At 65.9% G+C, this 44083-nt stretch carries 38 protein-coding genes and 1 pseudogene; 19 read left to right on the top strand and 20 right to left on the bottom strand.

The window, feature by feature from the left end; all coding sequences use genetic code 11:
- Positions 1–281: hypothetical protein (locus AC6LJW_RS23310; RefSeq protein WP_498088371.1), on the top strand; the 281-nt coding region annotated here is incomplete at its 5' end.
- Here the strand turns inward: AC6LJW_RS23310 and rdgC are convergent.
- The 3 genes and pseudogenes from rdgC to AC6LJW_RS23295 form a co-directional block, all read right to left on the bottom strand.
- A pseudogene (gene rdgC, locus AC6LJW_RS23305) lies at positions 278–466 on the bottom strand (recombination-associated protein RdgC); the annotation flags it as partial. The gene AC6LJW_RS23310 and the pseudogene rdgC overlap by 4 nt on opposite strands.
- Positions 451–798: a hypothetical protein gene (locus AC6LJW_RS23300; protein ID WP_498088373.1), complete on the bottom strand. Its 348-nt coding sequence runs from the start codon at positions 796–798 to the stop codon at positions 451–453. The pseudogene rdgC and the gene AC6LJW_RS23300, both read right to left, overlap by 16 nt.
- A 189-nt stretch (positions 799–987) precedes the next feature.
- Entirely contained in the window at positions 988–2061 is a 1074-nt protein-coding gene (locus AC6LJW_RS23295) for a heme-binding protein (RefSeq protein ID WP_498088370.1), read from the bottom strand.
- 226 nt (positions 2062–2287) lie between these two features.
- Between AC6LJW_RS23295 and AC6LJW_RS23290 the strand changes: the two genes are divergently transcribed.
- Positions 2288–3124 carry a site-specific integrase gene (locus AC6LJW_RS23290; protein ID WP_498088369.1) on the top strand — a complete coding sequence of 279 codons (837 nt, stop codon included), beginning with the start codon at positions 2288–2290 and terminating at the stop codon, positions 3122–3124.
- 266 nt (positions 3125–3390) lie between these two features.
- On the opposite strand, the gene AC6LJW_RS23285 is transcribed toward AC6LJW_RS23290, so the two are convergent.
- Both AC6LJW_RS23285 and AC6LJW_RS23280 read right to left on the bottom strand, forming a co-directional pair.
- A complete protein-coding gene (locus tag AC6LJW_RS23285) occupies positions 3391–3990 on the bottom strand; it encodes a hypothetical protein (protein ID WP_498088368.1) in 600 nt (199 codons plus the stop codon).
- 97 nt (positions 3991–4087) lie between these two features.
- Positions 4088–4942 (bottom strand): IclR family transcriptional regulator, encoded by an 855-nt coding sequence (locus AC6LJW_RS23280; RefSeq protein ID WP_498088367.1) that lies wholly within the window; start codon positions 4940–4942, stop codon positions 4088–4090.
- A gap of 135 nt (positions 4943–5077) precedes the next feature.
- On the opposite strand from AC6LJW_RS23280, the gene AC6LJW_RS23275 reads away from it, so the two are divergent.
- Together AC6LJW_RS23275 and AC6LJW_RS23270 are read left to right on the top strand one after the other, a co-directional pair.
- Positions 5078–6739: a GMC family oxidoreductase gene (locus AC6LJW_RS23275; RefSeq protein WP_498088365.1), complete on the top strand. Its 1662-nt coding sequence runs from the start codon at positions 5078–5080 to the stop codon at positions 6737–6739.
- A gap of 73 nt (positions 6740–6812) precedes the next feature.
- Complete coding sequence (locus AC6LJW_RS23270; protein ID WP_056560549.1) at positions 6813–8153, top strand: MFS transporter; 1341 nt, start codon at positions 6813–6815, stop codon at positions 8151–8153.
- 58 nt (positions 8154–8211) lie between these two features.
- Here the strand turns inward: AC6LJW_RS23270 and AC6LJW_RS23265 are convergent, their stop codons facing one another.
- The 3 genes from AC6LJW_RS23265 to AC6LJW_RS23255 are packed head-to-tail and all read right to left on the bottom strand — an operon-like array spanning position 8212 to position 14031.
- Positions 8212–9648 carry an efflux transporter outer membrane subunit gene (locus tag AC6LJW_RS23265; protein ID WP_498088364.1) on the bottom strand — a complete coding sequence of 479 codons (1437 nt, stop codon included), beginning with the start codon at positions 9646–9648 and terminating at the stop codon, positions 8212–8214.
- Between the two features lie 3 nt (positions 9649–9651).
- Positions 9652–12813: a multidrug efflux RND transporter permease subunit gene (locus AC6LJW_RS23260; RefSeq protein ID WP_498088363.1), complete on the bottom strand. Its 3162-nt coding sequence runs from the start codon at positions 12811–12813 to the stop codon at positions 9652–9654.
- Between the two features lie 39 nt (positions 12814–12852).
- Positions 12853–14031 carry an efflux RND transporter periplasmic adaptor subunit gene (locus AC6LJW_RS23255; RefSeq protein ID WP_498088362.1) on the bottom strand — a complete coding sequence of 393 codons (1179 nt, stop codon included), beginning with the start codon at positions 14029–14031 and terminating at the stop codon, positions 12853–12855.
- Between the two features lie 210 nt (positions 14032–14241).
- Between AC6LJW_RS23255 and AC6LJW_RS23250 the strand changes: the two genes are divergently transcribed.
- Positions 14242–14814, top strand: coding sequence for a TetR/AcrR family transcriptional regulator (locus AC6LJW_RS23250; protein ID WP_498088361.1), 573 nt, complete (start codon positions 14242–14244; stop codon positions 14812–14814).
- Between the two features lie 56 nt (positions 14815–14870).
- Here the strand turns inward: AC6LJW_RS23250 and AC6LJW_RS23245 are convergent, their stop codons facing one another.
- The 3 genes from AC6LJW_RS23245 to AC6LJW_RS23235 form a co-directional block, all read right to left on the bottom strand.
- Positions 14871–15881 carry an aldo/keto reductase gene (locus AC6LJW_RS23245; RefSeq protein ID WP_498088360.1) on the bottom strand — a complete coding sequence of 337 codons (1011 nt, stop codon included), beginning with the start codon at positions 15879–15881 and terminating at the stop codon, positions 14871–14873.
- A gap of 282 nt (positions 15882–16163) precedes the next feature.
- Positions 16164–17216: a serine hydrolase domain-containing protein gene (locus AC6LJW_RS23240; protein WP_056560533.1), complete on the bottom strand. Its 1053-nt coding sequence runs from the start codon at positions 17214–17216 to the stop codon at positions 16164–16166.
- Between the two features lie 22 nt (positions 17217–17238).
- Entirely contained in the window at positions 17239–18435 is a 1197-nt protein-coding gene (locus AC6LJW_RS23235; RefSeq protein ID WP_498088372.1) for a pyridoxal-phosphate-dependent aminotransferase family protein, read from the bottom strand.
- Positions 18436–18634: 199 nt separating this feature from the next.
- Between AC6LJW_RS23235 and AC6LJW_RS23230 the strand changes: the two genes are divergently transcribed.
- The 7 genes from AC6LJW_RS23230 to AC6LJW_RS23200 all read left to right on the top strand — a co-directional run bounded on the left by AC6LJW_RS23230 (position 18635) and on the right by AC6LJW_RS23200 (position 26275).
- The gene (locus tag AC6LJW_RS23230; protein WP_498088359.1) at positions 18635–19393 is read left to right on the top strand and encodes a GntR family transcriptional regulator; all 759 of its coding nucleotides are present in this window, start codon (positions 18635–18637) and stop codon (positions 19391–19393) included.
- Between the two features lie 23 nt (positions 19394–19416).
- Positions 19417–21018, top strand: a complete 1602-nt coding sequence (locus AC6LJW_RS23225) for an ABC transporter substrate-binding protein (RefSeq protein ID WP_427988140.1) — start codon at positions 19417–19419, stop codon at positions 21016–21018.
- 63 nt (positions 21019–21081) lie between these two features.
- Positions 21082–21999 (top strand): ABC transporter permease, encoded by a 918-nt coding sequence (locus AC6LJW_RS23220; protein WP_056560526.1) that lies wholly within the window; start codon positions 21082–21084, stop codon positions 21997–21999.
- A 1-nt stretch (position 22000) separates the two neighbouring features.
- Positions 22001–22909, top strand: a complete 909-nt coding sequence (locus AC6LJW_RS23215; RefSeq protein WP_427988142.1) for an ABC transporter permease — start codon at positions 22001–22003, stop codon at positions 22907–22909.
- A gap of 2 nt (positions 22910–22911) precedes the next feature.
- On the top strand, positions 22912–23901 hold the full coding sequence (locus AC6LJW_RS23210; protein ID WP_056560521.1) for an ABC transporter ATP-binding protein: 990 nt from the start codon (positions 22912–22914) through the stop codon (positions 23899–23901).
- On the top strand, positions 23898–24878 hold the full coding sequence (locus AC6LJW_RS23205) for an ABC transporter ATP-binding protein (protein WP_498088358.1): 981 nt from the start codon (positions 23898–23900) through the stop codon (positions 24876–24878). Before AC6LJW_RS23210 ends, AC6LJW_RS23205 begins: the two co-directional genes overlap by 4 nt.
- On the top strand, positions 24875–26275 hold the full coding sequence (locus tag AC6LJW_RS23200; RefSeq protein WP_498088357.1) for a M20 family metallopeptidase: 1401 nt from the start codon (positions 24875–24877) through the stop codon (positions 26273–26275). The genes AC6LJW_RS23205 and AC6LJW_RS23200 overlap by 4 nt, the downstream gene beginning before the upstream one ends.
- Here AC6LJW_RS23200 and AC6LJW_RS23195 read toward each other — a convergent pair.
- The 3 genes from AC6LJW_RS23195 to AC6LJW_RS23185 form a co-directional block, all read right to left on the bottom strand.
- Positions 26259–27173, bottom strand: a complete 915-nt coding sequence (locus AC6LJW_RS23195) for an MBL fold metallo-hydrolase (protein WP_498088356.1) — start codon at positions 27171–27173, stop codon at positions 26259–26261. The two genes, AC6LJW_RS23200 and AC6LJW_RS23195, sit on opposite strands and share 17 nt — an antisense overlap.
- Before the next feature lie 83 nt (positions 27174–27256).
- Positions 27257–28084: an alpha/beta fold hydrolase gene (locus tag AC6LJW_RS23190; RefSeq protein ID WP_427988201.1), complete on the bottom strand. Its 828-nt coding sequence runs from the start codon at positions 28082–28084 to the stop codon at positions 27257–27259.
- 350 nt (positions 28085–28434) lie between these two features.
- Positions 28435–29193, bottom strand: coding sequence for a hypothetical protein (locus AC6LJW_RS23185; RefSeq protein WP_498088355.1), 759 nt, complete (start codon positions 29191–29193; stop codon positions 28435–28437).
- 117 nt (positions 29194–29310) lie between these two features.
- On the opposite strand from AC6LJW_RS23185, the gene AC6LJW_RS23180 reads away from it, so the two are divergent.
- The 3 genes from AC6LJW_RS23180 (at position 29311) to AC6LJW_RS23170 (ending at position 31656) form a co-directional block, all read left to right on the top strand.
- Complete coding sequence (locus AC6LJW_RS23180) at positions 29311–30015, top strand: hypothetical protein (protein ID WP_427988147.1); 705 nt, start codon at positions 29311–29313, stop codon at positions 30013–30015.
- 160 nt (positions 30016–30175) lie between these two features.
- On the top strand, positions 30176–30682 hold the full coding sequence (locus tag AC6LJW_RS23175; RefSeq protein WP_056560499.1) for a sigma-70 family RNA polymerase sigma factor: 507 nt from the start codon (positions 30176–30178) through the stop codon (positions 30680–30682).
- Complete coding sequence (locus AC6LJW_RS23170) at positions 30679–31656, top strand: FecR domain-containing protein (protein WP_498088354.1); 978 nt, start codon at positions 30679–30681, stop codon at positions 31654–31656. The genes AC6LJW_RS23175 and AC6LJW_RS23170 overlap by 4 nt, the downstream gene beginning before the upstream one ends.
- Before the next feature lie 22 nt (positions 31657–31678).
- On the opposite strand, the gene AC6LJW_RS23165 is transcribed toward AC6LJW_RS23170, so the two are convergent.
- Positions 31679–34123, bottom strand: coding sequence for a TonB-dependent siderophore receptor (locus AC6LJW_RS23165; RefSeq protein WP_498088353.1), 2445 nt, complete (start codon positions 34121–34123; stop codon positions 31679–31681).
- Between the two features lie 96 nt (positions 34124–34219).
- Positions 34220–36673, bottom strand: a complete 2454-nt coding sequence (locus AC6LJW_RS23160) for a mechanosensitive ion channel domain-containing protein (protein WP_498088352.1) — start codon at positions 36671–36673, stop codon at positions 34220–34222.
- A 371-nt stretch (positions 36674–37044) separates the two neighbouring features.
- On the opposite strand from AC6LJW_RS23160, the gene AC6LJW_RS23155 reads away from it, so the two are divergent.
- A complete protein-coding gene (locus AC6LJW_RS23155) occupies positions 37045–38019 on the top strand; it encodes a Bug family tripartite tricarboxylate transporter substrate binding protein (RefSeq protein ID WP_498088351.1) in 975 nt (324 codons plus the stop codon).
- A gap of 127 nt (positions 38020–38146) precedes the next feature.
- Here AC6LJW_RS23155 and AC6LJW_RS23150 read toward each other — a convergent pair whose 3' ends face one another.
- Positions 38147–38752, bottom strand: coding sequence for a TetR/AcrR family transcriptional regulator (locus AC6LJW_RS23150; RefSeq protein WP_056570536.1), 606 nt, complete (start codon positions 38750–38752; stop codon positions 38147–38149).
- Between the two features lie 226 nt (positions 38753–38978).
- Here AC6LJW_RS23150 and AC6LJW_RS23145 point away from each other — a divergent pair, with 226 nt between their 5' ends.
- Entirely contained in the window at positions 38979–39605 is a 627-nt protein-coding gene (locus AC6LJW_RS23145; RefSeq protein ID WP_056570534.1) for a hypothetical protein, read from the top strand.
- A gap of 58 nt (positions 39606–39663) precedes the next feature.
- Here the strand turns inward: AC6LJW_RS23145 and AC6LJW_RS23140 are convergent, their stop codons facing one another.
- Genes AC6LJW_RS23140 through AC6LJW_RS23130 form a run of 3 tightly spaced genes read right to left on the bottom strand, consistent with a single transcriptional unit; the run spans position 39664 to position 42360 of the window.
- Entirely contained in the window at positions 39664–39984 is a 321-nt protein-coding gene (locus AC6LJW_RS23140) for a hypothetical protein (RefSeq protein ID WP_498088350.1), read from the bottom strand.
- The gene (locus AC6LJW_RS23135; protein ID WP_056570530.1) at positions 39971–40477 is read right to left on the bottom strand and encodes a 2-thiouracil desulfurase family protein; all 507 of its coding nucleotides are present in this window, start codon (positions 40475–40477) and stop codon (positions 39971–39973) included. Before AC6LJW_RS23135 ends, AC6LJW_RS23140 begins: the two co-directional genes overlap by 14 nt.
- 47 nt (positions 40478–40524) lie before the next feature.
- Positions 40525–42360, bottom strand: a complete 1836-nt coding sequence (locus AC6LJW_RS23130) for an NYN domain-containing protein (protein ID WP_498088349.1) — start codon at positions 42358–42360, stop codon at positions 40525–40527.
- A 109-nt stretch (positions 42361–42469) separates the two neighbouring features.
- On the opposite strand from AC6LJW_RS23130, the gene AC6LJW_RS23125 reads away from it, so the two are divergent.
- Both AC6LJW_RS23125 and AC6LJW_RS23120 read left to right on the top strand, forming a co-directional pair.
- Positions 42470–43045, top strand: coding sequence for a GNAT family N-acetyltransferase (locus tag AC6LJW_RS23125; protein ID WP_498088348.1), 576 nt, complete (start codon positions 42470–42472; stop codon positions 43043–43045).
- A 180-nt stretch (positions 43046–43225) separates the two neighbouring features.
- On the top strand, positions 43226–44083 hold an 858-nt coding region (locus tag AC6LJW_RS23120), incomplete at its 3' end, for a motility protein A (RefSeq protein ID WP_498088347.1).

The raw sequence follows: 44083 nt of genomic DNA, 5'->3' as shown, positions 1-44083 counted from the left end.
GAATGACGAAGGCAGAGCAATTCTTGTGGTGTGTGCAAACGGCAATCCTGAGTAACCAGGTAGCGCTTTCGCGCGATTTAGAGACGCAGGATGTGGCAGACCAGTTGTCGTTCAATGCGCTGGATAGGCAACTGGCGCTGGCGTTAGCCGCTGCAGCCTGTCTCCCTGCGGACGTGAGCGTGCGAGAAGCGGTGCGGGACTTTTGCCTGGTGCATATCGAACGCCTTTGGTCATCGAACTACAAGGCCGCAGATTGGGTGCGTTCGCTGGCGGTCGATTAGAGGCGCTTGGCTCCGCCCAGCGCATCGACCAGTTCGGCCAGCAGCTTCGCCAGTTCGCCCGTCATCAGCATCATGTCGGAATCGAACTTCTCGTCGTCGTTCTGTGCGTGGTCCGCGCCTTCCTTCAGCATGTCCGGGGGGGGAACGCGCCGGATTTCCAGGCTTTCCGTCAGGACGAACGAAACGCAAACCCGATGTACATACCCTGGTCCGCAACGGCGTTGCCTCTGTCGAGGTCGCAATCGACGCGATATGCAAGCATGGCGCGCAGGTCGGCGCTTTTCTGACCGGTAAAGTGGACCAAACCAAAGCAGCCGGAAAAACGAAAGTGACCGCCAGCACCATCCAGGGCTGCGCCCTGCCCCGCAAGGTCATATCCCCGCTCATCAGCGGCGTGGACACGTTCATGCAAGGGCTGGACGTGAACCAGCGGGCGATCTTCTTGGGCATCCAGGCAGGGCGCAAAGCCGATCAAACCATCACAATCCTGGCCGCTAGCCTGTTCGACCTGTTTCACGCTCACAGCGCCGTCGAAACTGCCCGCGCCAAGCAGGCCAAAAGCCTCCGCCCACAAGCCACCAAAGCTACATCTCCCAACCCAAGCCCCTCTACCCACCGAACTCGATGGCACCGCGTGATCAATTCCAAGAAAGCAATTCAGCGACGCGAGCAGAGCTTGCCACTAAGTCTCGAGATCAGACGAACTTCAGCTGAGCGCGTCGGGCGTAATATCTGTCGTAGTCAGCTGAGCTGTGGCCAAAGCGTCCGGTATACGCTCCATCGTGTTAATGCTCACGTGCGGCCACTTGATAAGGCCTGGCTTACCGTCAGTCCTCGGGAAAAACTCGAGCATTACGACTTGGTGGTACATCATGATGAGACGTGGCCGGCCATCGCCCCCCCGTTCCTCAAGTTCCAAGATCCAAAATGTCACGTCCATTTCGATCGCATTCGCTTGATTAACAATGAATGGAATGTTTACGATCCCACCATTTGCGTTTCTAGTTGAAAACGCCAAGGTAGTCGTACGCAGAACTGGACCTAGCGACTCAACAGCCTTGACAAGCAGCTCATGCGTCTTGCTGGGGCTAAATAATCCTAGAAAGGGCTCTTCGATGAAATGCCGATAGGGCGCGAGAAATGGGGAAGTTTTGGTATCCGGGTCGCCCATGCCAATTGGCAAGCCACTGAACGCCGGGATGATCGGCTTTCCTGCCTTCGCCGACTCGCTCGTTCCGAGCGCCAGGAGCGAATTGCCGTGTGGAATTGTTCCAAGTCTCGCAATATCAATTCCGTCATTGACCTGGTTTTTGAAGAACAGAAAGAGCCCCGGCTCATGATGTATAGCAGCCCCGATAGGCTGTTTCAGCGTGCTAGACGGGGCGTCATCCGTTGCGATATGCGCTATTCCCTGCTCATAGTCGAGCGCGACAATTTCCTGATCAGTCGGTACCGTTGGAATTCCCGTGGGTGGGTTGGGTTGAATGCCCCGATTCGGAACGCCCGTGTCTTTAGTGGTGATGATCAACCGCTCGTTATATTGATTCATGAGCAGGCGGAAATTTACGCCTTGCCCCTCCGGAATTGCCGCCGGAAGCGCAATCATGTTCCACCCTCGGCCATTAAGCGGGCCGGCCGTGGGGTTTTTCGGGTCACGCAGATTAGCCCAGACCCCGGGAAGCAGACTGAGAGCTCCGAGGTCGGCATCGCCTAATACCGCCTGAGTGATTTTGCGCGTCGCATTTCGCAAAGCGCGTGTTTCCAAGGGCTGCTGTGCCATGGTTAGAGCCTCATTCGGTGTTGATATATCTCCCATTACTGCACTTTTTCCGCCGGCCGCCCTCACCCAATTTGAGTATGGACATTCGATATACAGTCCGACGATCAACGTAGCGAAGCCGATGAGGCCCAAATTCATTGCCACAGATGCGGAGCAGCCGAACGAGATCCAACGCCCCTGCAAGCACCAGACGCCTACTTAGTATTGGTTTCGTTTTGGAGACGAAGTGCTCACGCTTTCCCACAAGGAATTGGGCGAGAAGTGGCGCAAGATCGGCACCGATCTGCACAGCGCACTAACCGAGTACGCCCCCATCGGGTCCGCCCCCAAAGATGGTATGCCGGCGCTGATCGACGATGCCCTTCCCATCCTGATCAAGAAGGTCGCCAACTCGACGCGCAAGCAATGCAAATACTGCGCGGCACAGCTCAAAGAGGCGTCTGCGGCTTTCTTCCCGAACCAAGTGCGCGATGGTGACGTCGTTGAGCTTCTGGACGGCGACGCTGTTCGTCAAGCGTGGGCGAACCGAATGCTTACCGTCCTAAAGATGGTTTTTCTGCGGGTGTTAGATCGCGGACGCGTCGAAGCTAACCCGTGCGTTAGCGTGAAGCGATTCGTTCATAAGCCGCGCGAGAGGCTGATCACGCCCAAAGAGTACGCAGCCGTCTACAAGGGCTGCCCACCTTGGCTCCCGTGCGTCATGGATCTCTGCTACCTGACAGGGCAGCGGATCGGCGACGTACTGAAAATCGAGGATGGCCACCTTCGCGACGAGGGGGTGCATTTTGAACAGCAGAAGACTCGAAAGCGGCTGGTGGTCGATTGGACGCGCGAACTTCGCGCCGCAGTAGACCGCGTCCAAGAGCGACGAGTAGGTGGCGCCAATCGCAACCAGCAACTCGGCACTTCCTACCGTACCCCGCGCAATCGCAGCGGCGCTGCGCGCAAGGCTCAATCCGGATCGCGCCAAGTCGGCGACTTGCGACGCGCTGAGCTGAAGGCCTGCCAAGGCATTGCGGGCATCCGGCTCCAATGTGCCGGCGAGTACCTCGAGCCCATTTAGCACGTCGCCGGCCCGGCGCTGGGCGTCTCCGATGACCTCGCCCGTTTGCTGGGGAGCGTCCTCGATGAACCCGCCAAAGCGCTTGCTCAGGTCATTTGCGTTGCCTTCGACCCACCGCACCACGTCGACCATTTGCTCCGCCAACTAGGGATCGCTCAGTGCCAAGCTGAGGACCAGCGGTCACCACCGAACGCACCTGCTTGTGCGCCTCCCCAGTAACTTGCTGAATGGCCGCCGCAAGCCTGTTTCGGTCCTCCTCGATCTGCTTACACATCGACGTGTCGAACTCGCCAAACTTCATCTGGACGGCGACCTGGGTCGTGGACGTCCGCGAGTACAGCAAGAGCGACGCGCTGTTCACGCCAGTGGCGACGTTGTGCACGCCGCGCATCAATCTTCACTTCCAGTCGGCTCACTGCCCTGTTGTAAGCCGCCAGCACACTGGCAATCGCGTCCTGAACGTTAGGCCAAATGAGTTTTTCACCGAGGTCGCTGCTGGTCATGATTTTGGTGACCGCAGCATAAAGCTTTCCGAAGTCGTTCCAATCCAGTTCGCCCTGATTGCTAAACGTGGGAACCAGACTGTGCATCAGGTTTTGGTCAAGCGCGAGCAAGGTATTGAAGACGAGGCTCTGACCATCCTTGATCCAGGCTTCCCAGGGGCGCGCCGACGGCCCCGTGACGGGTTGAATGTTGCCCTCGGCATCTGGCTTAGGCGTTGCTTCCGAGATGCCGCCGCTCAGGCACAGCTCCATCGTGCGGATGTAACCCACGACTGAGTACGCATTTTGTGCGTCGTACTCGTAGCGCTCCGCTAGGCCGAACATCGGATTGTTGAGCATCTGGTCGATGTAGAGCTCGGCCAAGCAGTTGAAATTCGACAAAAAAAAGGGCGAACTGTGGCCGACCGAGCCAAAGTTGGCCCGATCATTCTTCTTTAGCAGACGGCGCGAAGATGGCGCCCTAACCGCCCGGCCGGTGCGCCGCCAGCACCTCGTGCAGCGACTGCGCCGCGCCTTGCAGCACAGGCACCGCGCGCAGCAGATCGTCCAGCATCACTCGCGCAGTCGGCGCGTGGCAGGCCACCGCCGCCACCACGCGGTCCTCGCCATCGCGCACCGGCACCGCCACCGCGCTCATGCCGCGCACGAACTCCTCGTTATCGATGCCGATGCCGCGCACGGCCAGCCGCTCCAGTTCGGCATCCAGCTTGGCCGGGTCGGTCAGCGTGCGCGGCGTATTGCGCGTAAGCGGCAGGCGCGCCAGCACGCGGCTGCGCTCCAGGCGATTCATCGAGGCCAGAAACAGCTTGCCGCTGGCCGTGCAGTGCATCGGCACGTGGCTGCCCACGGCAAAGAACAGGCGCAGGGGCTCGGACGTCTCGACGCGCTCCATGTAGACGACCTGGTCGCCGTCGGGCGCGGTCAGGTTGCACGTTTCGCCCAGGGTGCCGACCAGCTTGGTCAGCACCGCGCGGCACGCCCGGGTAAAGGCGCTGGCGCGCAGCGTGGCCAGCGCCAGTGATGTGGCCTGCGGGCCCGGCACGAAACCGTTTTCAGTGGGTGTGGCGGCAACAAAGCCCGCGCGCTGCATGGCCGCCAGCAGGCGCATCAGCGTGGTCTTGGGCATGTCGAGCCGCTGCGCAAGCTGCGCCAGCGTAGGCGGATGCTGTGCCCGGGCCAGGTGATCCAGCACCAGCAACGCCCGCAGCGAACGGGCGGCCTCCTGCTGCGCGCCCGGGTCATCGGACCGGCCGTCGGCCGCCGGTTCCGATGCTGCACTGCGATTTTGAAACCGAAGCTGCATGTTCTGTTCCATTTGTCTGCCCCAGCGCGTGTTGTGCTTTGTTCTGTGCGCGCGCTTCCTAGAATCGCCTCAGATGCCGGCCTGGTCCGCATTGCGGAGCGCGAGCCGGTCGGACCTGCCGAACAATATAAGGGAGACCGCGCGGATATGTCCGATACCGTCGATTACATCGTGGTGGGCGCCGGCTCGGCCGGATGCGTGATGGCGAACCGGTTGAGTGCGGACGGCGCGCACACGGTGTGCCTGCTGGAGGCCGGACCGAAAGACACCTATCCCTGGATCCACATCCCCATCGGCTACGGCAAGACGATGTTTCACAAGGTGGTGAACTGGGGCTTCTACACCGATCCGGATCCCAACATGCTGGACCGGCGCATCTACTGGCCGCGCGGCCGCACGCTGGGCGGTTCCAGCGCCATCAACGGTCTCATCTACATCCGCGGGCAGCGCCAGGACTACGACGCCTGGGCCGCTGCCGGCAACACGGGCTGGAGTTGGGACGACTGCCTGCCCTGGTTCCGCAAGCTGGAAAACAACGATCTGGGCCCCGGCCCCACCCGCGGCACGCAGGGTCCGCTGAACGCCACATCGATCAAAACGCCGCACCCGCTGGTGGAAGCGCTGATCGCAGCCGCGGGCAAGCTGGGCGTGCCGCACGTGCGCGACTTCAATAGCGGCGACCAGGAGGGGGTGGGCTATTACCAGCTCACCACGCGCAATGGCCGCCGCTGCTCCACCGCCGTGGCCTACCTGCGCCCCGCGCAGGACCGCCCCAACCTGCGCATCGAGACCGACGCGCACGCGATGGCCGTGCTGTTCGAAGGCAGCCGCGCCTGCGGCGTGCGCTACCGGCAAGGCGGCCAGGTCCGCACACTGCGCGCCCGGCGCGAAGTCGTGCTGTGCGCGGGCGCCCTGCAATCGCCGCAACTGCTTCAGCTATCCGGCGTCGGCCCGGCCAGCCTGCTGCGCGAGTTCGGCATCGGCGTCGTGCGCGACCTGCCGGGCGTGGGCGAAAACCTGCAGGACCATCTGCAGGTCCGCCTGATCTACGAGACCACCCGGCCCATCACCACCAACGACCAATTGCGCAGCCTGACCGGCCGGTTGCGCATGGGACTGCAATGGCTGCTGTTGCGCAGCGGTCCGCTGGCCGTGGGCATCAATCAGGGCGGCCTGTTCTGCCGCGTGGATCCGGCCAGCCGCACGCCCGACACCCAGTTCCATTTCGCGACCCTGTCGGCCGACATGGCGGGCGGCACGGTGCATCCGTTTTCGGGTTGCACGTATTCGGTGTGCCAGTTGCGGCCGACCTCGCGCGGCCGGGTGCGCCTGCGCAGCACGGACCCGTTCGACGCGCCGTCCATGCTGCCTAACTACCTGTCGACGGACCTGGACCGCCGCATGGCGGTCGCCGCCGTCCGGTATGCGCGCCAGGTCGCCGCGACCGAGCCGCTGGCCGGCCTGATGAAACGGGAATTCCGCCCCGGGGCGGACGTGCAAACGGACGACGAGATCCTGCACTTCTGCCGCGAATATGGCGCGACCATCTTCCATCCGTCAGGCACCGCGAAGATGGGGCCGCGCAGCGATCCGCTGGCCGTGGTCGACGAACGCCTGCGCGTGCACGGCGTGTCGGCGCTGCGCGTGGTGGATTGCTCGATCATGCCCACGCTGGTCTCGGGCAACACCAACGCGCCGGTCGTGATGCTGGCCGAGCGCGCGGCGGATTTCATGCTGCAAGACGTGCGGCAGGCGCGCACGCAGACGGTGCGCACGCCCGCCCGGATGGAAATGACGGACCCCGGTTAGGAAATCCATATCGCAGACAGACCCGGCCGCGGCAGCGCAGATTGCCTGGCCGACCCACCAAAGGAGACTGGACATGGCCAAGCAAAACGAAGCGGCGGTGCGCAAAGTCGTCACCGCCTCGCTGATCGGCGCCACCATCGAGTGGTACGACTTTTTCCTGTATGGCGTCGTCGCCGGCATCGTATTCAACAAGCTGTACTTTCCGACCGGCGACCCGCTGGTCTCGACCATGCTGGCGTACACGACCTTCGCCGTCGGCTTCGTCACGCGGCCGCTGGGCGGGCTGATCTTCGGCCACTTCGGCGACCGCATCGGCAGAAAGAGCATGCTGGTGATGACGCTGATGATCATGGGCATCGCCACCTTCCTGATCGGTCTGGTGCCCACGTACGAGATGATCGGCATCTGGGCGCCGATCCTGCTGCTTCTGCTGCGCGTGTTTCAGGGAATCGGGCTGGGCGGCGAATGGGGCGGCGCGGTGCTCATGGCCTATGAGTACGCGCCGCCGGAGAAAAAAGGCTTTTATGCGTCGCTGCCGCAGATCGGACTGGCGATCGGGCTGTGCCTGGCCTCCGGCACGGTCGCGCTGCTGTCCGTCCTGCTGACCGACGAGCAATTCATGGCGTGGGGATGGCGCGTCGCCTTCCTGGCGTCCGCAGCCATGGTGGCCGTGGGCATGTACATCCGGCTCAACATCAAGGAAACGCCGGAGTTCACGGCGGTCAAGGCGCAGAACGCCGAAAGCCGCATCCCGTTCATGGACATGATGCGGCGCTATCCCGGCAACGTCGTCAAGGGCATGGGCGCGCGCTATATCGACGGCGTGTTCTTCAACGTCTTTGGCGTGTTCTCGATCTCGTTCCTGACGCAGTCGGTGAAGATCACGCGGACCGAGGCGCTGATCGGGGTGATGGCGGCGGCGCTGGTGATGTGCTTTTTCATCCCGTTCTTCGGCCGCTTGTCCGACCGCATCGGCCGCACGCGCGTGTACTTCTGGGGATCGCTCATCACCGCCGCCGCGTCCTTCCCCGGCTTCTGGATGATGATCAACAGCGGCGGCAATGTGATGCTGATCTGGCTGGCCATCATCATTCCGTTCGGGATCCTGTATGCCGCCATCTACGGACCGGAGGCCGCGCTGTTCTGCGAGCTCTTCGACGCCAAGGTCCGCTACACCGGCATTTCTTTTGTCTACCAGTTCTCGGGAATCTTCGCGTCGGGCATCACACCCATCATCGCGACGGCTCTTCTCAAGACAGGCGGCGGGCAGCCATGGCTGATCTGCCTGTACGTGCTGTTCGCGGGCGTGGTGTCGGCGTTCTGCGCCTGGCTGATCGGGCGCGGCAAGCAGCCGGTGGAGCTGGACGGCGCGGGCCAGCCGTCCATGCAGCGGGCCGGGCTGCGCAAGGCGTAGGCGGACGGCAGGCCGCGGGACGGTTCAGCGTGCAACAGACCCGCGCTGCCCGCCCCGCTCAGTCCAGCGCCGCCTGCGGCGGCTGCTGGGCCGGCCAGCCACCCCCCAGCGCCTTGAACAGGGTCGCCAGCGCCGCCTGGCGCTGCGCGCTGACGTCGATGTAGGTGATCTGGTCCGTGTAGGCGCTGCGCTGCGCGTCCAGATAGCGCAGGTGGCTGTCGACCCCGCCGCGATAGCGCGCCTCGGACAACTGCATGGCGATCTGGCTGGACTGCGCCAGCGCGAGGCGCGACGCTTCTTCGCGGCGCAGCGTCTCGGTGGCCACCAGCGCGTCGGACACCTCGCGAAACGCCGTCTGGATGGTTCTTTCATACTGCGCCACGGCGATGTCCTTGCGCACGCTGGCCAGGTCCAGATTGGCAACATTGCGTCCGCCGGAAAAAATCGGCAGCGTGATCTGCGGCGTGAACGACCAGGCCCGCTGGCCGGATTCGAACAGGCCCGACAGGTCCGCGCTGGAACTGCCGAACAGCCCGGTCAGCGAAATGCTGGGAAAGAACGCCGCCCGCGCCGCGCCGATGCTGGCATTGCGCGCCTGCAACTGATGCTCGGCGGCCAGGATGTCGGGCCGGTTTTCCAACAGCGCCGACGGCGCGCCCGCCGCGATCTCCTGCACCAGCATCGGGGCATCGGCCGTGCGCACCGGCAGGTACGGCGACAGGTCGCTGATCCCCACCAGCAGGCCGAGCGCATTGCCGGCCTGGCGGACTTCGCGGTCCATGCGTTCCATTTCCGCGCGCGACTGTTCGGTCAGGCCCAGGGCTTCCTGATAGTCCAGCGCCGTGGCCGTGCCCGCCTGGCGGCGCTTGACGATCAGCGCCAGCGACGACTCGCGGCTGGCCAGCGTCTGGCGGGTGACATCCAGGCGGCGCTGCGCGCTGTCGCGGGCCACATAGGCCTGGATCACCTCGGCCACCAGGCTGATCTGCGCGCTGCGCGCCGTGGCCTCGGTCGACAGGTATTCCTGCAGGGCGGCGTCCGACAGGCTGCGCACGCGCCCGAACAGGTCCAGTTCAAATGCCGTGAGGCCCAGGCCAGCCTGGTAGCTGCTTTGCACCGCCGACTCGCCGGTGGCGTTCAGGTCGCCGGGAACACGTTGCCGCGTGCCCGTGCCCTGCGCATTGATGCCGGGCAGCCGGTCCGCGCGCGTGATCTGGTATTGCGCCCGGGCCGCCTCGATGTTGAGCAGCGACTGGCGCAGGTCGCGGTTGTTGGCCAGCGCCAGTTCCACCAGCTTGCGCAAGGCGTCGTCGGTGACGAAGGACTGCCAGTCCAGCGTCGCCGCGGCGGATTCGCCGGGGCCAGTTGACGCCAGGCTCCAATGATCGCCCACCGGGGACGCCGGGCGTTCATAGACCGGCGCCAGCGAGCAGCCTGCGAGCGCCGCGGTCAGCAGCAGCGCGGACATCCGCAAGGGAAAGAAGGTCTGCAACATGAATTACTCCTGCACCGTGCGCGGCGTGGCGTCGGGGGTGGGCGTCGCCGTGGGCGAGGCCTTGCCCCGCTTGCGTTGCACCAGCGACAGCACCCACACGAAGAAGATGGGGACGAAGATCACGCCCAGCAGCGTGGCGGTCAGCATGCCGCCGATCACACCCACGCCCAGCGCGCGCTGGCTGGCCGCGCCCGCGCCGGTGGCCAGCGCCAGCGGCACCACCCCCAGGATGAACGCCAGCGACGTCATGACGATGGGACGGAAGCGCAGCTTGGCGGCCTGGATGGCGGCGTCTGCCAGGGAATGCCCTTGCTCGCGCAGGCTCTTGGCAAATTCCACGATCAGGATGGCGTTCTTGGCCGCCAAGCCGATGATGGTGATGAGCCCCACCTTGAAGTACACGTCGTTCGGCATGCCCAGCACCGTCACCGCCAGCACCGAACCCAGCGCGCCGATCGGCACGATCAGCATGACGGACGCCGGAATCGACCAGCTTTCATACAGCGCGACCATCAGCAGGAAGACCACCAGAAAGGCCAGTGCGAACAGCATGGGCGCCTGCGAGCCGGCGAACTTCTCCTGGTACGACAAGCCCGTCCACTCGTAGCCGATGCCATCCGGCAGACCCGCCACGATGCGCTCGATCTCGGCCATCGCCTGGCCGGTGCTGCTGCCGGGCATCGCGTCGCCGGCGATCTTGAAGGCCGGATAGCCGTTGTAGCGGGAGATCTGCACGGGGCCGTTCTCCCAGTCCGTCTTGACGAACGCGCTAAGCGGAACCATGCCGCCCGTCTTGTTCGGCACGTTCAATTGCAGGATGCTTTCCGGCGTCATGCGGTCGCGCACGTCGGCCTGCACCACCACACGTTGCAGGCGTCCCGCGTTGGCAAAGTCATTGACCGTGGCCGAGCCGTAGGCCGCCGAGATCGCCGTGCTGATGACGTCAAAGCCCACGCCCAGCGCCTCGGCCTTCTCGCGGTCGATGTCCAGGCGCAACTGCGGCGCGTCGGCCAGGCCTTCCATCATGGCGTAGGCGATAACGGGCGAACTGTTGGCCTGCGCCAGCAGCTGGTTTCGCGCGTCGGTCAACGCCGCGCGGCCCAGGCCGCCGCGGTCCTGCAGCCGCAGCGCGAAGCCGCCCGAGTTGCCCAGCCCTTCGATGGGCGGCGGGTTGACGGCCATCACCGCGCCGTCGTCGATCACCGCAAATTTCGCGTTCACGCTGTCGGCCACGTCGGTGGCCGATTGGCCCTTGCCGCGCTCGGACCAGTCCTTGAGCGTGGGGAACGCGATGCCCGCGTTCTGGCCGGTGCCCGAAAAGCTGAAGCCCATGACGGTGAAGGCATCGCCCATGGCGTCCAGCGACAGCAGGTGCTGTTCGACGTCGGCCACCACCTTGTCGGTGCGCATGTGCGTCGCCCCCGGCGGCAATTGCACGTCGACGATGACGTAGCCCTGGTCTTCCGGCGGAACGAAGGATTCGGGCACGCGCACGTACAGCACGGCCAGCACGGCGACGATGGCCGCGTAGATGACCATGTAGCGGCCCGTGCGGCGCACCAGGCGCGTGTTCAGCGCCTCGAAGCGGCCCGTCAGGCGGTTGAAGACGCGGTTGAACCAGCCGAAGAAGCCCTTCTTTTCGTCGTGATGGCCCTTCGGAATGGGCTTGAGAAACGTGGCGCACAGCGCCGGCGTGAACGTCAGGGCCAGGAACCCCGAGAACAGGATCGACACCGCCAGCGACAGCGAAAACTGCTGGTAGATCACGCCGACCGAGCCGCTCATGAAGGCCAGCGGCAGGAACACGGCCGACAGCACCAGCGTGATGCCGACAATGGCGCCGGACACCTGCTCCATGGCCTTGACCGTGGCCTCGCGCGGCGACAGACCTTCCTCGGCCATGATGCGTTCCACGTTCTCGACCACGACGATGGCGTCGTCCACCAGAATCCCGATGGCCAGCACCATGCCGAACATCGTCATCATGTTGACCGAGAAGCCCAGCACCGACATCACCGCGAAGGTGCCCAGCAGACACACCGGCACCACGATGGTCGGGATCAGCGTGTAGCGGAAGTTCTGCAAGAACAGGAACATCACCAGGAAGACCAGCACCATCGCTTCCAGCAGCGTGTGCACCACCTTGGTGATGGCCACGCTGACGAACTTGGACGTGTCGAACGGCACCGAATATTCAACGTCTTCGGGGAACGAGGCCGACAATTCTTCCAGGCGCGCGTTCACGGCCTTGACGGTGTCGATGGCGTTGGCGCCCGGCGCAAGCTGCACCGCTGCACCCACCGACTTCTTGCCGTTCAGGCGCGTTTCGAAGTCATAGCTCTGGCGTCCCACTTCCAGACGCGCCACGTCGGCCAGGCGCACGGACGAGCCGTCCGGGTTGGCGCGCAGGACGATGCGCCCGAATTCCTCGGGATTGTCCAGCGTGCCCTTCACGGCCAGCGTCGCGGTCAGCTCCTGCTCCGGCGCGCCGGGACGGCTGCCGAAGCTGCCGGCCGGCACCTGCACGTTCTGCGCGGCGATGGCCGCGTTGACATCGGCCACCGACAAGCCCAGGCCCAGCAGCTTCTGCGGGTCGATCCACACGCGCATGGCGGCTTCGGCGCCGAAGAACTGCACTTTGCCCACGCCGTTCACGCGGCGGATCTCGTTGTTGATGTGGCGCGCGGCGTAGTCGGACAGCCCGACCACGTCCTTGTGCGCGTCCTCGCCCTTGTAGGTCAGGGCGTAGATCATCAGGAAGTTCGAGCTGGCCTGCTCAACCTGCAGACCTTGCTGCGTCACGGCCGTGGGCAGGCGCGCCTCGGCCTTCTTGATGCGGTTCTGCACGTCCACCTGCGCCAGGTCCGGGTCCGTGCCGGGTTGGAACGTGACGGTGATTTCGGCGCTGCCGCTTGAGCTGCTGGACGACTCGTAGTACAGCATGTTCTTGGCGCCGTTCAGCTCTTCCTCGATGACGCTGGTCACCGAATCGACGAGCACCGTCGCGGAGGCGCCGGGATAGGTGGCGGCAATCGTCACCTGCGGCGGCGCGACCACCGGGAACTGCGACACGGGCAGCGACGGAATCGCCAGCAGCCCCGCCAGCGAGATGAAGATGGCCACCACCCAGGCGAAATTGGGGCGGCCAATGAAAAATTTGGACATGGTCTAACCTCGGATTTGCGCGCGATTCATGAGGGCCGCTTATGGCTTGGCGGACGCGGCGGCATCGCCGGCCGCGGCCACCTTGGGCTCGTTCACGGGCGTCACGCTGACTTTCTGGCCGGGCACCGCGGCGCTGACGCCGCCCACGATCACCCGGTCGCCGGCGGCCAAGCCCTCGGTGATGTGCCAATCGCCGCCGCGCATCGTGCCGGTCTGCACCGCGCGGGATTCCACGACGTCATCCGCCCCGACCACCATCACCTGCGGCTTGCCATCGGTGCTGCGCGTGACCGCACGCTGCGGGACCAGGATCGCTTCCGGATCCACGCCCTGATGCGTGCGCACCCGGACATACATGCCGGGCAGCAGCAGCACGTCGGGGTTGGCGAACTCGCCGCGCAGGGCCACCTGGCCGGTGCTGCGATCCACGGCAATGTCCGAGAACAGCAGGCGCCCTTCGCGCTGCTGGTCGGTGCCGTCGATCGTGATGGCGATGCGGGCGCCCTCGCCTTCGCCCAGGCTGCCGTCCTGCATGGCGGCGCGCATGCGCAGCATGTCGCCGACGGGCTGGTTGAAGTCCACGTACACCGGGTCCAGTTGCTGGATCGTCGCCATCGGCGTGGCTTCGTTCTGGCCCACCAGCGCGCCTTCGGTCACCTGCGCGCGTCCTATGCGGCCCGAGATGGGCGCCTTGACGGTGGCGTAGTCCAGGTTGAGCTGAGCGGTCTCGACGTCGGCCTGCGCCGAACGGCGCGCGGCCAACGCGCTCTTGAGTGTGGTGTTGGCCGTGTCGAAGTCCTGCTGGCTGACGGCTTCGATCTTGACCAGGGGCGTATAGCGCTTGACCACGGCCTGCGCGTCGGACACGGCGGCCTGCGCCTTGGCCAGCTCGCCCTGCGCTCGGGACAAGGCTGCCTTGAACGGCGCGGGGTCAATGCGGAACAGCACATCGCCGGCCTTAACGTCCGCGCCTTCCACGAACTCCCGGCTCAGCACGATGCCGGCCACGCGGGCACGGACCTCGGCCACGCGCATGGGTTCGACCCGGCCGGGCAGTTCGCTGATCAGGGTGTAGCGCTGGGGTTGCACCGCCAGCGCCTGCACCAGACGCGGCCCCGCCGCCTGCGGCTCACCGCCATCTGACCCGCCGCAACCGGCCACGAGGATTGCTGTCGCCAACACCGCCAGGGGCAGCTGCCATGCTTTGTTCACCTTCATTACTACCCCCGCGCAGCGCGTTCTGAATTCAAAGAGACGCTGATGCTACCCGAAAGGACGATTTGAATCAATATTGATTCATTTGCTGCTTTCAGGCTTAAATCTGACAGTTCACAAGTCTTTACTTGATAAATCCGCGGAAGTTTGTACAAAGTGAATCGCCCATGATCCAATACCGGCCCAGGGATAACCACAAATGGGGAGGAGGCAATGTCTGAAGAGGCAGGCCACGAACGGCTGCTGGTCGCGCTGGCGCTTGCGATGGTGGATCAGCCGCGGGCGACCCTGCAGGAGCTGGCCAAGGCCGTCGGCGTCAGCAAGGCGACCTTGTACCGGTTCTGCAAGACGCGGGACCAGCTGGTGCTGCGCCTGATGACGCATTGCGCGCAGGTCATGAAGCAGGCACTGGCGGACTCGCACCTGGAAACCGCCCCGCCCCGCACGGCGCTGCGCAGCCTGATCGAACAGCACCTGGCGCACAAGGAATTGACGGCGTTCCTGATCTACAACTGGAAGCCCGACACCGAGCTGGAGCCGGACATCATGAACAGCTGGTCCGGCTATCAGGAAACCTTGGACGCGTTCTTTTTGCGAGGTCAGCGCGAAGGCGCGTTCCGCGTGGACATGACGGCGGCCGCGCTCAGCGAATTGTTGATCGCGATCATCACCAGCATGGTGGATGCCGAGCGGCGCGGACGGATTGCGCGCATGGGCATCGCGCAGGTGGCCGAACAGATGATGCTGCACGGCATCGCGGCTGAACCGGCGGCTGCGCGGGGGTAAGGCGGGGCTAGCGCGGGGCGGGCGTTACGCGGGGCCGTGCGCGGCCCCGCGCCGGTTTACGCTGCCGTCACCGGGCGGCCGAAGAACGGGTAGCTCGGATCGTTGTAGCCATGCGCCGACGCGTGGCCCGGCGTCACCCACTCGTTCACCACGGATTCGTCCTCGGGCGTGATCGTCACGTCCAGCGCCGCGTAGTAATCGTCCATCTGCGCCAGCGTGCGCGGGCCCGCGATAACAGCGGTGATGACCGGATTGGCCAGCACCCAGGCGGTGGCGAAGTGGCCCGGCAGCACGCCGCGCGCCGCGCTGTGCTGCACCAGCTTCTGCGCGATCTGCAGCGATTCCTCACGAAATTCGGTGGCCAGGATGCGGCGGTCGCCGCGTCCGGCGCGCGTATCCGCCGCGGGCGCCTGGCCCGGCAGGTACTTGCCCGTCAGCACGCCACGCGCGATCGGGCTATACGGCACCACGCCCAGCCCGTAATGCTTGCACGCCGGCAGGATCTCGACTTCCGGCCCGCGGTTCAGCATGTTGTAGTACGGCTGGCACACCACCGGCTGTGGCACGCCCAGCTTTTCGCACAGGCGCATCACTTCGGCGATGCGCCAGCCGCGGAAGTTCGACAGCCCGAAGCTGCGCAGCTTGCCCGCGCGGATCAAGTCGCCCAGCGCCCACAGCGCTTCTTCCAGGTTTTCTTCGTGGTAGTCGCGGTGCAGGTACAGGATGTCCATGAAATCCGTGCCCATGCGCGACAGGCTCTGCTCCACGCCGCGGATCAGCCACTGGCGCGAGTAGTGCGCCAGGTTCGGTCCCTTGCCGACGGGATTGCCGATCTTGCTGGCCAGCACCCAGTCGTGGCGTTGGCCTTTGAGCAGCTTGCCCACGACCTCTTCCGACCGGCCTTCGTTGTAGACGTCGGCGGTGTCGATGAAATTCAAGCCATGATCACGCGCCGACGCGACAATGCGCGCGGCCTCGTCGTCGGGCGTCTGCTCCCCGAACATCATGGTGCCCAGGCAAAGCGGCGAGACCCGGAGATTGCTGGTTCCCAGTCGGCGGTAATTCATGGCGTGGTTCCTTGATCGGATAAGGGTGTGCGGCGTGGCCGCGCAGCACTGCGCGGCCGAACGTCACATCTTGCCCGAAAAAACCTGACATGCCGCAAAACCCGGGTGTTGATGTCGGTGTCAGACACCCAAGCAGCGCCGTCCCACCTTGACGGTCAACGCGTAAGGGTGTCAGACACCTGCAGCGGCGTACATTGCCAGGTGTCTGACACCCAGGCCGCACCGTTCCGAAATCACGGCCGGCCTGCACGGGTGTCAGACACCGGCCTCGTAACGCTGGTGTCAGACACCCGCATCCACCGCCGCCAGGATCTTCCCGAACAGCGCATCCGCATGGGCCGAATTCAGCCAGCGCACGATCACGACCATCTTGCGTTCGGGTTCCACCCACGTGAACGAGCTGCCCGCGCCAACCCCGAAGAAGCTGGACGAAGGCACGCTGGGAAACACCTTGCCCTCGTGATTCAGCCAGATCAGGTATCCGTAGTACGGCGCGATGTCGCAGGGCGTGCGCATGGCCTGCAGCCATTCGCGCGACAGAATCTGCTGACCATTGGCTTGACCGTCGTTCAGCAGCATCTGCCCAATCAGCGCCTGATCCTTGGCGCTGATGGACATGCCGCCGCCCCAGTGCGAGCCGCCTGGCACCGACGGCATGCGTTGGCCGTCGATCTCGACCCAGGCGTTGTCGTAGCCGACCCATTGCCAGTCTTCGCTGCATCCAATAGGCCGCGTGACTGCCTCGCGGAACACCTCCGGCAGCGGTTTGCGGAACAGATGGAGCAGCGCGTACGACAGCTGATTGATGCGGACGTCGTTGTATTCCCAATAGGTTCCGGGTTCCTGCAAAGGGCGCGCATCGCCCTTCTTGCCGTCCGGCGGCACGCCGAAGGTGACGGCGCGGTAGCGGTCCGCCTGGTCCGACACGCCGAAGCGCTCGCCTTCCCAGTCGCTGGTCTGCTGCAGAAGATGGCGCCACGTGATGGACGCGTTGCGGCCTTCGTCAAAGCCGATGCCCGGCACGCGCTTGCCGACGGGCTCGTCCACATCCGGCAGCAAGCCGCGGTCATGCGCCACGCCGGCCAGGATGGCCAGATACAGCTTGGCGACACTGAAAGTCAGGTCGGCGCGGTCCGGCTCTCCCCACTCGGCCACGGTCTTTCCGTCGACCACCACCACGCCGGACACCGGCCCGCGGTCATGGATGGGGCCGAGCAGGCGGTTCCAGGGCGGCGGATCGTTCAGGTGCACGCCGAAATTGCCTTTGACGCTGCGGTCCCAGGTCGATTCGTGGTCGTTGGCGAACTGGATCGCCTGCTGCATGAGCGTATTCATCGGTTCCCTCGTTGTTGTGTGTTCATTGCCCCGCACGTTCCGGCGCGCGGGTCAGGTATTCCATGGCCGCCTGCAGCCCGCCCGGGCGGTGCGGGACGCCGGCCGCGGCCAGCCCCATCTCCACGCCCGCCAGCGTGCCGCATAGCGTCAGATCGTTGAAGTGGCCCAGATGGCCAATGCGGAAGATGCGGTCGGACAGCTTGCCCAGCCCCTGCCCCAGCGACATATCGAAGCGGTCCAGGATGACCTTGCGCAGCGCGTCGGCGCTGTGGCCCTCGGGCATCAGCACGGCGGTTAAGGCCGGACTATGCGCGGCCGGGTCCGCGCTCAGCAGTTCCAGCCCCCAGCCCGCCACCGCCAGCCGCGTGGCACGGGCATGGCGCTCATGCCGCGCGAACACCTGCGGCAGGCCTTCGGCCGCCAGCATGGCCAGCGCTTCATGCAGGCCGTACAGCAGATTGGTCGACGGCGTGTACGGAAAATAGCCCTTCGCATTGGGCCCGAGCATCTCGCGCCAATCCCAGTACGACCGCGGCAGGCGCGCGGTCTCGGCCGCCGCCAGCGCGCGCGGTCCCACCGCGTTGAACGACAGGCCCGGCGGCAGCATCAGCCCTTTCTGCGAACCCGCCACCGTCACGTCCACGCCCCATTCGTCGTGGCGGTAGTCGATGGAGCCCAGCGAAGAAATCGTGTCGACCATCAGCAGCGCCGGATGACCGGCCTGGTCGATCGCGGCGCGCACCGCGGCGATGTCGCTGGTGACGCCGGTGGAGGTCTCGTTGTGCACCACGCACACCGCCTTGATGCGGTGCTGCGCATCTTCCGAAAGCCGCTCGCCAATCACGCCGGCGTCGACCGGATGACGCCAGTCGCCTTCGATGTAGTCCACTTCGAGCCCCAGCCGCCCGGCCAGCTTGCGCCACAGGCTGGCGAAGTGGCCGGTTTCGACCATCAGCACGCGGTCGCCCGGCGACAGCGTATTGACCAGCGCCGCCTCCCACGCGCCAGTGCCCGACGCCGGGAAGATCACAACGGGCGACTCGGTCTGGAAAACATGTTTAAGACCGGACAGCACCGCCTTGCCGAGCTCACCGAACTCGGGTCCGCGGTGGTCGATGGTAGGCAGGTCGATGGCGCGCAGGACCCGGTCGGGCACGTTGGTGGGTCCGGGAATCTGCAGGAAATGCCGGCCGGACGGGTGGGTGTTCAGCGAGAGCATGCGTGGCCCCAATGTGGACGGTTTGTATACCAAGGCACTTTGCGCGGCGGTCAGGCAGCGCTCGGCGGCCTGGCGGACTTGCGGCATGCGTCACTCTATCTCATTGTTTTTACGTCGATAACCTAGGGTATACACCCATCAAAACCGCAGGGAAGACAGGTTTATAGTCTGCGAAAACAAGGGGAATTTTTGTATACCAATGCGCAGCGATCCTAGCTTCTCGCCGGATCACGCCGAGGCTGTTGCCTCGTCCGATCTCGCCACCGACTCCGCCCCGCCGGCCATTCGCGCCGCCGGCGACGGACGCACGCTGGCGGGATCGGCGGCCGGATCGCTACGCGAACGCATCATCCAGGGCGAGTTCCCGCCCGGCACCCGGCTGAACGAACGCGCGCTGTGCGACCTGCTTGGCGTGTCGCGCACCCCGCTGCGCGAGGCGTTCCGCGTGCTGGCCGCCGAAGGCCTGGTGCAGATCGAACCCAACCGCGGCGCGCAGGTGGTCGCGCTGTCGGAAGCCAACATCCGCGAGGCCTTCGAAGTGATCGGCGGCCTGGAGGCCATGTCGTGCCGCTTTGCGTGTGAGCGCGCGACGGATGTCGAGATTGCCGAGATCCGCGCGCTGACCTACGAAATGATGGCCAGCCATGCGCGCCACGATCTGCCGACGTACTTCCGCGTCAACCGCGAGATCCACGAACGCATCAGCCTGGCGGCGCACAACAGTTTGCTCAAACAGCTTTACGACGCGCAGAACGCGCGGATCCAGAATCTGCGCTTCGTCTCGAACGAGAATCGCCAGAAATGGGATCTGGCGATGCGCGAACACATAGAAATGGCGGAGGCCCTTGCCGCGCGCGACGCGGACCGGCTGGCAGCCATCATGCGGCAGCACCTGCAGCGCAAATGCGATGCGGCGCTCAAGAGCCGGAGCGAGACGATAGATACGCAACACATGTAGTGTCATCAAGAGGAGCCTTCACCATGGCTGAAAGTCGCTTCACACCTTGTCGCTTCACCCCTTGCTGCTTCACCCGCGCTGCACCCGCGCAGTCCTCCCGCCGTTCCACGCCGCTCAAGGCGCTGGCTGCCGCGCTGCTTGCCTGCGCCGCGCTGGCCACCCAGCCGGCGCTTGCCGGCAAGAAAGACGACACCCTGCGCATGGCCTACGACCAGGCGCCGGAAAGCGTCGACCCGTACTTCAACAACGTCCGCATCGGCGTCATCATTGCCGCCAACGTGTGGGACACCTTGCTGTACCGCGACCCCGTCACCAACGAGTACAAGGGCCAGCTCGCCAAGAGCTGGAAACAGGTCGACGACAAGACCATGGAATTCGAGCTGCGCGAAGGCGTCAAATTCCACAACGGCGAGGAGTTCGACGCCGACTCGGTCGTCTACACGCTGAACTTCGTGGCCGATCCGAAGAACAAGGCGGTCACGCAGCAGAACGTGTCGTGGATCGACAAGGTCGAAAAGATCGACAAGTACAAGGTGCGCCTGACGACCAAGGAGCCCTTCCCCGGCGCCAAGGAATACCTCTCCACCACCGTCGCCATCCACCCGGCAAAGTATTACCAGGAAGTCGGCCCCAAGGGCATGAACGCCAAGCCCGTGGGCTCGGGCCCTTACAAGGTCGTCGATTACCAGCCGGGCAAGTCCATCACGCTGGAACGCAACGCCGACTACTTCAAGGACTCGCCCAAGGCGCAGCCCAAGATCGGCAAGGTCGTCATCCGCTTCATCCCCGACCGCCAGACCCAGATGGCCGAGGTCATCTCGGGCGGCGAAGACCTGATCATGAGCGTGCCCAAGGACCAGGCCGAACAGCTGGGCGGCATGCCGAACCTGCAGATGGTCACCGGCAACACCATGCGCATCGTGTTCATGCAGATGAACATCCTGGAAGGCACGCCCGCGCCGCAACTGAAGGACGAGCGCGTACGCCGCGCGATCATTCACGCCATCGACCGCAACGCGATGCTCAAGAACATCGTGGGCGAAGGCGGCGGGCTCATCAACACCATTTGCACGCCGTCGCAGGTGGGCTGCACGCAGGAAGGCGCGCCCACTTACAAGTACGATCCCGCGCAGGCCAAGAAGCTGCTGGCCGAAGCGGGCTATCCCAACGGCTTTGACATCGACATCGTCGCGTACCGCGAACGCAACCAGACCGAAGCCATCATCAACTACCTGCAGGCGGTTGGCATCCGCGCCAAGCTGAACTTCCTGCAGTACGCCGCGATGCGCGACATGATCCGCGCGAACAAGGCGTCGCTGACGCACCAGACGTGGGGCTCGAACCTGGTGAATGACGTGTCGGCGTCCACGCCGGTGTACTTCGCATTCGGCAGCGACGACATCACCCGCGACCCGAAGGTGCGCGACCTCTTGAAAAAGGGCGACAACACCATCGAAAGCGGGCCGCGCAACGCGGCCTACAAAGAGGCGCTGGACATCATCGCGGAAAAGGCCTACGCCGTTCCCCTGTGGACGCTGCCCGCCTACTACGTCGCCACCAAGGACGTGAACTTCAAGCCCTACTCGGACGAGCTGGTGCGCTTCTGGGACATGAGCTGGAAGTAAGGCGCGGTCCGCGCCGGGCGGGCTTAGCAAACGCCCGGCGCTGCTGAACAGAGAGGAAGTCCTATGCTTTATTTCACGCTGAGGCGCCTGGGCCTGGCGGCGCTGGTGGCGCTGACCGTGTCGATCCTGGCGTTCCTGCTGCTGCACCTGTCGGGCGACCCGGCGCTGGCGCTGGCCGGCGAAGGCGCGCGGCAGGCCGACATCGACATGATCCGCAAGACCTACGGGCTGGACCGCCCGATCATCGTCCAGTACGCCGACTGGCTCTGGCATATCCTGCAGGGCGACTTCGGCACGTCGGTGTACTTCAAGACCGAGGCCGGGCCACTGATCCTGTCCAAGCTGGCGACCACGTTGAAGCTGGGCATGGCGGCACTCGCCTTTGCGCTCTTCATCTCGATCCCGCTGGGCGTGCTGGCCGCGCTGTACAAGGGCAGCCTCATCGACCGCGTCTGTCTGGCGATCGCCGTGCTGGGCCAGGCGCTGCCGAACTTCTTTTTCGCGCTGATCCTGATCATGCTGTTCTCGATTTCGCTGCGCATCCTGCCGGTGTCGGGCAGCGGCACGTGGCAGCACTTCGTCATGCCCGCCATCGCGCTGGGCTACTACGTCGCGCCGGCATTCATGCGCCTGATCCGCGCCGGCATGATCGAGGTGCTGGGCGCCGACTACATCCGCACCGCGCGGGCCAAGGGCCTGCCGGCGCGCAAGGTCATCTTCAAGCACGCCTTGCGCAACGCCATCGTGCCGGTGGTGGCGCTGGCCGCCGTGCAGCTGGGCTACCTGCTGGGCGGCTCGGTGGTCATCGAGACCATCTTCGCGCTCGACGGCCTTGGGTACCTGGCTTATCAGAGCATCACATACAAGGACTATCCGGTCATGCAGCTGATCGTGCTGCTGCTGTCGGTGCTGTATGTGCTGCTGACGCTTGCCGCCGACGTGGCCAACGCGTGGCTCGATCCGCGCATCCGGGTGTCCTGACATGAACACGCCTACGCTCACGCCCGCCACCCCCGCCGCGGCTCCCCTGGAACTGTCCGCGTCCACGCTGCGCTGGCGCCGCCTGCGGCGCAACAAAGCGCTGCTGGCCGGCGGCGGCATCCTCTTCATCATCGTGCTGATCGCGCTGCTGGCGCCGTGGATCTCGCCGCACGATCCCTATTTCCAGGACCTTGCCAACCGCACCGTCCCGCCTGTCTGGTACGAGAAAGGCACCTGGCTGCATCCGCTGGGCACCGACCAGCTGGGACGCGACTACCTGTCCCGTCTGTTCTACGGGGCGCGCATCTCGCTGCTGATCGGCATCAGCGTTGCGCTCATCTCGGGCCTCATCGGCACGGCGATGGGCATGGCGGCCGGCTACTTCGGCGGCAAGGTCGACATGGCCGTGTCGTTCCTCATCACCACGCGGCTGTCCATGCCCGTGATCCTGGTGGCGCTGGCCACCGTGGCCATCGTCGGCGGCTCGCTGTGGGTGGTGATTCTGGTGCTGGGCCTGCTCAAGTGGGACCGCTACGCCGTCGTGATGCGCAGCGCCACCCAGCAGGTGCGGTCGCTGGAGTACGTGGCCGCCGCGCAGGCCGCCGGCGCCAGCACGTGGCGCATCGTCTGGGGCGAAGTCCTGCCCAACGTCGTGCCGCAACTCATCGTGATTGCCACACTGGAAGCCGCCAGCGCGATCCTGCTGGAAGCCTCGCTGTCCTTCCTGGGCCTGGGCGTGCAGCCGCCGCTGCCGTCGTGGGGATTGATGATCTCCGAGGCCAAGGCCTACATGTTCTTCTCGTTCTGGCTGATCGCCATACCCGGGTCGGCGCTGGCGCTGCTGATCTTCGCGATCAACCTGGCCGGCGACGGACTGCATCAACTCCTGACGCCTGAAGAGAGGGCCTGAGCATGAACGGCACCGATATCGTCCTGGACGTCCAGGGCCTGACCGTCGACATCGCCACGCCACGCGGACCGCTGCACGCGGTGCGCGACGTGTCCTTCCAGGTCAAGCGCGGCGAAACGCTGTGCCTCGTGGGGGAATCGGGCTGCGGCAAGTCCATGACCTCGCTTGCCATCATGGGCCTCTTGCCCAAGGCCGCCCGGCGCAGCACGCGCCGGCTGGCGGTGTTGGGCGAAGACCTGTCCAAGGCGCGCGGGCGGCGCGTCAACGCGCTGCGCGGCAGCAAGATGGCGATGATCTTTCAAGAGCCCATGACGGCGCTCAACCCCGCCTACGCCATCGGCGAACAGCTCACCGAACACTACATCCACCACTGCAAGGCGAGCAGCCAGCAAGCGCGGGACCGGGCGGTGGAGCTGCTGGAAAAGGTCGGCATCGCCTCGGCCGGCCAGCGGCTGGGGCAGTATCCGCATCAGTTGTCCGGTGGACTGCGCCAGCGCGTGATGATCGCGATGGCGCTCATGTGCGGCCCCGAACTGCTGATCGCCGACGAGCCCAGCACCGCGCTGGACGTCACGATCCAGGCGCAGATCCTGCGGCTGCTGGCCGACTTGCAGGCCGAACTGGGCATCGCGATGGTGTTGATCACGCACGATCTGGGCGTGGTTGCGCGCATCGCGCGGCAGGTGGCCGTGATGTATGCGGGACAGATCGTCGAGGAAGGCCCCGTCGCCGACATCTTCGCCACGCCGCATCACCCCTATACGCAAGGGCTGCTGGGCTGTATCCCCGTGCCCGGCCGCACGGCGCCGGGCGAGGCGCTGGGCACCATACCCGGTGTCGTGCCGTCGCTGGTCGGCGACTTGCGCGGCTGCGCCTTCGCCGACCGCTGCCGCTACGCACAGGCGCAATGCCGGCAGGCCGTTCCCATCCACGGCCAGGCCGATGGCCAGCAATGGCGCTGCATCCTCAGCGCCGAAGGAGTGCCGGCATGAGCGCGCTGCTGCAAGCCGATGGCGTCAGCCGCCAATTCACGGTGCGCGCCGGGATGTTCCGCCCGCGGTCCACGTTGCACGCGGTCAATGGCGTGGACCTGGCGGTTGACCGAGGCGCGGTGCTGGGTATCGTGGGCGAGTCCGGCTGCGGCAAGTCCACGCTGGCGCGCATGCTGCTGGGGCTGACGCCGCCGACCGAAGGCGCCATCCGCCTCGATGGCCAGGACATCCGGCAGATGGATCGGCGCGCCCTCGCCCGGCGCGTGCAGCCCATCTTCCAGGACCCGTACTCATCGCTGAATCCGCGCCGCTCCATTGCCTCGATCGTGTCGCTGCCGCTGGAGGTGCACGGCATTCCCAACCCCAAGATGCACAAGGCCATCGACATGCTGGAACGCGTGGGCCTGCCGCCGCGGCTGGCCCACAACACGCCCGGCCAGCTGTCCGGCGGCCAGCGCCAGCGCGTCGCCATTGCCCGCGCGCTGGTGATGCGGCCCGAGATCGTCATCTGCGACGAACCCACCTCCGCGCTGGACGTGTCGGTGCAGGCGCAGATCATGAACCTGCTGATGGACCTGCGGCGCGATTTCAATCTGACGTATGTGTTCATCAGCCACAACCTGGCGGTGGTCGAGCACATCGCCACGCACGTGGCCGTGATGTACCTGGGCCGCGTGGTGGAGTCCGCGCCCACCGCCCGGCTCTTTCACGACCCGCGTCATCCCTACACGCAGGCACTGCTGGCGTCGGTGCTGACCCCGGAACCCGGGCTGGGCATCCCAGACATGGGGCTGGGGCTGTCGTTTCCCGACCCGCTGCATCCGCCGTCCGGCTGCCCGTTCCATCCGCGCTGCCAGCACGCGATGGCGCAATGCAAGACCGAACGGCCCGCGCTAGCCCTGCGCGAACAGGCCATCGTCGCCTGCCACCTCTACCCGACCACGTCCCCCCTTCCCCTCGGAGCCACCCAGCCATGACCCGCGCACAAGCCATCGCCCAGGCGGAACACTGCTTTGATTCCGGCGCCTTCCGCGCACTGTTGGCGCGCCGCCTGGCGCTGCCCACCGAGAGCCAGAACCCCGAACGCGCCGCCGTGCTGGCGGTTTACCTTGAGGCCGAGATCCGCCCGGCGTTCGAGGCGCTGGGCTTCACCTGCCGCACACTCACGCATCCGAAAGCGCTGGCGCCGTTTCTGTACGCCGAGCGGATCGAGGATCCGGCCCTGCCCACGGTGCTGGGCTACGGCCACGGCGACGTCATCCGGGGCCTGGAACGGGAATGGAAGGAAGGCCTGTCGCCGTGGGCGCTGACCGAGGCCGAGGGCCGCTGGTACGGCCGCGGCATCGCCGACAACAAGGGCCAGCACACCATCAACATGGAGGCGCTGCGGCTGGTGCTGGAGACGCGCGGCAAGCTGGGCTTCAACGCCAAGTATCTGATCGAGATGGGCGAGGAAACCGGTTCGATGGGCCTGCGCGAACTGTGCACCGAACATCGCGACCTGCTGGCCGCCGACCTGCTGATCGCCTCGGACGGCCCACGCCTGAGCGCCAACCGTCCCACCATCTTCCTGGGCGCGCGCGGCAGCCTGAACTTCGACCTCACGATCGAGGCACGCGCCGGCGGCCATCATTCCGGCAACTGGGGCGGACTGATCTCCAATCCCGGACTGCAGCTGGCCCACGCGATCGCCAGCATCGCCTCACCCGTTGGCCAGATCCGGATCCCGGAATGGGTGCCAAAGGAACTGCCCCCGGCCGTGCGGCGCGCGCTGGCCGACTGCCAGGTGGACGGCGGCACGGACGGCCCCGAGATCGAACCCGATTGGGGCGAGCCCGGCCTGTCGCCCGCCGAACGCGTGTTCGGCTGGTGTTCGTTCGAGGTGCTGGCCTACAAGACCGGCAACCCCGACACGCCCGTCAACGCCATCCCGCCGCGCGCGTGGGCGCGCTGCCAGTTGCGCTTCGTGGTGGGCGTGGACCCGGACGACCTGATTCCGGCCCTGCGCCGCCATCTGGACAGCCACGGCTTTCCGATGGTGCAGATCTCGCTGACCCGCGAATCCATGTTCCGCGCGACCCGCATCGACCCCGACGACGCCTGGGTGCGCTGGGCCGTGGACTCGCTGGAACGCACCTCCGGCGAAAAGGCCGCCCTGCTGCCCAACCTGGGCGGCTCGCTGCCCAACGACATCTTCACCGACGTGCTGGGCCTGCGCACGATCTGGGTGCCGCACTCGTACCCCGGCTGCTCGCAGCACGCGCCCAACGAGCACCTGCCGCCGGCACTGCTGCGGCAGGCGCTCGGGTTGATGACCGGGCTGTATTGGGATTTGGGCGCGGGGGGCACGCCGGAGATCAGAAGTCCCAGATGACCGGCACCCAGCGGAACGCGTCGCCGTCAACCGCCACCCGGCCCACGGACGGGAACGGCAGGTGCGCCGCCACGAGCAGGCCCTTGTTTTCCGCCAGCTCGCGGAACAGCCCGACGCGCACCCGGGCCGACTCCTCGGGGTCGTGCTCGAAACCGTTGTGCCATTCCGGGTGGTCAAAGCCCACGGGGAAGATGGCATCGCCCGCGAACATCAGGCGCTCGCCGCCGGAGATCAGGTCCACGACACAGTGGCCTGGCGTGTGCCCGCCCGTCAGGCGCACGATCACGCCGGGCGCCACTTCCTTGCGATCCTCGAAGACCTGGATCTGGTCGCGGTACGTTTCGTAGAAGCTCGTCGCGGTCGAGCGCAGCACGGCGGGTACCGGCTTGGGCATGACCGTCTGCGAAAAGTCCGGCGAGGTCCAGAACGCGACTTCGGTCGCATTGACGTGGATGCGCACGTCCTTGCGCAGGCGCTCCTTTACGCCGGGGACCAGCAGGCCGCCCACGTGGTCCATGTGCATGTGCGTGATGATCACGTCCGTCACGTTCTCCAGCGGAATGCCGGCCGACTGCAGGCGCTGCGGAAACTGGCCCGCGCGCGGAAAGCCCGAGAACTGGCCGCCCAGCCCCGCGTCGATAAGGATGGTCTGGTCGCCGCTGCGCGCGACCATCACGTTCAGCGGCCAGTCGAAGGCGTCCGGCGGCATGAACATGTGGTCGAGCCAGTTGGCCAGATCTGCCGGGTCGGCGTTGGTGGCCATCGTCGAGGTGGGCAGCGGCAGCACGCCGTCGCTGACAACCAGCGCATCGATATCGCCCACCTGCACGGCGTAGCGGGACGGGACCAGATCGATGGCCTGGTGCGTAATGGGGTCCAAAGTGTCTGCGGTAAACATGACGGAATCTCCTTGAAGGCGGCCGGTTCGGCCGGCCGGAAACCGGCGCCCTCGCGCCGGGTAGATGCGTGGCGGCGCGCGCGTCAGCCGCGCAGAAAAGCCAGCAGATCGGCGTTGATGCGGTCCTGCAGGGTGGCCGTCAGGCCGTGCGGCGCGCCCGGGTAGTAGATCGCCTGCGCGTTTTTCACCAGGCGAACCGCCTTCTTGGCCGAGTCATGGATCGGCACGATCTGGTCGTCTTCGCCATGCATGAACAGCGTGGGTACGTCGATCTTCTTCAGGTCTTCGGTGAAGTCGGTTTCCGAGAACGCCTTGACGCACTCGTAGGCGTTCTTCTGGCCGCTCTGCATGCTCCACAGCCAGAATTGGTCCAGTTGGCCCTGCGACACCTTCGAATCCGGGCGATTGGCGCCGTAGAACGGCACGGCCAGATCCTTGTAGAACTGCGAGCGATCGCCCGCCACGCCGTCACGGATGCCGTCGAACACCGACATCGGCAGGCCTTCGGGATTGGCGGCCGACTTCAGCATCACCGGCGGCACCGCCCCGATCAGCACGGCGCGCGACACGCGCTTCGTTCCATGGCGGCCGATGTAACGCGCCACTTCGCCGCCGCCGGTGGAGTGGCCCACCATCGCGATGTTCTTCACGTCCAGCGCCTCGATCAACTGCGCCAGATCGTCGGCGTAGGTGTCCATGTCGTTGCCGCCCGACGGCTGCGACGAACGCCCATGACCGCGCCGGTCATGCGCAATCACGCGAAAGCCGTTGCGCGCCAGGAAGTGCAGTTGTCCATCCCACGCATCGGCATTGAGCGGCCAGCCATGCGAGAACGTGACGACCGGGCCGGCGCCCCAGTCCTTGTAGTACAGCGTCGTGCCGTCTTTGGTGACGAAGGTGTTGCTGTCCATGGAAGTGCTCCGTTGGGGTTGGGAATTGCGCTGCGGGGCTGCCTGCGCGCCGATGGCAAAGGCGCTGCTCGCCAGCAGCGCGCTGCCGGCAAGCAGCGTGCGCCGGGCGGCGTTGTACGAGTCGTTCATGGGGATCCTCAAGGTCGGAAGAGACAGTGAGGGCATCGTAGGACTGCGCCCGCGAGCGCGGTAGACACGGCGCGGGAAGCACGATGTTGTGCGATGCGCACCAATGCGGCCGCTGCATTGCACATGCGGCCCTGCCCTAGGTGTCAGACACCCCTACGAGCCAGCCGCCATGATGTGGCTGCCGCCCCCGGGGTGTCTGACACCGGCCAATAGAAACACTATCAGATCAACTCGGAAGCGAGCCCAGAATCCCGATACGCCACGGCAATCATCGCCGTCAGCAGGAACGTCATGGCAACGCACGCCAGGGCGCCCAGCACGCCCTGCAGCGCCTGCACGCCCACGTAGTCATACATCAACGGAAGCAGATCATTGGCGGCATGCGCGGCCAGGATCAGCAACACAACAAACCCCAACATCAACGGCCAGCGCGGATAACGCGTCGCGGCGCGCACCACGCCAAATCCGTACGCGCCCTTGACCACGGCGCGAGGCAGGCAGAGTCCGTAAACAGCCAATCCGTACAACACCGGCACCCACACCACCGTCAATAACGCAATCAGCACGCCGTAGAACAGCGGTTCGTTGGCGCCGCCCATCAACATGTACAGCACATAAGGCAGATCGCCGGTGGCGCGGGCCAGGGCCATGACTGCAATGGTCAGCCCGCCCAGCAACACCAAATGCCGGGCTTCCGAGTTGCCGCCGCGTGCCGTGGCCGCATGCGCGGTCTCGCCAAGCAGAATGACCCGATGCCAGGCGTATGTGGTGCGCGCGAAAGCGATCAGGCAGACAAGCGCCAACGCGAGGATCAGCCAATCCAGAAACCCGTACAGCCGGGACGTCGTCAACGCGAATGGCAACGTCAGCGTGAACACCGCCAACGACCAGGGCGCGGCGGCCAGCATGGCGCGGCCGTGCTGCCTGATCGCGCCGACGGTCGCGGCAATGAAACGACCTGCTCCGGGTTTGCTGGACACGAGACTCCCTTGCTCAGAAATGATGGTGCTCGTTTATACCGCAAGCCGCTTATTCACCCGATCCCATGTCGCGTATCTCGGTTACCCTTGCGGACCTTTTCTTTCTACCGAGTCTTCATGAAGTCGCTTCCCGTCGCATTTGCTGCCTTTGCCACCGCGCTGCTGCCCACGCTGGCCCACGCCGCGTACACGCCCACCGAGATCGAACGGGCCGTGCTCGAATACGGCATACGCGAAGAGCATGACGCGCTGCTCGCGGCCGATTGGCGCCTGCTGGGCCGGATGATGGACATATCGCGTGTGGACCCCGCAGACGTCTCGGATATGTACGCCAAGGGTCCGACGGACAAGCTGCCGGCCGTGGTCGAAGAGCCCTTCGTGTTCAAGGCAACGATCGACGCGGCGGCGGTGAAGGCGGGCGCGGTCACGTTCGCGGGCACGCGCGGGGCCACGGTCCGCGCCACGCTGCCCGCAGGCGCCAAGCCCGCCGATGGTCTGATGCTGACCTGCGCCAAGCTGGCCTTCGCAGATGGCGTCGCCACGTTCTCGCAGTGTCAGAACTGGACGCCCGTCGCCGAGAAGACCGTTGCGGACTTTCGCGCCGACATCGCCGCATTCCTGCAAGGCAAGCCCGCGAAGAAGTATGTGGCCAAGTTCGTGATCGACTACTTCGTTGTGGCGAACGACATGCCCGCCAAGGCCGGATGCCCCGACGACCGCAAGGCCTGCGACCAGGCGATCCGCAAGACCAACATGACGCGCGCCGGCTACGCGGCCGTAACGGAACGCCTGAACGCGGCGGGCGTGCAGACGGAGCGGTAAGCCTTCGGCCAGGCCGGTGTGATCCGCGCCCCATCGAACGCGCAACCGGCCCGGCCTACACCACGCGCCATTCTTGCGCCGCCTCGTGCGCCCCAATACAATGCGAAATACTCTTATTTGCATTTGTGCGATCATGTCCCGCATGAGCGCGATTCGGGCCATGACGGCGAACACCTCAGAACACCAACAACAAGTCCACGCGCTGTATCGCGATCATCATGGCTGGCTGCAGCAGTGGCTGCGGCGCCGGCTTGGCAACGGCAGCGACGCCGCCGATCTGGCGCACGACACGTTCACCCGCATCCTCGCCTCGCGCCTGCCCGCGCTGCTGAACGAGCCGCGCGCCTACGTGACAACCGTGGCGCACGGCATCCTGGTCAACTGGTACCAGCGCCGCGATCTTGAACGCGCCTACCAGGAAGCGCTGGCAGCATTGCCCGAGGATCTGGCGCCCTCCCCCGAACACCAGCTCATCATCCTGCAGACCCTGCTGGAAATCGATGCGATGCTGTCCGCGCTGCCCGCCCCGGTGCGGCGCGCGTTCCTGCTGTCGCAGGTGGAAGGCATGAAATACGAAGACATCGCCGTTCGGCTGGACGTCTCACTCATCACCGTCAAACGCTACATGGCGCGCGCCTTTCGGCAATGCCTGGCGTGCATGGAATGAACGCCAGGCATCCGGTGGCCGTCATCAGCGGCGATATCCTCGACGAGGCCGCGCAGTGGCTCGTCGTGATGAACGACGAGCCGGTATCCGACAATGACCGCCGCGCCTGGCTGGCATGGCGCGCCCGTAGCCCCGAGCATGAAGGCGCGTGGCAGCGCGCAGAGCGACTGCTGGCGCAGCTGGGCGAAGCGCCTGCGGCGCTGGCCATGCCCGCGCTTGACCGACCGGCGAAATCCCGCCGCGCCGCGCTCGCCAAGCTGGCGGCGTTGTGCATTGCCGCTCCCGGCGGCTTGGCGGCTTGGCGGCTGGCCCAGTCCGAAGGTTGGACCGCCGACTACCGCAGCGCCGCGGGCGAACTTCGGCAGATCACGCTGGCCGACGGCAGCCGAGTCCGGCTGAACACGCACAGCGCCATCGACCTGCGCTTCGACGCCAGCCAGCGCCTGGTCGTCTTGCGCAGCGGCGAGATCTTCATCGAGACCGCAGCCGACCCCGCGGGCGCACGCCGGCCGTTCCGCGTGCAGACGGCAGAGGGCATCTTCGAGGCCTTGGGCACCCGCTTCAACGTCCGCCAACAATCGGGCGAGACACAGCTCGCCGTGCTGGAAGGCGCCGTGCGCGCCACGCCGCGCCGGGACGGGGCCGATGCGCGCGTCATCCAGGCCGGCGAGCAGACCGTGTTGCAGGCCGGCGTCGTAGAGCCGGCCCGCGCGCTGGACCCCGCCATCACGGCCTGGACGCACGGCATGCTGCTGGCGGACGACATGCGCCTCGCCGACGTCATCGACGAACTGGCGCGCTACCGCAGCGGCATCTTGCGCTGTTCCCCCGAGATCGCCGGATTGCGCGTGTCGGGCACCTTCCCCGTCGGCAACCCCCAGCAGGCGCTCGCCATGCTGGAGGCGACCTATCCAGTGCAGATCGCCTCGCGCTTCGGGGGATACTGGACGACGGTGCTGCCGCGGCCCCACTGAGGCGCGCGGCTAGTCGCGGCCGTCACCACTTGTACGACACGTTCGCCATCACGCTGCGGCCGGCACCCAAAAGGCATGCCGTGTTCAGGAAGCAGCCCGCCACGTAGTATTTGTCGGTCAGGTTGCGCACGTTGATCGCGGCGCTCAGGCCGCGCAACGACGAGTTGGCGCGTCCGAAGTCGTAACCGACCATCGCATCGACCAAGGTGTAGGCAGGCACCTTGAAGGTGTTCTGCGCATCGCCAAACGTCGTGCCCGTATAGCGCACCCCCGCTCCCATCGTCAGACCGCGCAGGGCGCCCGACTGCAGCGTGTAGTCCGTCCACAGCGATGCCAGGTGACGCGGCACGCGCACCGGCACCTTGCCCTGGTTGCTGAGACCGGCAAAGTTGGGGTTGTCCTTGGTCACCTTGACGGCGTTGAAGGTGTACGAGGTGATGACGTTCAGCCCCTCGATGGGACGCAGCACGCCCTCAAGCTCGATGCCGCGCGAGGTCACCTCGCCTTCCTGGACGTTGAACGACGTGTTCTGCGGATTGGGCGTCAGCACGTTCTGCCGGCGCAGATCAAACGCGGCCAGGGTCACATAGCTGTCCGAGCCCGGCGCCTGATACTTCACGCCCACTTCATATTGGCGCGCCGATTCGGGCTTGAATTGCGCGCCGTTGATGTCGCTGCCCGTCAGCGGCGTGAACGACTCCGCATAGCTGGCGTACGGGAAAAAGCCGCTGCCGAACGTGTAGCCCAAGGCCACACGGCCCGAGAAGTCCTGCGCCGACGTGTCGGTGCGCGTATCGAGCAGGCGATTGCGCGCGCGCTGGTTGGCCCAGTCGTAGCGCCCGCCCAGCGTGGCCACCCAATTGTCCAGCTTGATCTGGTCCTGCACGTAGGCGCCGATCTGACGCGTCGTGTCGGCCGTGCTCAGCCGCGACGTGTAGCGCGACGTGTCGATGCGCACGCTGCGGTCCGGACGAAAGATGTTGATCGATGGCGCGTTGCCCGTCTGCGAGTCGGCGCTGCGGTCGCTGTACTGGTAGTCCACGCCGAAAAGCACCGTGTGATCCAGCGGCCCCGTCGAGAATTTTCCGACCAGCCGGTTGTCGATGGCGTAGCTGTCGCTATCTTGGTCGCGCAGCTGATAATAGCGCGCGATTGTGGTGCCATCGATGACGCCGCTATTGCGAAAGAGCTGGTCTACGTAGCCCGTGAAGTGCGTATAGCGGGCGTTCTGCTGAAACGTCCAGGCATCCGAAAACGCGTGGCTGAACTCGTAGCCGATGCTGGTCTGCTCGCTTTGCTCGCGGTCAAACCCCGGCTCATTGAGCGAGCGGTGGCGCGGCACGCGTCCATTGGGATTGGAGCCATCCAGCACCGAATACGGCAGGTTGCTGGTGAAAAGGTTGCGGTTGCGCTGATACGACGTCAACAGCGTGAACGAAGTGCGCGCCGACGGCGCCCACGTCAGGCTCGGGGCGACGTAGATGCGGTCATCGGGAATGCCGTCGATGGCGCTGTCGGCGTCGCGGCCCAGCGCAACCAGCCGATAGGCCAGCGTGCCATCGGCATCCAGGACATCGCCGATATCCATCGCGCCCTGCACCAGGTCGTGGTTGCCTACCGACGCCGTGACCTCGCGGTGCGATTCGAACAGCGGGCGCTTGGACACGAAGTTGATCGTGCCGCCCGGCGAACCCTGGCCATACAGGACCGACGACGGCCCCTTCAACACCTCGATACGGTCCATGCCAAATGGCTCCGGCGAGAAATACCCGGTCTGGTTGTTGCGCAAGCCGTCCGTGTAGGCATTGGTATTGATCTGCTGGAAGCCGCGCACCATCAACGTGTTGTCGGTCGGGTTGTCGCCCGAAACATTGCTGTGCACGCCGGCGGTGTAGCTCAAGCCGTCGCTGACGGTCTGCGCACCCTGGATCACCATGCGCTCGCGCGTCACCACCGAGATCGACTGCGGCGTCTCCATCAGCGGCGTGTCGGTCTTCGTGGCCGTTGATGCGCTGCTTACCAAATAGGGGTTGGCGCCGTCGTAGGCACCCTTGCCGGTCACCGTAACGGTGGGCAGCATCGCGGCTTCGTCGCCCACGGGCCGCCGGCGCAAGGTGTACGAACCGTCAGCACGCGCGGCCATTTCCAGGCCACTGCCAGCCAACAGCCGGCGCGCGCCCTCGGCAGCCGTATACCCACCCGACAAACCGGCGCTGCTACGCCCATCGGTCAGCGCCGGCTCGAACGCCAGCGCAATATCCGCCTGCATCGCAAACCGGGCCAGGCTGCTGCCCAATGGCCCCGCGGGAATGTCGAACGTGTGGCGGGCATCAAGCTGTTGCTGCGGCGCGGGCGCCGGCTGGGCCACGGCCAGCATGGGCATGCCGGACGCAAGCGCGGCCGCCACGCAGGCGGCGCCCAGCGTCAATCCGTGACTGGGACGTTTGGGAAAAGCGGGAATTTGCATGGTGCAGCGACCTCGATCTGGTGGGTTCTATTTCCCATGCCAGCCGAGAAAGCAAAAGGTATCACTGCCCATGCAAATATTTTTTTTCCGATTAGCCTAGGTGCGGCGGGGTTCCGTACGCGCCGGGTTGGCTTCGGCCGCTGCTTCGGCCCCTGCTTCGGCCTCCGCTTCCGCCTCGGCCCGTGCCTCCAGCTCATTGCCCAGCACCTCGGCCGAATCCTCGTTGCTGGCTTCCGGCTTCAGGCGGCGGCGCGTATGGCCCGCGGCGCGCGCGCTGTCGCCCTCGTCCACACGCTCGGCCTGCACGTGCACGTTGGCCGGCGGCGCAAAGCCGCGCTTGTCCTGCCCGAAGTAGACCACCGTGTGCGGGTACGGCAGCTCGATGCCCGCGGCGTCGAAGTGCTTCTTGAGCAGGCGGTTGTAGCCGCGCTGCACCGCCCACTGCATGCCCGGCGTGGTCTTGATGAGGATGCGGATGGTCACGCCCTTGTCGTTGACCGCCGTGACACCCGCCACCGTCATGTCTTCCAGGATCTCCGGTCCGAGCACCGAATCGGTCATCAGCTCGGCAAACGCCGCACGCAGATGCTCGATGGCATCGTCCACGCTTTCGCGATGCGCGATCGTGTACTCGCCCAGGTGATACGAGAAGTCACGCATGTGGTTGGCCACCACGTCCACCGACGAGAACGGCACCAGATGGTAGCCGCCGTCCAGCGTGCGGATGCCGACCGAGCGGATGGTCATCTTCTCGACCGTCCCGAAAACGCCCGCCACCTGCACCACATCGTTTTCGTTCATCCCGTTCTCAAGCTGGATGAAGACGCCCGTGATGATGTCCTGCACCAGCTTCTGCGCGCCAAAGCCGATGGCCAGACCCACGACGCCGGCGCCCGCGATCAGCGGACCGACGTCGATGCCAATCTGCGACAGCAGCACCATCAGCGTCATGGTCACGATGACGATCAGCGCGGCGTTGCGGAACAGCGCCAGCAACGTGCGCTCGCGCGCGCTGGGCATGCCCCGTTCTTCGCTCTGGCTCAGCCGGTGTTCGATGATGCTGGCGATCACGGTCCAGGCCAGCATCGCGATCATCAGCACGATGACGATATTCAGCACCACCTTGATCGCGGCCGCGCCGGCGTCCGACGCCAGCCAGCGCGACAGGTCAAACGCCCGCCACGCGTCCAGGATCAGCAGCACGATGACGATGCGGATGATCCAGCCCACCACCTTCAGCGCGGCCGGCACGTAGGCGTTGACGCGCGCCTCCAGCAGCGGCAGGCGCCGCCGCAAGTCGTCCGACAGACGGATCGGCTTGGCCAGCACCGCGTTCAGCAACAGGATCAGCAGGCTGCCCACGCCGATGACCAGCAGCGTCTGCGCCGTGGCGCGGGCCATGAACGGCAACGCATCGGTCGGGTCGACCTGGCTGACCACCAGCAGGATCGTGAAGTAGACGATGCCCAGCACGTGCCAGATGCGCGACAGCAGCCGCAGCCGCGATCCCATGAACGTGGCCGCGCCCGCGGCCCGGCGGTCCAGGCGTTCGCGCACGGCCTGCCGGTTATGCCAGATGACGCGCACGGCGTAGACGTACACCGCGAGCATGATGAGCATCGTGGTCAACCGGCCCAGCGCCGGCGACAACGCCGCCGCCATCACGGGCCCGACCACCAGCGTGCCGTAACCCGCCGCCGCCACAATGCGCACCAGCCACGCGTTCCAGTATTTGGCCAGCTCGTCCGACATCGGCAACAGGCGCAGATGCGGATGGCGCACGGCGAACACCGTGCGGATCAGCACCTTCACGATCTCCACCGCCACGAAGGCCTGCAGGAACAGCGAGGCCAGTCCGTCCAGGGTGCCGCGCCCCGGCGTGCTCCACAACGCCGCCGCGCCGCCAGCCATGGCGGCCAGCAATACGACGGCAACGTCGATCGCCAGCGCGCCCACGATGGCGCCAGCGCGGCGCGTCAGCACCTTCATGGACGCCGGCCTGCCGCGCACGGGCGCCGTGCCGGTTTCGCAACCGTGCTCGGCCACCCAATGGTCGATCCGCGTGTAGATGCGCATGGCGATCATGCGAAGCAGGATGAAAGCGATGATGGTCGCTGCGGCGGCCAGGGCCAGTGGCAGCAGCGCGCTGCGCGCCTCGCCGCTGTCCATGCGCAGGTTCTGGCCCGAGGCCAGCGCGCGCATGTCGTCAACGCCCTGCCCCATGTCGGCCGCAACCCCGGTCAGGAACCGCTGAACGCCGTTGGCCATGCGCTCCTGCAACGTCGGCTCGGCCGGCGTGGCGGGCGTCGGCTTCGCCGCTGTGGTTTTGGATGGCGGGGCGCCTGCGGCGGCCGGTTTGTCTCCTGCCGCCTGCGCACGAAGCTGATCGATCAGGGCTTGGCGTGCTTGGGGATTGTCCAGCAAATCGGCCAGCGCGGCGGGCGTCAGCGCCGACGGTGCGGCGGCAGGTTCGGCCGCCGCCGCCGGGGTCAAGAGCGGAAACGCCGCCATGGCCGGGGCATGCCACAGGAACGATAAACAACTCAGCATCGCCGCCAGCAGCCAGGCCGCCAGCCAGGGCCTTTCCCGTCTGCGCCGCCAGGAAACGGCGGCATGGTGGCGGGATGGAAGGGATCGGGATGCTGTCGTTGCGGATCGAACCACTAATAAATCTCCTGTGCGATCAGGGCAGGGACGCCGGATAAAAAAAGGAGCCGGCAACTTGGGGGCGCGGCTTGGGCGATGGCCACATGATAAAGCCCATGGTCTGTCCCCTTTAGCGGCGGCCGGGCCTTATCGCTGGAAGCAATAAACAAGCGGCGATTAATTCGTTGGTCCCGACCGCTTAAGTGATTAGAGTCCAACGCCGCCATGCCCGCGCCGCATTCCGACAGGCGCGCGCCCAACCACGAGTCCGCTTCATGACCACCCGATTCCAAGCTGCACGCCGCACCACCCTGCTCGCCCTTGCTCTGGCCGTCGCCGGCATGGGCGCCGCGCAGGCCGACCAACGCGTCATCCGCATCGTCGTGCCCTACGGCACCGGCGCGGTCCAGGACACCATCGCGCGCGCGATCGGCGACGAACTGGGCAAGGCCCTGGACGCCTCCATCGTGATCGAAAACCGCGCCGGCGCCGGCGGCACCGTGGGCACCGCCCAGGCCGCCCGCGCCAAGCCCGACGGCAACACCCTGGTGCTGGCCGCCGCCAGCCACAACATCGCCGGATATCTCTATAAGACGCTCAGCTACGACCCCTACAAGGACTTCACGGGCGTCGCCTACATCGGCAACACCGGCTACATCATCCTCGCGTCGGCCTCGCTGAACGCCAAGAACACGGCCGAATTCATCCAGGCCGTCAAGGCCAAGCCCGGCGCCTACGACTACGCGTCCGCCGGCAACGGCAGCGCCTCGCACCTGGGCATGGCATCGTTCTTGACCGCCGCCGGCGCGCAGATGCAGCACATCCCCATGAAGTCCACCGGCGACGCCGTAACCGAACTGCTGGCCGGCCGCGTCCAGGCCGTCACGGCTGCCACCATCGGGGTGACCGCGTACCGCAACGATCCCCGCGTCACGTTCCTTGCCTACACCGGCAAGGCGCGTTCACGCTTCGCCCCCGACCTGCCCACCGTCGCCGAAAGCGGCCTGCCCGGCTACGCCTTCGATTCCTGGCTAGGCCTGCTGGCTCCGGCCGGCATCTCCGCTGCGGACCGTGACCAGATCAACGCGGCGGTCAATAAGGTGCTGGCCGATCCCAAGGTGCAGTCGCGTTTGGCTTCGCTGGGCGTCGAAGCCGAAGCGAAGTCGGCGGCGCAATTTCAAGAGCTGCTGAAGGCGGACTATGAAGCGGCCGGGAAGGTGGTGGCGGCTTCCGGGGCGCGTGTGGAGTAAGGGCGCGATTGCGCACGAATGGCATAGCCGGATCCAGCTTTCCGACAAATCAGCCCCCCCTCTGCCGAGCTTTCGAACTATTCGTATTTCCAGGGTTGTGCGGATTTAATGAAACCACCTAGCCCCCCTACCGCCTACGCATCCCATCCAGCAGCAGATCCGTCATGAACTCCGCCACCGCCTGCTGCCCGGCCGCGTCGGGCAGCAGGCGCGTGAAACGTTCGATGATGGCTATGAGCGACTGGCCGAACCACTCGGGCGATATTTCCGGGCGGAAAAGTCCCGCTCGCTGCTCCGACCTGACGTTTTCGGCGATCAGGATGACCAGTTCATCCTTGAGCGCCTCGGCCGCTTCGGCTTGGAAAAAGCCGATGCGCGTGAGGTTTGGGTCTTCCTGCAGGATGGCGAGCAGTGTCCCTATGCCCTGCCGGATGCGGTTCACCAGAGCTTCGCCCTGCAGGTGGCCGGGAAGCCGTGCCTCGCTGATTGCCTGGCGCAACCGCTGGGCGAACAGCCCCACCAGCTCGTCATAGGCCGCTTGTTTGCTGGTGAAGTATTGATAGAACACCGGCTGGGTCACGCCGGCGCGGGCGACGATGTCGCTGACCCGGGTGTGCTGGAAACCGCGTTCGGCAAACTCGGCCGCGGCGACGGCCAAAAGCTGTTTGCGCGTGCGTTCGCCCTTGGTAAGACGCTTGTCCTGGGACGCTGTATTCGGTAGTGCCGTGATCATCGCAAAAAAATACTACCGATCCCCTGATTCCGCCACTGGCCGCGAGACCAATTTGCGGCACCCTTGATGGTTCATTTCACTGCGTTTCGCCCGTCACCCTTCTGAAATCAGTTGAAATTCCCGTAGCGTCTGGGGACATTCTTCTCGTGTCGGCCGAGCAGTACATTACGCCTATCGCCCGGCCTGATGGCAAGGTGCCGGCGCCGGGCGGCCGAGGAGCAAGATCATGAAGCGGTTTATTGGCCGGGTGACGATGGCGGCGTTGGTGCTGGCGGTTGCCAGCGCACCCGCAATGGCGGGCGGACGCGGCGGATATTGGGGCGGTTATGGCGGCGGCCATCATCATTACCGCGGCAGCTCGAACGGCTGGTGGATCGGCGGCGCCGTGGCGCTGACGTCGGTGGGTCTCATCGCAGCCAGTTCAAGGCCCGGATACGTGCGGACCGGCGTGTATTCGTCGGGGGTGGGTTATACCAGTCCCCCCCTGTACGCCGCACCCGTCGCCATGCCGGTATACGGCACGACGGTCTACCAAGCCGCGCCGGTGTATGACGCCCCCGTTTACCAGGCGCCGCCGGTGTACAACGCGCCCGTCTATCAGGCGCCGCCGGTCGTTTATCCCGTGCCAGTGGCCGTCCCGGCCAACCCGCCCGTCGTATACGCCCCTGCGCCCCAGGCCGAAATCGCGCTGGCCGATGCCTCGTACGAATGCCGGCGCTGGGCCATGAACGAAAGCGGCCATGACCCGTCCAACATCACCCCGTGGACGACGAAGGTCATGATCGATTCCTACAACCGCGCGCGGGATTCCTGCATGGAAAGCCGCGGCTACCGGGGATACCGCGCCTACTGACGCGAGCGTCCGGCTATTCCGGATACTGTTCGGCGGCGGCGCGGCGCCAACTGTCCTGTCAGCGCCGCCAGCCGCGCCAGGCAAACATCAGGCCGGCGGCCAGCAACACCCCGGCCGGCAGCACCCAGACGAAGCCCGAATCGGTGTAGACCACCTGCTCCACGGAATCGTAGTAGCGGCCAAGCTCGTTGAATTCCCAGCGCAGATACTGCGCGTACCAGGCGTAGAAGAAGACGGCGGAAAGCGCCAGGCTGACCAACGCGGCGGTCCGGGCAAGCACCCGGCTGCGGCCAGCATGCGCCAGGACCTTCCAGGCCAGATACCCGCCACCGGCCACCGCGGCCAGCACCATCCAGTCTCCCGCCTCAGCGAGCATCATCGGCCTCCAACTGCGCCAGAAACGCTCCGGCTTCAGCCCATTGGTGTTCGCTGAACACGTACAGGCCCGCCTCGCGCAGCAGTTCTGCGGTGACGCCCACGCCGGGCTGGCGGCGGCCCGCAAAATGGCCGTCGTAGACGTAGCCGCTGCCGCAAGACGGACTGCCCTCTTTCAGCACGGCGATGCGAATGCCGTGCGTCTGCGCAGCGGCCAGCGCCTGGCGTGCGCCGTGCACGAAGGGCGTCGTCACGTCGTCGCCCGTCACCGCCACCACACGCCCGTTTCCGGCCAGCACCGAGGCCGCGCTTCTACCCGGCTCGATTTCCGCCGGGGGGCGTGGGATCGGCATGCCGCCCGCCACCTCCGGACAGACCGACACTACACGCCCCTCCCGCAGCCAGCGGGCCAGGACGGCATCGTTATGCGTCACGCCGCGTCCGTCGTATCGCACGGGGTTGCCCAAGAGGCAGGAGCTGATCAGAACATGGTGCATGGGACGGCGGGATCGGGGGCCGGCAGCGGCCCGGGCGATCACCGATCTTAAGCCGAGTCGGTTTTCTTCGCGGTTTTGCGCGGCGCCGTCTTGCGGGCCGCGGTTTTGCGTGCCGGTTTTGCGGCCGTGCCGGTCTCGGCGGCGGGCGCCGTCGCGGGCGCCGCGCCGGCCGACGTGCTTTCCGGTTTGGCCTGCGCCTTGGGCGTGGTCTTGCGGGCGCCCCGGGCAGGCTTGGCGGCGGACTTGGTGGAAGCAGCGTCGGGAGCAACTGCGGGAGCGGCTTCGGAAACGGCTTTAGTAGCCGCTTCCGACCGACGCGGCGCCCCGGCGAAGGGATCTGGCGCCTCGCCGCGGCGCTCGCGCTCGGTCTTCGCCGGCGGCGCGGCGAAGGTCCAATCGGCGACATTCACGACGGGTGGCGGGCCGGAGACCAGCGCCGACTGCGGCGGCGGGGGAACCGGCCGTGTGAACGCGGGCGGCGCCACGTCGTCGCGCTTGCTAGCCGGCGCGTGTCGCTTGGACGACGCCTGGCGCCCGGACGATTCTGGCGGTTCAGCCGAAGTCTTCCCTTCGGACGGCCCCTGCCCCTCGACCGGCTCACGCGGCTGAACGGCATCTTCACCCGACCCGGAATTCCCGGACTGCCGGGCATCATCGCCCGTCCTTGACCCGCGCCCCCGGCGGCCCGAGCGGCCCTGCCGCCCGTTATCCGCCTGTCTGGCGCCGCGCGGCGGCGACGAGACGTCGGCAGAATCCTCGCCAGCAATCTGACCCGGCGCCTGCGACACATCCAGCACCGTGCCGCCTTCCGTCTGCTGCGGCGCGTCGGGCTGTTTCCAGGCATCCGCAACCTCGGCGGAACCCTCCGACGCGGTCACGGTCGCTTCCCGCTCCGAACCCTCGCCGTGCGAGCCAGCCGTCCGGCCGCCCGCCGTCTTGCGGCCACCGCGCGATTTGCGGCTGTTTCGGCCGCCAGAGCTCGGCGCCTCGCCGACATCGGCCGCCCCGTCAGCGCTCGACGCACCATTCGCGTCGCCAGACGGGTCCGAGGACGCGTCGCCCGAGCCATCACGGTAGACATACGTGCCGGATTTTTCTTCGCGGCCGACCTCAAGAAAGCCGCGCGACTGCGCTTCTTCGAGCAGATTGCCGAACGCGCGGAAGCCGTAGTAGGACTCGTTGAAATCAGGCTTGCGGCGCTTCAGGGCGTCTTTCAGGGCCGATGCCCAGATCTTGCCGCTGTCGCCGCGTTCGGCCATCAGCGCCTCGAAGGTCTCGACGACCATCTCGACCGCGCGCGTCTTGCGCGCGTCCTGCTCTTCCTTGCGGCGGCGCTCTTCGTCGGGCGAGCGGCGCTGGGCGCTGACGCCACGGTTGTCGCGGCGGGCCTCGGCGGTGCGCTGGCCTTCGCGGGCCAGGTCGTCATAAAAGATGAACTCGTCGCAGTTGGCGATCAGCAGGTCCGACGTGGACTGTTTGACGCCCACACCGATGACCTTCTTGTTGTTCTCGCGCAGCTTGGACACGAGCGGCGAAAAGTCGGAGTCGCCGCTGATGATGACGAAGGTGTTGACGTGGGACTTGGTGTAGCAGAAGTCCAGCGCGTCCACGACCAGGCGGATGTCCGCAGAGTTCTTGCCCGACTGGCGCACGTGCGGGATTTCGATCAGTTCGAAATTGGCCTCGTGCATCGGCGCCTTGAATTCCTTGTACCGCTCCCAGTCGCAATAGGCCTTCTTGACCACGATGCTGCCCTTGAGCAGCAGGCGCTCGAGCACCGGCCGGATGTCGAACTTCTGGAATTTAGTGTCGCGCACGCCCAGCGCCACGTTCTCGAAGTCGCAGAAAAGCGCCATGCTGACGTTTTCGTTGGGGTTGTTCATGTTCTCTCCAATGCCGCGGTCGGAAGGCCAAACCAGGCCTGACACCGCCAGAATTCGCCCATGATATACATTTCCGCTTGGTCTCCCCCGTCATCCGCCCCGAGCCGCCATGCCCGACACCCTGCTGCCCCCCGAACTTGTCACCGATCGACTGGTGCTGCGCCCCCTGTCCCTGGACGATGCCGACGCCATTCAGCGCACGTTTGCCCACTGGGAGGTCGTGCGCTTTCTGGCAGACAAGGTGCCTTGGCCCTATCCGGCCGATGGCGCGCGCCAGTTCCTGCAAAACGCCGCCCTGCCCGCCATGCGCCGCGGGACGCAATGGCATTGGTCGGTGCGCACGCGCGCGCAGCCTGACCAGTTGATCGGCGTCGTCAGCCTGATGGACGACGAACCCGGCAACAACCGGGGTTTCTGGCTGGATCCGGCGCATCAGGGGCTGGGTTACATGACCGAAGCCAGCGCGGCCGTCACGGCGTATTGGTTCGACGTGCTGGGCAAACCCGTGCTGCGCGCGCCCAAGGCCGTCGCCAATACCGCCTCGCGGCGGATTTCCGAAAGCAGCGGCATGCGGCTGGTGGGTACCGAAGAACGCGGCTTCGTCAGCGGCCGTCATCCCGCCGAAATCTGGGAGATCACCCGCGAGGAATGGCTGGCGCAGCAGGCAGCCGCGCGGCGGCGCTAGAGCGTCCCCGATTTGCGCCAACGTATCGCTGGCACGCCGCCCGCCTGACTGGCCGATTAAGCCGGCGCTTACCGCCTATTTCGCCCCGCTTTCCGGCGAATTGACCGAGGCCTGCGCTGGCTAGAATTCCCGACAATCCGGCATTCCGCGCGTGGGATGCCATGTTCTCGGGCAAGATCCATGAATCCGTCTACCGTCATCGGCGCCGTTGTCGGCCTGCTCACCCTGATCATCGTGGTGGCGCTGTCCGCCAACGATGCCAGCCTGTACTTCAACCTGCCGGGCCTGGCGATCGTGCTGGGCGGCACCTGCGCCGCGCTGTTCATTGCGTACCCGCTGCAGGAAGTGGTGCGCGTGTTCAAGCTGGTTCGCACCGTGTTCCGCAACGACCAGCACGACCAGCAGCGCGACATCGAGGAATTGGTGTCGATGGCGCAGCTCTGGATGAACGCCGACGTCCACAAGGTCGAGCACGAGCTCAAGAAGGTCTCGAACCCGTTCCTGCGCACGGGCGTGCAGCTCATCATCGACAACACGCCCGAAGACCAGATCATCGAACTGCTGAAGTGGCGCGTGGCCCGTCTGCGCGCCCGCGAGCAGGCCGAGGCCCAGATGTTCCGCGTCATGGCTACGTTCGCGCCCGCCTTCGGAATGCTGGGCACCCTGGTCGGCCTGATCAATCTGATGGCCGTCCTGGGCGACGGCAGCATGCAGACCATCGGCCAGCAACTGGCCATCGGCCTGATGACCACGTTCTACGGCATCCTGCTCGCCAACCTCGTCTGCAAGCCGATCGCGCTGAAGCTGGAACGCCGCACGGCACGCCGCGTCGAGTCCATGAACATGGTGCTGCAGGGCATCTCGATGATGTGCGAGAAGCGCGGCCCGGCCATGGTGCGCGAGACGCTGAATTCCTTCGTCATGCACGTCGAAGACGAAATCTATGACGGCGGCGCCGACGCCAAGCCCAAGACCAAGACGGAAGGCCAGGTCAAGCCCGGTGCAACCGCCCCCGCAGCCGCCCCCGTGTCCATCGCC

This window comes from Achromobacter sp. 1012554356, from assembly GCF_059760815.1.
The sequence above is the reverse complement of the archived record's forward strand: the minus strand, read 5'-3'. Positions and strand labels throughout refer to the sequence as shown.

Coding starts and splice junctions, on each gene's coding strand:
- AC6LJW_RS23295 (WP_498088370.1), bottom strand. CDS start 2,061: ATGGCACAGCAGCCCTTGGAAACACGCGCTTTGCGAAATGCGACGCGC.
- AC6LJW_RS23280 (WP_498088367.1), bottom strand. CDS start 4,942: ATGGAACAGAACATGCAGCTTCGGTTTCAAAATCGCAGTGCAGCATCG.
- AC6LJW_RS23275 (WP_498088365.1), top strand. CDS start 5,078: ATGTCCGATACCGTCGATTACATCGTGGTGGGCGCCGGCTCGGCCGGA.
- AC6LJW_RS23270 (WP_056560549.1), top strand. CDS start 6,813: ATGGCCAAGCAAAACGAAGCGGCGGTGCGCAAAGTCGTCACCGCCTCG.
- AC6LJW_RS23265 (WP_498088364.1), bottom strand. CDS start 9,648: ATGTTGCAGACCTTCTTTCCCTTGCGGATGTCCGCGCTGCTGCTGACC.
- AC6LJW_RS23260 (WP_498088363.1), bottom strand. CDS start 12,813: ATGTCCAAATTTTTCATTGGCCGCCCCAATTTCGCCTGGGTGGTGGCC.
- AC6LJW_RS23255 (WP_498088362.1), bottom strand. CDS start 14,031: ATGAAGGTGAACAAAGCATGGCAGCTGCCCCTGGCGGTGTTGGCGACA.
- AC6LJW_RS23250 (WP_498088361.1), top strand. CDS start 14,242: ATGTCTGAAGAGGCAGGCCACGAACGGCTGCTGGTCGCGCTGGCGCTT.
- AC6LJW_RS23245 (WP_498088360.1), bottom strand. CDS start 15,881: ATGAATTACCGCCGACTGGGAACCAGCAATCTCCGGGTCTCGCCGCTT.
- AC6LJW_RS23240 (WP_056560533.1), bottom strand. CDS start 17,216: ATGAATACGCTCATGCAGCAGGCGATCCAGTTCGCCAACGACCACGAA.
- AC6LJW_RS23235 (WP_498088372.1), bottom strand. CDS start 18,435: ATGCTCTCGCTGAACACCCACCCGTCCGGCCGGCATTTCCTGCAGATT.
- AC6LJW_RS23230 (WP_498088359.1), top strand. CDS start 18,635: ATGCGCAGCGATCCTAGCTTCTCGCCGGATCACGCCGAGGCTGTTGCC.
- AC6LJW_RS23225 (WP_427988140.1), top strand. CDS start 19,417: ATGGCTGAAAGTCGCTTCACACCTTGTCGCTTCACCCCTTGCTGCTTC.
- AC6LJW_RS23220 (WP_056560526.1), top strand. CDS start 21,082: ATGCTTTATTTCACGCTGAGGCGCCTGGGCCTGGCGGCGCTGGTGGCG.
- AC6LJW_RS23215 (WP_427988142.1), top strand. CDS start 22,001: ATGAACACGCCTACGCTCACGCCCGCCACCCCCGCCGCGGCTCCCCTG.
- AC6LJW_RS23210 (WP_056560521.1), top strand. CDS start 22,912: ATGAACGGCACCGATATCGTCCTGGACGTCCAGGGCCTGACCGTCGAC.
- AC6LJW_RS23205 (WP_498088358.1), top strand. CDS start 23,898: ATGAGCGCGCTGCTGCAAGCCGATGGCGTCAGCCGCCAATTCACGGTG.
- AC6LJW_RS23200 (WP_498088357.1), top strand. CDS start 24,875: ATGACCCGCGCACAAGCCATCGCCCAGGCGGAACACTGCTTTGATTCC.
- AC6LJW_RS23195 (WP_498088356.1), bottom strand. CDS start 27,173: ATGTTTACCGCAGACACTTTGGACCCCATTACGCACCAGGCCATCGAT.
- AC6LJW_RS23190 (WP_427988201.1), bottom strand. CDS start 28,084: ATGGACAGCAACACCTTCGTCACCAAAGACGGCACGACGCTGTACTAC.
- AC6LJW_RS23180 (WP_427988147.1), top strand. CDS start 29,311: ATGAAGTCGCTTCCCGTCGCATTTGCTGCCTTTGCCACCGCGCTGCTG.
- AC6LJW_RS23175 (WP_056560499.1), top strand. CDS start 30,176: ATGACGGCGAACACCTCAGAACACCAACAACAAGTCCACGCGCTGTAT.
- AC6LJW_RS23170 (WP_498088354.1), top strand. CDS start 30,679: ATGAACGCCAGGCATCCGGTGGCCGTCATCAGCGGCGATATCCTCGAC.
- AC6LJW_RS23165 (WP_498088353.1), bottom strand. CDS start 34,123: ATGCAAATTCCCGCTTTTCCCAAACGTCCCAGTCACGGATTGACGCTG.
- AC6LJW_RS23160 (WP_498088352.1), bottom strand. CDS start 36,673: ATGCTGAGTTGTTTATCGTTCCTGTGGCATGCCCCGGCCATGGCGGCG.
- AC6LJW_RS23155 (WP_498088351.1), top strand. CDS start 37,045: ATGACCACCCGATTCCAAGCTGCACGCCGCACCACCCTGCTCGCCCTT.
- AC6LJW_RS23150 (WP_056570536.1), bottom strand. CDS start 38,752: ATGATCACGGCACTACCGAATACAGCGTCCCAGGACAAGCGTCTTACC.
- AC6LJW_RS23145 (WP_056570534.1), top strand. CDS start 38,979: ATGAAGCGGTTTATTGGCCGGGTGACGATGGCGGCGTTGGTGCTGGCG.
- AC6LJW_RS23140 (WP_498088350.1), bottom strand. CDS start 39,984: ATGATGCTCGCTGAGGCGGGAGACTGGATGGTGCTGGCCGCGGTGGCC.
- AC6LJW_RS23135 (WP_056570530.1), bottom strand. CDS start 40,477: ATGCACCATGTTCTGATCAGCTCCTGCCTCTTGGGCAACCCCGTGCGA.
- AC6LJW_RS23130 (WP_498088349.1), bottom strand. CDS start 42,360: ATGAACAACCCCAACGAAAACGTCAGCATGGCGCTTTTCTGCGACTTC.
- AC6LJW_RS23125 (WP_498088348.1), top strand. CDS start 42,470: ATGCCCGACACCCTGCTGCCCCCCGAACTTGTCACCGATCGACTGGTG.